Source organism: Zoogloea sp. (assembly GCF_041911615.1).
Classification (GTDB): domain Bacteria; phylum Pseudomonadota; class Gammaproteobacteria; order Burkholderiales; family Rhodocyclaceae; genus Zoogloea.
This window is the reverse complement of sequence record NZ_JAYROR010000056.1, coordinates 1-52,748: the sequence shown is the minus strand read 5'-3', so window position 1 is coordinate 52,748 and position 52,748 is coordinate 1. Positions and strand designations below refer to the sequence as shown.

50 protein-coding genes and 2 pseudogenes are annotated in these 52,748 nt (G+C 68.7%); 34 read left to right on the top strand and 18 right to left on the bottom strand.

What is annotated here, in order from left to right:
* From ACE3P2_RS06695 to ACE3P2_RS06685, 3 genes and pseudogenes are all read right to left on the bottom strand, one after another.
* A pseudogene (locus ACE3P2_RS06695) lies at positions 1-224 on the bottom strand (allophanate hydrolase subunit 2 family protein); the annotation flags it as partial.
* Positions 221-907, bottom strand: coding sequence for a 5-oxoprolinase subunit PxpB (gene pxpB, locus ACE3P2_RS06690; protein WP_374262472.1), 687 nt, complete (start codon positions 905-907; stop codon positions 221-223). The pseudogene ACE3P2_RS06695 and the gene pxpB, both read right to left, overlap by 4 nt.
* Positions 908-915: 8 nt before the next feature.
* The gene (locus ACE3P2_RS06685) at positions 916-1,578 is read right to left on the bottom strand and encodes a DUF4197 domain-containing protein (protein ID WP_374262470.1); all 663 of its coding nucleotides are present in this window, start codon (positions 1,576-1,578) and stop codon (positions 916-918) included.
* A gap of 147 nt (positions 1,579-1,725) precedes the next feature.
* Between ACE3P2_RS06685 and ACE3P2_RS06680 the strand changes: the two genes are divergently transcribed.
* The 4 genes from ACE3P2_RS06680 to ACE3P2_RS06665 are packed head-to-tail and all read left to right on the top strand — an operon-like array spanning position 1,726 to position 5,240.
* The gene (locus ACE3P2_RS06680; RefSeq protein ID WP_374262468.1) at positions 1,726-2,133 is read left to right on the top strand and encodes a TlpA disulfide reductase family protein; all 408 of its coding nucleotides are present in this window, start codon (positions 1,726-1,728) and stop codon (positions 2,131-2,133) included.
* Complete coding sequence (locus ACE3P2_RS06675) at positions 2,130-3,296, top strand: efflux RND transporter periplasmic adaptor subunit (RefSeq protein ID WP_374262466.1); 1,167 nt, start codon at positions 2,130-2,132, stop codon at positions 3,294-3,296. The genes ACE3P2_RS06680 and ACE3P2_RS06675 overlap by 4 nt, the downstream gene beginning before the upstream one ends.
* A 10-nt stretch (positions 3,297-3,306) precedes the next feature.
* Positions 3,307-4,533 carry an ABC transporter permease gene (locus ACE3P2_RS06670; protein WP_374262463.1) on the top strand — a complete coding sequence of 409 codons (1,227 nt, stop codon included), beginning with the start codon at positions 3,307-3,309 and terminating at the stop codon, positions 4,531-4,533.
* Positions 4,530-5,240 carry an ABC transporter ATP-binding protein gene (locus ACE3P2_RS06665; RefSeq protein WP_374262460.1) on the top strand — a complete coding sequence of 237 codons (711 nt, stop codon included), beginning with the start codon at positions 4,530-4,532 and terminating at the stop codon, positions 5,238-5,240. The genes ACE3P2_RS06670 and ACE3P2_RS06665 overlap by 4 nt, the downstream gene beginning before the upstream one ends.
* Positions 5,241-5,367: 127 nt before the next feature.
* Here the strand turns inward: ACE3P2_RS06665 and ACE3P2_RS06660 are convergent, their stop codons facing one another.
* Complete coding sequence (locus ACE3P2_RS06660; protein ID WP_374262458.1) at positions 5,368-6,192, bottom strand: nuclear transport factor 2 family protein; 825 nt, start codon at positions 6,190-6,192, stop codon at positions 5,368-5,370.
* A 175-nt stretch (positions 6,193-6,367) separates the two neighbouring features.
* On the opposite strand from ACE3P2_RS06660, the gene ACE3P2_RS06655 reads away from it, so the two are divergent.
* The 24 genes from ACE3P2_RS06655 (at position 6,368) to ACE3P2_RS06540 (ending at position 31,897) form a co-directional block, all read left to right on the top strand.
* Positions 6,368-6,820, top strand: a complete 453-nt coding sequence (locus ACE3P2_RS06655; protein WP_374262455.1) for an NUDIX domain-containing protein — start codon at positions 6,368-6,370, stop codon at positions 6,818-6,820.
* Positions 6,821-6,945: 125 nt separating this feature from the next.
* Entirely contained in the window at positions 6,946-7,413 is a 468-nt protein-coding gene (locus tag ACE3P2_RS06650) for a hypothetical protein (protein WP_374262453.1), read from the top strand.
* A 449-nt stretch (positions 7,414-7,862) separates the two neighbouring features.
* Positions 7,863-9,458 (top strand): site-specific DNA-methyltransferase, encoded by a 1,596-nt coding sequence (locus tag ACE3P2_RS06645; protein ID WP_374262451.1) that lies wholly within the window; start codon positions 7,863-7,865, stop codon positions 9,456-9,458.
* 61 nt (positions 9,459-9,519) lie between these two features.
* Entirely contained in the window at positions 9,520-9,732 is a 213-nt protein-coding gene (locus ACE3P2_RS06640) for a hypothetical protein (RefSeq protein WP_374262448.1), read from the top strand.
* Positions 9,729-12,434, top strand: coding sequence for a DEAD/DEAH box helicase (locus ACE3P2_RS06635; protein WP_374262445.1), 2,706 nt, complete (start codon positions 9,729-9,731; stop codon positions 12,432-12,434). Before ACE3P2_RS06640 ends, ACE3P2_RS06635 begins: the two co-directional genes overlap by 4 nt.
* Before the next feature lie 86 nt (positions 12,435-12,520).
* The gene (locus ACE3P2_RS06630; protein WP_374262442.1) at positions 12,521-13,573 is read left to right on the top strand and encodes a DctP family TRAP transporter solute-binding subunit; all 1,053 of its coding nucleotides are present in this window, start codon (positions 12,521-12,523) and stop codon (positions 13,571-13,573) included.
* Between the two features lie 73 nt (positions 13,574-13,646).
* Entirely contained in the window at positions 13,647-14,129 is a 483-nt protein-coding gene (locus tag ACE3P2_RS06625; RefSeq protein ID WP_374262439.1) for a TRAP transporter small permease, read from the top strand.
* Positions 14,126-15,409 (top strand): TRAP transporter large permease, encoded by a 1,284-nt coding sequence (locus ACE3P2_RS06620; protein WP_374262436.1) that lies wholly within the window; start codon positions 14,126-14,128, stop codon positions 15,407-15,409. The genes ACE3P2_RS06625 and ACE3P2_RS06620 overlap by 4 nt, the downstream gene beginning before the upstream one ends.
* Positions 15,410-15,478: 69 nt before the next feature.
* Entirely contained in the window at positions 15,479-16,285 is an 807-nt protein-coding gene (locus tag ACE3P2_RS06615; RefSeq protein ID WP_374262434.1) for a DnaJ domain-containing protein, read from the top strand.
* 57 nt (positions 16,286-16,342) lie between these two features.
* On the top strand, positions 16,343-17,770 hold the full coding sequence (gene dbpA / locus ACE3P2_RS06610) for an ATP-dependent RNA helicase DbpA (protein ID WP_374262432.1): 1,428 nt from the start codon (positions 16,343-16,345) through the stop codon (positions 17,768-17,770).
* Positions 17,771-17,871: 101 nt separating this feature from the next.
* On the top strand, positions 17,872-18,759 hold the full coding sequence (locus ACE3P2_RS06605; RefSeq protein WP_374262430.1) for a hypothetical protein: 888 nt from the start codon (positions 17,872-17,874) through the stop codon (positions 18,757-18,759).
* Between the two features lie 166 nt (positions 18,760-18,925).
* Positions 18,926-19,588 (top strand): tyrosine-protein phosphatase, encoded by a 663-nt coding sequence (locus tag ACE3P2_RS06600; protein WP_374262428.1) that lies wholly within the window; start codon positions 18,926-18,928, stop codon positions 19,586-19,588.
* Positions 19,585-21,330, top strand: coding sequence for a lipid A export permease/ATP-binding protein MsbA (msbA, locus tag ACE3P2_RS06595; protein WP_374262425.1), 1,746 nt, complete (start codon positions 19,585-19,587; stop codon positions 21,328-21,330). The genes ACE3P2_RS06600 and msbA overlap by 4 nt, the downstream gene beginning before the upstream one ends.
* Before the next feature lie 3 nt (positions 21,331-21,333).
* The gene (locus tag ACE3P2_RS06590) at positions 21,334-22,380 is read left to right on the top strand and encodes a polysialyltransferase family glycosyltransferase (protein WP_374262423.1); all 1,047 of its coding nucleotides are present in this window, start codon (positions 21,334-21,336) and stop codon (positions 22,378-22,380) included.
* The gene (locus ACE3P2_RS06585; RefSeq protein WP_374262420.1) at positions 22,377-23,351 is read left to right on the top strand and encodes a hypothetical protein; all 975 of its coding nucleotides are present in this window, start codon (positions 22,377-22,379) and stop codon (positions 23,349-23,351) included. The genes ACE3P2_RS06590 and ACE3P2_RS06585 overlap by 4 nt, the downstream gene beginning before the upstream one ends.
* Positions 23,348-24,175, top strand: coding sequence for a hypothetical protein (locus ACE3P2_RS06580; protein ID WP_374262417.1), 828 nt, complete (start codon positions 23,348-23,350; stop codon positions 24,173-24,175). The genes ACE3P2_RS06585 and ACE3P2_RS06580 overlap by 4 nt, the downstream gene beginning before the upstream one ends.
* Before the next feature lie 9 nt (positions 24,176-24,184).
* Positions 24,185-24,922, top strand: coding sequence for a glycosyltransferase family 25 protein (locus ACE3P2_RS06575; protein ID WP_374262415.1), 738 nt, complete (start codon positions 24,185-24,187; stop codon positions 24,920-24,922).
* An 11-nt stretch (positions 24,923-24,933) separates the two neighbouring features.
* Positions 24,934-26,199: an O-antigen ligase family protein gene (locus tag ACE3P2_RS06570; protein ID WP_374262412.1), complete on the top strand. Its 1,266-nt coding sequence runs from the start codon at positions 24,934-24,936 to the stop codon at positions 26,197-26,199.
* A 28-nt stretch (positions 26,200-26,227) separates the two neighbouring features.
* Positions 26,228-26,908 (top strand): hypothetical protein, encoded by a 681-nt coding sequence (locus ACE3P2_RS06565; RefSeq protein WP_374262409.1) that lies wholly within the window; start codon positions 26,228-26,230, stop codon positions 26,906-26,908.
* A gap of 125 nt (positions 26,909-27,033) precedes the next feature.
* Positions 27,034-27,777 (top strand): polysaccharide deacetylase family protein, encoded by a 744-nt coding sequence (locus ACE3P2_RS06560; RefSeq protein WP_374262406.1) that lies wholly within the window; start codon positions 27,034-27,036, stop codon positions 27,775-27,777.
* Between the two features lie 125 nt (positions 27,778-27,902).
* Positions 27,903-28,958 carry a lipopolysaccharide heptosyltransferase II gene (gene waaF / locus ACE3P2_RS06555; protein WP_374262403.1) on the top strand — a complete coding sequence of 352 codons (1,056 nt, stop codon included), beginning with the start codon at positions 27,903-27,905 and terminating at the stop codon, positions 28,956-28,958.
* Positions 28,955-30,043, top strand: coding sequence for a glycosyltransferase family 4 protein (locus ACE3P2_RS06550; RefSeq protein WP_374262400.1), 1,089 nt, complete (start codon positions 28,955-28,957; stop codon positions 30,041-30,043). Before waaF ends, ACE3P2_RS06550 begins: the two co-directional genes overlap by 4 nt.
* Entirely contained in the window at positions 30,040-31,116 is a 1,077-nt protein-coding gene (locus tag ACE3P2_RS06545) for a glycosyltransferase (RefSeq protein WP_374262397.1), read from the top strand. The genes ACE3P2_RS06550 and ACE3P2_RS06545 overlap by 4 nt, the downstream gene beginning before the upstream one ends.
* Positions 31,117-31,132: 16 nt before the next feature.
* A complete protein-coding gene (locus ACE3P2_RS06540) occupies positions 31,133-31,897 on the top strand; it encodes a polysaccharide deacetylase family protein (RefSeq protein WP_374262395.1) in 765 nt (254 codons plus the stop codon).
* Between the two features lie 23 nt (positions 31,898-31,920).
* On the opposite strand, the gene ACE3P2_RS06535 is transcribed toward ACE3P2_RS06540, so the two are convergent.
* From ACE3P2_RS06535 to ACE3P2_RS06525, 3 genes are all read right to left on the bottom strand, one after another.
* Positions 31,921-32,604 (bottom strand): ATP-dependent Clp protease proteolytic subunit, encoded by a 684-nt coding sequence (locus ACE3P2_RS06535; protein WP_374262393.1) that lies wholly within the window; start codon positions 32,602-32,604, stop codon positions 31,921-31,923.
* Positions 32,605-32,677: 73 nt separating this feature from the next.
* Positions 32,678-34,312, bottom strand: a complete 1,635-nt coding sequence (locus tag ACE3P2_RS06530; RefSeq protein ID WP_374262390.1) for an MASE1 domain-containing protein — start codon at positions 34,310-34,312, stop codon at positions 32,678-32,680.
* 188 nt (positions 34,313-34,500) lie between these two features.
* Complete coding sequence (locus tag ACE3P2_RS06525; RefSeq protein ID WP_374262387.1) at positions 34,501-35,820, bottom strand: dicarboxylate/amino acid:cation symporter; 1,320 nt, start codon at positions 35,818-35,820, stop codon at positions 34,501-34,503.
* Positions 35,821-36,020: 200 nt separating this feature from the next.
* Between ACE3P2_RS06525 and ACE3P2_RS06520 the strand changes: the two genes are divergently transcribed.
* The 3 genes from ACE3P2_RS06520 (at position 36,021) to ACE3P2_RS06510 (ending at position 38,262) form a co-directional block, all read left to right on the top strand.
* Positions 36,021-37,100: a helix-turn-helix domain-containing protein gene (locus ACE3P2_RS06520; protein WP_374262384.1), complete on the top strand. Its 1,080-nt coding sequence runs from the start codon at positions 36,021-36,023 to the stop codon at positions 37,098-37,100.
* Complete coding sequence (locus tag ACE3P2_RS06515; RefSeq protein WP_374262381.1) at positions 37,081-37,590, top strand: PIN domain-containing protein; 510 nt, start codon at positions 37,081-37,083, stop codon at positions 37,588-37,590. The genes ACE3P2_RS06520 and ACE3P2_RS06515 overlap by 20 nt, the downstream gene beginning before the upstream one ends.
* 204 nt (positions 37,591-37,794) lie before the next feature.
* Positions 37,795-38,262 carry a hypothetical protein gene (locus tag ACE3P2_RS06510; protein WP_374262379.1) on the top strand — a complete coding sequence of 156 codons (468 nt, stop codon included), beginning with the start codon at positions 37,795-37,797 and terminating at the stop codon, positions 38,260-38,262.
* Between the two features lie 136 nt (positions 38,263-38,398).
* Here the strand turns inward: ACE3P2_RS06510 and ACE3P2_RS06505 are convergent, their stop codons facing one another.
* The 7 genes from ACE3P2_RS06505 to ACE3P2_RS06475 all read right to left on the bottom strand — a co-directional run bounded on the left by ACE3P2_RS06505 (position 38,399) and on the right by ACE3P2_RS06475 (position 46,530).
* A complete protein-coding gene (locus ACE3P2_RS06505) occupies positions 38,399-38,593 on the bottom strand; it encodes a hypothetical protein (protein ID WP_374262376.1) in 195 nt (64 codons plus the stop codon).
* A gap of 55 nt (positions 38,594-38,648) precedes the next feature.
* Positions 38,649-39,806 (bottom strand): restriction endonuclease subunit S, encoded by a 1,158-nt coding sequence (locus ACE3P2_RS06500; protein WP_374262374.1) that lies wholly within the window; start codon positions 39,804-39,806, stop codon positions 38,649-38,651.
* On the bottom strand, positions 39,803-41,446 hold the full coding sequence (locus tag ACE3P2_RS06495; protein ID WP_374262372.1) for a class I SAM-dependent DNA methyltransferase: 1,644 nt from the start codon (positions 41,444-41,446) through the stop codon (positions 39,803-39,805). Before ACE3P2_RS06495 ends, ACE3P2_RS06500 begins: the two co-directional genes overlap by 4 nt.
* A gap of 88 nt (positions 41,447-41,534) precedes the next feature.
* Complete coding sequence (locus ACE3P2_RS06490) at positions 41,535-43,670, bottom strand: DEAD/DEAH box helicase family protein (RefSeq protein ID WP_374262369.1); 2,136 nt, start codon at positions 43,668-43,670, stop codon at positions 41,535-41,537.
* Positions 43,671-43,827: 157 nt separating this feature from the next.
* The gene (gene sfsA, locus ACE3P2_RS06485; protein ID WP_374262367.1) at positions 43,828-44,532 is read right to left on the bottom strand and encodes a DNA/RNA nuclease SfsA; all 705 of its coding nucleotides are present in this window, start codon (positions 44,530-44,532) and stop codon (positions 43,828-43,830) included.
* Positions 44,533-44,588: 56 nt separating this feature from the next.
* Positions 44,589-45,524 (bottom strand): AEC family transporter, encoded by a 936-nt coding sequence (locus tag ACE3P2_RS06480; protein WP_374262364.1) that lies wholly within the window; start codon positions 45,522-45,524, stop codon positions 44,589-44,591.
* A gap of 109 nt (positions 45,525-45,633) precedes the next feature.
* On the bottom strand, positions 45,634-46,530 hold the full coding sequence (locus ACE3P2_RS06475; RefSeq protein WP_374262362.1) for a LysR family transcriptional regulator: 897 nt from the start codon (positions 46,528-46,530) through the stop codon (positions 45,634-45,636).
* A 114-nt stretch (positions 46,531-46,644) separates the two neighbouring features.
* Here ACE3P2_RS06475 and ACE3P2_RS06470 point away from each other — a divergent pair, with 114 nt between their 5' ends.
* The 3 genes from ACE3P2_RS06470 (at position 46,645) to rquA (ending at position 49,672) form a co-directional block, all read left to right on the top strand.
* Positions 46,645-47,616 carry an aldo/keto reductase gene (locus tag ACE3P2_RS06470; protein WP_374262359.1) on the top strand — a complete coding sequence of 324 codons (972 nt, stop codon included), beginning with the start codon at positions 46,645-46,647 and terminating at the stop codon, positions 47,614-47,616.
* Positions 47,613-48,833 (top strand): benzoate/H(+) symporter BenE family transporter, encoded by a 1,221-nt coding sequence (locus ACE3P2_RS06465; RefSeq protein WP_374262356.1) that lies wholly within the window; start codon positions 47,613-47,615, stop codon positions 48,831-48,833. Before ACE3P2_RS06470 ends, ACE3P2_RS06465 begins: the two co-directional genes overlap by 4 nt.
* Before the next feature lie 152 nt (positions 48,834-48,985).
* The gene (gene rquA, locus ACE3P2_RS06460) at positions 48,986-49,672 is read left to right on the top strand and encodes a rhodoquinone biosynthesis methyltransferase RquA (RefSeq protein WP_374262353.1); all 687 of its coding nucleotides are present in this window, start codon (positions 48,986-48,988) and stop codon (positions 49,670-49,672) included.
* Between the two features lie 18 nt (positions 49,673-49,690).
* Here the strand turns inward: rquA and ACE3P2_RS06455 are convergent, their stop codons facing one another.
* The 4 genes and pseudogenes from ACE3P2_RS06455 to ACE3P2_RS06440 all read right to left on the bottom strand — a co-directional run.
* A complete protein-coding gene (locus ACE3P2_RS06455; RefSeq protein WP_374262350.1) occupies positions 49,691-50,491 on the bottom strand; it encodes a cobalamin-binding protein in 801 nt (266 codons plus the stop codon).
* A 21-nt stretch (positions 50,492-50,512) separates the two neighbouring features.
* The gene (locus tag ACE3P2_RS06450; RefSeq protein ID WP_374262348.1) at positions 50,513-51,553 is read right to left on the bottom strand and encodes a hypothetical protein; all 1,041 of its coding nucleotides are present in this window, start codon (positions 51,551-51,553) and stop codon (positions 50,513-50,515) included.
* Positions 51,550-52,431 carry a cobalamin-binding protein gene (locus tag ACE3P2_RS06445; RefSeq protein WP_374262345.1) on the bottom strand — a complete coding sequence of 294 codons (882 nt, stop codon included), beginning with the start codon at positions 52,429-52,431 and terminating at the stop codon, positions 51,550-51,552. Before ACE3P2_RS06445 ends, ACE3P2_RS06450 begins: the two co-directional genes overlap by 4 nt.
* Before the next feature lie 11 nt (positions 52,432-52,442).
* Positions 52,443-52,748, bottom strand: a pseudogene (locus tag ACE3P2_RS06440) (threonine-phosphate decarboxylase); the annotation flags it as partial.

Sequence of the window (52,748 nt, the reverse complement as noted above, 5' to 3'; positions counted from 1 at the left end):
GCCACCCGGATCGGCCCGCCGACGGCTTGCAGCAGCGGCCCGGCGAGGGTGATCTCGAGGGCCGCGGCGTCGGCCGGGTTGCCCGCGAGGCCATTGGCGGCGGCCAGCCGCAGCGGGTCGAGGGCGCCCGAGCGCGGCACGCCGATGCGTCGATGGCCGAGGCGCCCGCGATCCTGGATCGACACGCCGAGACCGGGGGATTCGATGCGCAGGTGGGGGCTCATGGGGCCAGCGCGTCCCGCCCGGCGTCACGCCAGCACACGCGGTCGCCGGGAGCGAGCAAGGCTGGACGGTCGGCGTTGGCGGGGTCGAACAGGCGGGTGCCGGTGCGCCCGACGAGGCGCCAGCCGCCCGGGCTGGCCCACGGGTAGATGGCCGCCATGCGCCCGGCGATGGCGACCGAGCCGGCCGGCACCGCCACCCGCGGGGTGGCGAGGCGCGGCATCTCGAGCGCCGCCGGCAGCCCGCCGAGGTAGGGAAAGCCAGGCAGGAAGCCGAGCATGTAAACCGGGAACTCGGTGGCGCACAGCAGCGCGATCACCGCCTCGCGGGTCAGGCCGCGGGCGGCGGCCACGTCGTCGAGGTCGGGCGCGCAGTCGGGATCGAAGCACACCGGCAGCGTCCACCGGGTGCCGCGGGTGCGGGCGGCGTGGCCGGCGGCGGCCAGCGCCCGCAGATCGGCTTCGAGCCGGGGCGGGTCCACGGTGTCCGGGTCGAAGTGGATCGTGACCGAACGGAAGGTCGGCACCCACTCGACGATGCCCGGATGGCGCTCGGCCAGGGCCGGCAGGGCGTCGGCGAAGCCCAGCACGCGGGCGTGGATCGCCGGGTCGATGGCGTTGCCGAACTCGACGGTCAGCGCCGCGTCGCCCAGCGGCAGCAGGCGGACGGGCGCGGCTCCGTGCATCGCGCGGCTTACTGGCCCAGCGCGCCGAAGGCCTTCTTGGCCAGGCTGCCGGCGGCGCCCACCGGGTCCTTGCGGATCGCCTTTTCTTCCTCGGCGATCATCAGGTAGAGGCCGTCCAGGGCCTTGCGGGTCACGTAGTTCTCGATCTTCAGGTCGTCGCCCTTGCCCAGGCCGAAGGCGCTGGCCTTGCCGGCGAGCTTGTTGTACTGCTCGGCCAGCGCCAGCTTGCCGGTGGTCTCGCGCACCGTGGGCAGGAAGGATTCGGTCAGCTGGGCGGCGGTCTTCTCGCGGAAATACTGGGTGGCCGAATCGTCGCCGCCGGAGAGGATCTTCTTGGCGTCGTCGACGCTCATCTTCTTCACCGCGTCCACCAGCAACACCTTGGCCTTGGGCACGGCCTGCTCGGCGGCCTGGTTCATGGTGGCGACGAGGGCGTCGAGATCCTTGCCGCGGCCCATGGCGCGCAGGCCGCCTTCGAGGGGCGCGAGGGATTCCGGCAGGCCGATCTTCACCTTCGGGTTGTTCATGAAACCGCCACTGGTGCCGAGCTGTCCAACCGCCTTGGAGGCGCCCTGGACCAGCGCTTCCCGGAGGCCGCCGGAGGCGTCCTTGTCGGTCAGATCGGCCAGCCCCAGCGCCCAGGCCTGGGAACAGATGACAAGCAGCAGCAAAGCTTTCAGAATCGCACGCACGGCAGCACCCCTTTCGCAATCAACACGCGGTTAAAAAAGATGTTTCTCAAGGCTATCACGCGTCTCGTGGCCCCTGTGCTCCTCGTTGCATTCCTTGACGGATGCAGCGCCCCGGCGGCGCCCGACGTGCGCTTCACGACCCTCGACGGCCAGACCACTCCGCTTTCCGCCCTGCGCGGCAAGGTGGTGCTGGTGAACTTCTGGGCGACCACCTGTACCACCTGCGTGGCCGAGATGCCGCAGCTGGTCGACACCTACACCAAGTTTGCGCCCAAGGGGTTCGAGACGGTTGCGGTGGCGATGAACTACGACCCGCCCGAGTACGTGCGCAATTACGCCGCGAGGAACGCCCTGCCCTTCAAGGTGGCCCTCGACAGCGACGGCACGGCCGCCAAGGGCTTCGAGGAGGTTCGCCTGACGCCCACCACCTTCCTGCTCGACAAGCAGGGCCGCATCGTCCAGAAATACCTCGGCGCGCCGGATTTTCCCAAGCTCCACGCCCTGCTCGAAAAACTCCTGGCCGAACCGGCGTGAAGGCCCGCGGCACCCTCCTGGCGCTGCTCGCCGTCGGCGCGCTGGCCACCGTCGCCCTGTGGCCCAAGGGGCGCGAGGTGGACGTCGTCGCGGTGCGCAAGGCGCCGCTCACCCAGTCGGTGGTCGCCACCGGCCGGATCGCCACGCCGGCGCGCATCTCGGTGGGCAGTCCGCTCGCCGCCACGGTGCTCGACGTGAGCGTGCGCGAGGGCGACCTGGTGGCGCCCGGTCAGGTGCTGGTGCGCCTGCGCGCCGACGACGCCACCGCCCTCGTCACCCAGGCCCAGGCTGCCCAGGCCGAGGCCGAGGCACGCCTCACCCAGGTCGAGAAGCTCGGCCGGCCCGTGGCGGCCCAGCAGCTCGCCCAGGCCGAGGCCAACCTCAAGGTGGCGCAGGCCGAGGCCGAGCGCGCCCGGCGTCTCGTCGCCCAGGGCTTTTACGCCCAGAGCAAGGTGGACGACGCCCTGCGCAACGCCGCCAACGCCGCCACGGCGGTGGAGGCCGCCCGCGCCCAGCTCGCCAACGCGAAGGCCCGCGCCGCGCTGCTGACCCTCACCGCGCCGTCCGCGGGCACGGTGCTCACCCGCAAGGCCGAGCCCGGCGACGTGGCGGCGGCCGGCAAGGTGCTGCTCGAACTGGCCGACGCCGGCGAGACGCGCATCTACGCCACCGTCGACGAGAAGAACCTGCGCCTGCTCAAGCCCGGCCAATCCGCCCGTGGCGTCGCCGACGCCTTTCCCGCCCAGCCCTTCGACGCGACGCTGTACTACCTCGCGCCGGCGGTGGACCCGCAGCGCGGCACCGTCGAGATCCGTTTCCGCGTGGGCAAGCCGCCGGCCTTCCTGCGCCCCGACATGACCGTTTCGGTCGAGACCGTGACTGGCCACCAGGATGCGACCCTGGTGTTGCCCGCCGAGGCGGTGCGCGACGCCGACGGCAACGCGCCGTGGGTGCTGGTGGCCCGCGATGGGCTGGCGAGCCGCGCCGACGTGAAGCTGGGGCTTGCCGGCATCGGCGAGGTGGAAATCGTCGCCGGCCTCGCCGAGGGCGATCTGGCGATCCTGCCGGCGTCCGGCGCCCTCGAGGGCGACCGGGTGCGCATCCGGGCGCCCCGGAAGCCCAAGGTCGGCGGCCTGCAGGTGCCGCCGGGCATGACGAAGTGAGCGCCCCCGCGTGAGCCTCCGGTTGCGCCTGCCCTTCGCGCCGCTCGTGGCCCTGCGCTTCCTGCGCGAGGGGCGGATGCAGACCGCGCTGATCCTCGCCGGCACCACCGGCGGGGTGGCGGTCATCATTTTCCTGACCCAGCTCATCACCCAGCTGCAGGCCCAGATCGTCGATCGGGTGCTGGGCAGCCAGGCCCACGTGGTGATCCGCCCGCTCGAAGAGGCCAACCGCCGCGCCCTCGACGACGCCGGCTTCGCGACGGTGATCGAGCCCCGCGCCCAGCGCCTGCGCTCGGTGGACCAGTGGGAGAGCGTGGCCAAGCTGGCGGCGGGGATGGCCGGCGTCACCGCGGTCTCGCCGGTGGTCACCGGGCCGGCCTTCGCGGTGCGCGGGCAGGCCAACAAATCGGTGGCGCTGATGGGCGTCGATGCCGAGCGCTACCGGCGCATCGTGCGCATGGAGGAATACATGACCGCCGGCCGCTTCGCCGTCGATGGCCCGCGGGCGGTGATCGGGATTGAACTGGCCAAGGACCTGGGCATCGGCCTCGAGGACAAGCTGCGGGTGATGCTGCCCAACGGCCGCGACGAACTGCTGGTGGTGGGCGGCGTGTTCGACATCGGCAACAAGGATCTCAACCGGCGCTGGGTGTTCGTGACCCTGCCGCTGGCCCAGAGCCTGCTCGACCTGCCCGGCGGCATCTCCAATCTGGACCTCACCGTGGCCGACATCTTCGACGCGCAGGCCGTCGCCGACCGCCTGCGCGCCGCCACCGGCCTCACCGTGGATAGCTGGATGCAGACCAACGCCCAGCTGCTGGCGGCGCTGCGCAACCAGACGGTGTCCAACAACCTGATCCGCAGCTTCGTGATCCTCATCGTGGCGCTGGGCATCGCCAGCGTGCTGGTGGTGAGCGTGGTGCAGAAGCAGAAGGAGATCGGCATCCTGCGTGCGATGGGCGCCAGCCGGGCGATGATCCTGCAGGTGTTCCTGATCCAGGGCGCGGTGGTGGGCGCGGTCGGTTCGGCGGTGGGCAGCGGGCTGGCCTTTGCGCTGCTGGCGGTGTTCTCCCACATCTACCGCAACGCCGACGGCACGCCGCTGTTCTCGGCCGAGCTGGAGCCGCGCTTCATCGTGATGGCGGCCCTCGTGGCCACCGCCGTGGGCCTCGCCTCGGCGCTGATTCCGGCCCGCCGCGCCGCGCGGATGGACCCGGTGCAGGCGATCCGCGCATGAGCGTCGCTGTCACCGCCCCGGTCATCGCCCTGGCCGGGCTCACCAAGGTTTACAACGCCGGCACGCCGGTCGAGACCGAAGTGCTGCACGGCATCGACCTCAGCCTGATGGAGGGCGAGTTCGCCGCCTTGATCGGGCCGTCCGGCTCGGGCAAGAGCACGCTCCTCAACGTCATCGGCCTGCTGGAGCGGCCCACCGGCGGGCGCCTGTCGATCGGCGGGCGCGACACCGCCACCCTGTCGGAGGCCGAGATCACCGCCCTTCGCGGGCGCAGCATCGGCTTCGTGTTCCAGTTCCACCACCTGCTGCCCGCCTTCAGCGCGCTGGAAAACGTGATGATGCCCACCATCATCGCCCGTGGCCGCCCCGACGACGAGGCCGAGGCCACCGCGCTGCAGCTCCTCGACGCGGTCGGCCTCAAGGCCCACGCGCGCAAGAAGCCCGCCGAGCTTTCCGGCGGCCAGCAGCAGCGCGTCGCCATCGCCCGCGCGCTGGCCCTCAAGCCGCGCCTGATCCTCGCCGACGAGCCCACCGGCAACCTCGACACCCACACCGCCGACGACATCTTCGCGCTGCTGCGCGAGTTCAACCGCCAGACCCACTGCGCCTGCCTGATCGTCACCCACGACCCCCGCCTCGCCGCCCGCTGCGACCGGGTGGTGCGGCTGGTGGACGGGCGGATTGCCGAGGACGGGCCGGCGCGCTGAGGCGCGCGGTTCAGCCGGCGGCCGGCGGCAGGTTGATGAAGCGCTGATCGACCATGGTGGCCACCGCCCAGCGAACGTCCGTCGAAGGGGCGTACCGGCGGCGCCTGGCGTTCCGCCTCGGGTGGGGTCAGGCCGGCGAATGCAGGCCGATCATGTTGCCCTCGCTGTCGCGCAGGTGGGCGATGTGGCCGTACTGGCCGATGGAGAACTTCGGCTTGACCACCGTGCCGCCATGGCTGGCCGCGCGTCCGGCCTGCACCGCGCAGTCGGCGCAGGTGAAATACACCAGCACGCTGCTGCCGCCGGGATCGAGGCCGTCGATCCGGGCCAGCGCGCCGGAGATGCCGTGGCCGCCCGGCTGCATCGGAAACGCCCACAGGTCGATGGGACTCTCCAGCCGGGTGAATTCAAAACCGAACACCGCGGCGTAGAAGGCCTTGGCCCGGTCCATGTCGGCCACGTAGAGCTCGAACCAGCCCACCGGGTTGGCGCCGCCCGGATCGCCGCAGCCGGCGGGCGCGAGGCCGGCGTCGACGTCCAGGGTGAGCACGGCCTTTTCGGTGTAGGGGTTGAAGGGCGCCGAACAGTGGTCGTGGACGATCAGCCAGCGGCCGGCGTGCTGGCGGAACAGGGTCGAGCTGCGCAGCCAGTGGCGTCCGGCGGGATGGCCGGGGGGCAGTCCGGTGAAGCGCCACAGGCAGTGGGCGGCGGCCAGCGCGCCGCCGACGTGCACGGCGAGATCGCGGGTTTCGATGGCGAAGCCGTCGGGGAAGTAGGGAAAGCAGCCGGTGAGCTTGGCGCGCAGCCCGCCGGGGCCGTCGGAGAACGGCGGAATGGCGTCGAACAGCACCGCGTCGGGCGCGTACAGGGCGCAGACGGCGTCGGCGTCCTTGCGGCAGAAGGCGGCGTGCCACGCGGCGAGGGCGGCGCGGATCAGGGTTTCATCGTTCATGGTGGTTTCCTTGGCGCAGGGGGCGCGGCGCGCATTCGTATCCATCGGCCGCGGGTCGCGCCGCCATCCGTTTCAGTCTAGTCGCTGGCGGCCCGGCCGCAGGGCTAAAAAAGAACAGCGCCGCCGCCCCGGGCGGGCCCAGAATGGGGGCTGTCTTTCCCCGCTGTGCCTGTCCATGCTCCTGCTGTCCTGCGGCCTCCTGGTCATCAACGAACGCGGCGAACTGCTCGTCGGCCACTCCACCGGCAGCACCCTCTGGGATCTGCCCAAGGGCCTCATCGACCCCGGCGAGACGCCGCTGGCCTGCGCGCTGCGCGAGGCGCGCGAGGAGTTCGGGCTCGACTTCGCCGCCACGCCGGTCGACGACCTGGGGCGCCACCCCTACTACCGGGGCAAGGACCTGCACCTCTTCGCGGTGGCCGCCGACAGCGCCGCCATCCGCCCGCAGGACTGCCGCTGCGCCAGCTTCTTCGACGAGCCGCGCAGCGGCGCCCGCCTGCCCGAGATCGACGCCTACGCCTGGGCCGACGAGGCGCGCCTGGGCCTGCTGCTGGGGGCCAGCATGAAACGGCTGCTCCTCGGCAAGGGCCTGCTGGCCGGCGCGCGGGCGGCCCTGGGGCGCGGCTGAGGGGCGACCGGCGGCGGGCTTGAATGCCTTGGGGATAATGCGAGATGGGTTGAATGGATATACACTGCGGCGCGCGCCGCGTGGCGCGCCATGACAACCGCAATCCACCCGGAGGAGCTCCGCCCATGTCCCAGAACCTCATCGCCCTCGACCTCGGCGCCGACGCCGTCGCCGCCATCGACCAGGCCCTCGCCACCCTCGAAGCCCACCTCGGGCGCCTGCCCATCCTCGACGGCGAGACCGTCCGCCGCCTCGTCAAGATGGGCGACAAGACCGAAGCCTTCTGCCGCCAGGCGGCGGTGGTGCTGGAGGACAACCCGCGCCTGGTGCCGCCCGATTTCAGCGTCGCCGCGCTGCGCCAGGACATCACCGACCTGGACCTGATGCGTCCGCGCTTCCTGCGCCTGCGCGAGCTGCTCGAACGCACCCGCAGCGCCGAGCTGGCCCTGGGCAGCGACATCGCCAGCGCCGCCCTGGAGGGCTACGGCTACCTCAAGATGGGCGGCAAGAGCGCCGGCCTGGACGGGCTGCGGGCGAGCATGAGCGCGCGCTACTCGGGGCGCCGCAACCCGCCGGACACGCCTGCCGCGTAAATCGCCGCGGCGCCCATCGATGGGGCGCTGCAACCCATCGATGGGCGGATTGTGCGCATGGATGCGCAGCCGTCGCCCATCCATGACCCCGCGCCACCCATCCATGACCCGCCGCGACCCACCGCTGCGCTGCGCCCACCCACCGATGGGGCGTGGCCACGCATCGATGAGTGAATTTCACGCATCGATGCGTCTCGGAGATCCATGCATGAGCAAAAATCACCCATCGATGAGGGCCGGAAGCCCATGCATGGGCGACGCCGTCGGGTTGGCCGGGATGTCGCGGCGGACGGCAATCCGTCCATCGCGATCCTGCCGTCCCCGCCCCCCGCCGGGCCTGTGCACCTGATACATTCCCGACCTCGTTCCCGGCCCCGGCTAGGAAGGCCCGCATCGAACCCGGGCGCGGCCCCCTCGGCAGCGCGCCCCGCACTCAATGGATCACCGCAATGCCCACGCTCAACTGGATCGGCAAGGACGCCGTCGTCAAACACCACAAGGAAGTGCCCTTCCGCCTGCTCGAGCCGGTGCCGGCGTTTGCCTGCGGCGATGGGGAAGGGCGTGACAGCGGCAACCTCATCGTGCAGGGCGACAACCTTCATGCCCTCAAGGCCTTGCTGCCGCGCTACGCCGGGCAGGTGAAGTGCATCTACATCGACCCTCCGTACAACACCGGCAACGAAGGCTGGGTGTACAACGACAACGTCAACAGCCCCGAAATCCGCAAATGGCTGGGCGAGGTGGTGGGCAAGGAAGGCGAGACCCTCGACCGCCACGACCGCTGGCTGTGCATGATGTATCCGCGGCTGGTGCTGCTGAAGCAGTTCCTGCGGGAGGATGGGGCGATCTTTGTGTCCATCGACGATGCCGAGCAAGGCTATCTGCGTTTGCTGATGGACGAGATATTTGGAGCTGGCAACTTCGTAGCGAACCTTATCTGGGAGAAGGCGGATTCTCCTCGCAATTCGGCTCGTCAGTTTTCAACTGACCATGACTTCATCATCGTGTATTCCGCGAAACCTGATTGGGTTCCGTTCAAACTAGCTCGTACCGAAGAATCAAACGCGATTTATCAGAATCCAGACAATGACCCGCGTGGGCCTTGGATACCGGGTGATCCTTATGCCAATAAGCCTTATTCCAAGGGTCTGTTTGAAATTCAGGGGCCAACTGGACGAACGTTCGCGCCGCCTGCTGGCCGTTACTGGCGAATTTCGGAGGAAAAACTTCGCGAGCTGGATAGCGAGGGACGTATTTGGTGGGGGCCGTCAGGTAACGCGCGCCCCAGCATTAAGCGCTATCTCTCCGAGGTAGGTGACTTAGTTCCCCGCACGTTTTGGTCCAAGCACGATGTTGGCAGCAACCGCACGTCTAAGAATGAAATGCGCGATATTTTTTCGGAAAGTTCGTCCTTTGATACCCCCAAGCCGACCCGCCTTATCGACCGCATTCTCCAGATCGCCACCGACAAAGACTCCCTCGTCCTCGACTCCTTCGCCGGTTCCGGCACCACCGGCCATGCCGTGCTCAAGCAGAACGCCGAGGATGGCGGCAATCGCCGCTTCATCCTGGTTGAGATGGACGGCAAGATCGCCGAGGACGTGACCAGCCAGCGCATCCGCCGCGTGGCGGGGGGCTACACCAACGCCAAGGGGCAGGCGGTGGCGGGCCTGGGTGGGGGCTTCCAGTTCTGTCGCCTGTCTGCCGAGCCCCTGTTCGACGCCGACGGCCAGATCCGCAGCGATGTGCGCTTTGCCCAGCTGGCCGAATTCGTGTGGTTTGCCGAAACCGGCAGCGGCTACACCGGCAGCGCCGACAGCCCCCTGCTGGGCGTGCATGAAGGGCGGGCCATCTATCTGCTGTACAACGGCATCCTCAAGGACAAGTCGGTGGCCGGCGGCAACGTGCTCACCGGCCCGGTGCTCGACGTGCTGCCGCCCTTCGCCGGCCCCAAGGTGATCTACGCTGCCGCCAACCGCCTGGGCAGCCGCACCGCCCGGGAAGGCATCGTCTTCAAGCAGACCCCCTACGCCCTGGAGCTGTGAGGATGACGCGCTACGACAACGCCGGTAGCACCCCGCTGCTGCTGGACTGGAGCGAAAAGCCATGAACAAGCAACCCATCGAGAAGGCCCGCGACGCCGATCTGCGCCTGTCGTCCCAGGCCCTGCAGCGCGCCGCCCAGCGCGCGCGGGAGCTTGCCCGCCAGACCGGCACCGCCATCGTGGTGAGCCGCCGTGGCGTGATCGAGACGATCCGCCCAGATGCCGGCACGCCGGGCGTGCAGGAACCCGCCGCGCCCTGCGGTAAAGCCCCATGACCGCGTTTGCCGCCAAAACCTACCAGCAGCAGGTGCTGGACAGCGTGGAGGCCTACTTCAAGGCCTGCCATGAGCTGCCGTCGGCGTCGATCGCCTTTACCGCCACCACCGAGCGGTTGTGGGGGCACGGTAATCCGTACAACCCGCTGGCGGTATTTCCGGCCGACATGCCGTATTTCTGCCTGCGGGTGCCCACCGGCGGCGGCAAGACCTGGCTGGCGGCCAAGAGCGTGGCGCTGGTCAATACCCATCTGCTGCGCAGCGAACATTGTGTGGTGTTGTGGCTGGTGCCGAGCAAGCCGATCCGCGAGCAGACGATCAAGGCGCTGAAAGATCGCCATCACCCGTACCACCTCGCCCTGCGCGAGGCCGGCCCGGTCACGGTGATGGATCTGGACGAGGCGAAGAGCGTCACCCGCGCCACGCTGGATACGTCGACCACGGTGATCGTGGCGACACGGCAGGCCTTCCAGGTGGAGGAGGAGGAATGCCGCAAGGTGTATCAGAGCAGCGGGGCGCTGATGCATCACTTCGACACCCTGTCGCCCGATCAGCGCGATGCCTTGCTTTGTGACGGCGAGGGTGGCGAACGCACGGTGCCGTATTCGCTGGCCAACGTGCTGCGCTTGCGCCGGCCCTTTGTGGTGGTGGACGAGGCCCACAACAGCCGCACCGAGCTGGCCTTCGACATGCTGGCGCGCTTTCGCCCCAGCGGGGTGATGGAGCTGACCGCGACCCCGGACATGGAGCGCACGCCCAGCAACGTGCTGCACAGCGTGTCGGCCGCCGAGCTGAAGGCGGAAGAGATGATCAAGCTGCCGGTGGTGCTGGAGACCGAGCCCAACTGGCAACAATGCCTGGCCGACGCCATCGGCCGCCGGGAGGCGTTGCAGCAATTGGCCGACGAGGAGTGCCGCGGGGGCGTCGCCTATCTGCGACCGCTGGTGCTGATCCAGTCTGAGCCGCGCCGTGCCGGCGTCGAGACGCTGGACTATGAGCGGGTGCGCAACGAACTGATCGCCAATCACGGTATTCCGCCCGCCGAGATTGTGGTGGCCACCGGCGAGGAGAAGGGGCTGGAGCAGATCGACGACGGCTTCAAACTCGGCATCGCCGATCCCGCCTGCCCGGTGAAGTTCGTCATCACCCAGAAGGCGCTGGCCGAGGGCTGGGATTGCCCGTTTGCCTACATTCTCGTGAGCATGGCTTCGCTGTCGTCGGCGACGGCGGTCGAGCAATTGCTGGGGCGCGTCTTGCGTCAGCCGGGGGCGAGCCACCGTCAGGCGAAGGCGCTGAATCAATCCTACGCGTTTGTGGTGTCGCGCAACTTTGCCGAGACGGCCGGTGCGCTGCGCGACCGCCTGGTGGCCGGCGCCGGCTTTGAGCGGCGCGAGGTGGCCGACTTTGTGACCGCCGCTCGGGCGGAGCAGTCGCGGCTCGATCTGGAAGGCTATGGCGGACGCGTCGTGGTGTCGCCGGTGGTCGTGCCCATGTCGGAAAAGCCTAATCTGAAGGCCGTGCCTAAGGCCGTGCGGGACAAGGTGAGTTGGGACGGCAAGCTCAATACGCTGACGATCCGCACGCCCTTGACCGAGGACGAGGCGGAGGTGCTGAAGACGTCGGTCAGTTCGGAGTCGGCGGCCCAGGCCATTGTGGAGGCCGCCGAGGTGAGCCGCACCACCGCCATCGAGTTTTTCCAGACGCCGGCGGAGTTGGGGGAGCGCTTCCGGGTGCCGCAACTGGCACTGCGCGTGCAGGGCGAATTGCACCTGTTCGACGACCCGGAGGTGCTGGAATACCCGTGGGAACTTTCTCCCTACGATGCGGCGCCGACGGTGGATGATCTATCCGTTCTGGGCGCGGGGCTGAAGGTGTCGGAAGGTGGCGAGATCGACGTGGATGGCAGTGGACACATCGTGTCGCGGTTCCTGCCGGAGCTGCAGCGCGATCTGGGGCTGGTCTATCAGCCTGAACATTGGGATGCGCTACGCCTCGCTACATGGCTTTGCAAGAATTTGCCCGAGCCAGTGCTGACCCACGCCAGCAAGCAGGCCTTCGTGGCGGCGTGGCTGGCCGATTTGCTCAGTCGCGATGGGTTCTCCCTGGCGCGGGTCAATCTGCAGAAGTTTCTGCTGCGCAATCTGCTGGAGGCGCGCATCCGCGAGCTGCGTAAGAAGGCGGTGGGCAAGGCGTTTCAGCAGACTTTGTTTGGTGCGGATGCGTCCAGCCGGGTGACCGTGACCGATCAGTACGCGTTCGAGTTTCATACCCAGGCCTATGCGCCAATCCGGGATTACGACGGCCGCTTTGGTGTCTTTGATTTCCGCAAGCATTTCTATGGGCGCATCGGGGATTTCGACAGCAAGGAAGAGTTTGAGTGTGCGTGCCAGCTGGACATGCTGGCCCAGCAGGGCCGCATCCAGTTCTGGGTACGCAATCTGGTGCGGCGTGAAGGGTGTTCGTTCTTCCTGCAGAAGGCAGATGGGCGCTTCTACCCGGATTTTCTCTGCCAGTTGCCGGGCATCGGTGGTCACCCGGGACCGGTGCTGGCAGTGGAGTACAAGGGGGGCGACCGCTGGAATGCTGCCGAGGATGATCGTCTGATCGGTGGCCTGTGGGCGAATCTCTCCGATGGGCGCTGCCGTTTTGTGATGGTCAAGGACAAGCGTTGGGATTGGATTGAGGCATGTTTGGGCAGTTGAATAGGGCGGAGGCGGATTCGCCCGCCTTGCCCGAGGCGCCGTCGGCCTCCGATAATCCCGCCTTTCCCTTCACCGAGGAGTCATCGATGCAACGCAATCGCTTTGCCCGTCGCAGTTTTGTGGCCTGTCTTGTCGCCGGGGCGTTCGGCGTGCTGGCGAGCGGGGCCGCGCAGGCCGAGGTGCCGGCGGGGTATCGGGCCGAGTACCGGCTGTCCACCACGCTGGGCACGGCGTTTCCGTGGGGGCAGGCGGGCGAGCGCTGGATCGAGCTGGTGAAGGAGAAGACCCAGGGCCGCATCAACATCAAGCTGTATTCGGGCAACTCGCTGGTGGGCGGCGACCAGACCCGCGAATTCACCGCGATCCGCCAGGGGGTGATCGACCTGTCGATCGGCTCCACCATCAACTGGTCGCCGCAGATCAAGGAGCTCAACCTGTTCTCCCTGCCCTTCCTGATGCCCGATTACAAGGCGATGGACGCGCTCACGCAAGGCGAGGTGGGCAAGGAGCTGTTCGCGGTGCTCGAAAAGCGCGACGTGATCCCGCTGGCGTGGGGCGAGAACGGTTTTCGCGAGCTGTCCAACTCGAAGCGCGCGGTGGCCGCGCCGGCCGACCTGAAGGGCCTCAAGCTGCGCGTGGTGGGCTCGCCGCTCTACAACGAGACCTTCACCGCGCTGGGCGCCAACCCCACCCAGATGAGCTGGGCCGACGCCCAGCCGGCGCTGGCCTCGGGCGCCGTCGACGGGCAGGAGAACCCGCTGTCGGTGTTCGTGGCGGCCAAGCTGCCCACCGTCGGCCAGAAGCACCTGACCCTGTGGCACTACGTGGCCGATCCGCTGATCTTCGTGGTCAACAAGAACGTCTGGAACAGCTGGACCCCGGCCGACCGCGAGGCGGTGCGCCAGGCCGCGCTGCAGGCCGGCCGCGAGAACGTGGACAAGGCCAGGAAGGGCATCGCCGGCAACGACACGGCGGTGCTCAAGCAGATCGAGGCGTCCGGCGTCACCGTCACCCGCCTCACCGCCGAGCAGCGCGCCGCCTTCGTGCAGGCCACCCGGCCGGTGTACGACAAGTGGGCCCGGCAGATCGGCGCCGATCTGGTGAAGAAGGCCGAAGCGGCCATCGCCGCCAAGCGCTGATCCCCGTCCTTCGTCTTCCCTTGCCCGTCGCGGCGCACCGCCGTGCCGCGACGGCGCCTCGAGCCTCGCTGCGATGAACCAACCCGACAAGACCGCCCCGGGCGGCAAGTTTTCCCTCGGCGCCGTCGAGCGCGTCCTGATGGCCGCGTCGATGGGGCTGCTGTGCGTGCTCACCATGGCCAACGTGCTGGTGCGCTACTTCACCGACATCTCCTTCGCCTTCACCGAGGAGATCTCGGTGGCGCTGCTGGTGGTGATGACGCTGGTGGGCGCGTCCCACGCCTTCGCCAGCAAGCACCACATCGCGATCACCTTCTTCATCGACCGCTGGCCCGCCGTGCGCCCGCTGGCGGAGCGCTTCGCGGCCCTGTGCGGGCTGGCGATGTTCGGCCTGCTGGCCTGGTACGGCGCGCGGATGGCGTGGGACGACTACAGCTTCGAGGTGACCTCGCCGTCGCTGGGCGTGCCCCAGTGGTGGTACACCGTGTGGCTGCCGGTGCTGTCCGTGGTGATCGTGCTGCGCCTCGTGGCCGTGTTGCTGAAGCGGGGTGAATGATGGACTGGCTGCTGTTCGCCCTTTTCTTCGGCCTGATGCTCGCCGGCGTGCCGCTGGCGGTGGCGATGGGCCTCGCCGGCGTGGCGGTGGTGGCCGCCGCCGACCTGGGCATGTTGTCGCTGCCCACCAATGTCTACACCGGCATCGCCAAGTATCCGCTGATGGCGATTCCGGTCTTCGTGATCGCCGGCCTCATCTTCGAGCGCGCCGGCGTGGCGGCGACCATCGTGCGCTTCGCCTCGGCGCTGGTCGGCCAGCGGCGCGGCAGCCTCGCCATCGTGGCGATCCTGGTGGCGATGATCCTGGGCGGCATCTCGGGCTCGGGCCCGGCGGATTCGGCGGCGGTGGGCGCGGTGATGCTGCCGTCGATGCTCAAGGCCGGCTATCCGCGCTCCTTCACCGCCGGGGTGATCGCCGCGGCGGGCTCGACCGACATCCTGATCCCGCCGTCCATCGCCTTCGTGATCTACAGCCTGCTGGTGCCCCAGGCGTCGGTGCCGGCGCTGTTCGCGGCGGGCATGATCCCCGGCATCCTGTCGGGCCTCACGCTGATCCTGGTGGCCTGGGCGCTGTCGGTGAAGCACGGCTTCGAGGCCGAGGTGGATGAAGACCGCCCGCCCTTCTGGCAGAGCCTCAAGGACGCCGGCTGGGGCCTCGCGGCGCCGGTCATCATCCTCGGCGGGATGCGCAGCGGCTTCTTCACGCCCACCGAGGCGGCCGTGGTGGCGGTGTTCTACGGCCTCGTGATGGGCATGGTGATCTACCGCTCGCTCACCTGGAAGGACGTGTACGGCGTGCTGGTGGAATCGGCCGAGATTTCGTCGGTGATCCTCACCGTGGTGGCGCTGGCCAGCGTCTTCGCGTGGGCCAGCAACACCCTGGGCACCTTCGACCATCTGGCCGCCGCGCTGCTGGGCACCGGGCTGTCGGAGATTCCGATGCTGCTGTCGATCCAGCTCCTGCTGCTGATCGCCGGGATGTTCCTCGACGCCATCTCGATCTACTTCATCTTCCTGCCGCTCTTGGTGCCCATCGCCACCCACTTCGGCTGGGACCTGGTGTGGTTCGGGGTCATCATCACCATGAACATGGCGCTGGGCCAGTTCCACCCGCCGCTGGGCGTCAATCTGATGGTCACCTGCCGGATGGCCAACGTGACGATGGAATCCACCGTGCCGTGGGTGCTGTGGATGATCGCCGCGATGGCCGGCACGATGTTCCTGGTCACCTTCGTGCCCGACATCGCCCTGTGGCTGCCGCGCCACCTGGGCTACCTGTAGGCGGCAAGGCTTGGGCGGCGCCCGGCGATATAATTTCGGCGCTTTGCACCGCCGACCGATCCGTCCCAGATGAAGAAGACCACACTTTACGATCTGCTCCGGCTGACGCCGGATGCCAGCGCGAGCGACATCCAGGCCGCGCACATCAAGCTGGTGGAGCACTACCGGACGGGCAACCACGGCCTCCCGCCGGGCGACGCCGACAATCGCATCAAGGCGATCAAGGAAGCCTGGTGGGTGCTCTCCGACGCGAACCGGCGCGCCGCCTACGACGCCAGCCTCGCGCCGACCCAGCCCGACCTGCCGCCGGTGGCGATGGCGGCGGGCGCGCCGCTGCCGATCGAGGTGGAGATCAAGGCGCTCAAGCAGCGCTCGCCGCTGCGCATCATGCTCACGGTGATCGGCGGGCTGATGATCGTCGGGATGCTGATCCAGATCTTCTTCTCGGTGTTCGCCTTCCGCCAGGTGAGCCGCGCCGCCAGTGGCGACGCGGTGAACCCGGCGATGGAGCGCGCCGCGGCGGCCGAGCGGCGCCAGATGTACGGCAACCTGAGCGATCAGGAGATCGCCGACCAGGAGGACGCGGCCCGTCGTGAGCGCGAGGCGTTTCGCCAGACCGAGGCCGAGCGCCGCGCCGAATACGCCCGCCGCGAGGAGGAGCGCAAGCACGAGCAGGCCCTGGCCGAACGCAAGCGCTACGCCGATCAGGTCTCCAGCGATCTGCAGCGCAGCGAGGAGGCGGCCCGCCAGAAGGCCGAATGGGATCGCCAGCAGCGGGAGGCCCGCGAACGCCTCGCCCAGGAGGACGAAGAGCGCCGCCTCCAGGACCGCCTCGCCCGCGAGCGCGCCCGCCTGCGCCTCGACAGCGGTCACTGAACGCCGGCCCGCGCCGGGTTTTACGGCGGGGCGCCGCGCTTTCCGGGATAATCCGGCATGACCTCGACGCCCCTCCCGCCGCCGGACGACACCTCCGCCGTCCCCGCCACGCCCTTCGACACGCTGGCCCTGCCGCCGGCCGTGCTCGCCAACCTCGCCCGTCTCGGCTATCACGCCATGACGCCGATCCAGGCCGCCAGCCTGCCGGTCGCCCTGGCCGGCGACGACCTCATCGCCCAGGCCCGCACCGGCAGCGGCAAGACCGTCGCCTTCGCGCTGCCGCTGCTGCAGCGTCTCGACGCCCGCCGCTTCGCCGTGCAGGCCCTGGTGTTGTGCCCGACCCGCGAGCTGGCCGAGCAGGTGAGCCAGGAAATCCGCCGCCTCGCCCGCGCCGAGGACAACATCAAGGTGCTGACCCTGTGCGGCGGCAGCCCGATCCGCCCGCAGATCGACAGCCTCGCCCATGGCGCCCACGTGGTCGTCGGCACGCCGGGGCGGTTGCTCGACCACCTCGCCCGGGGCAGTCTGCAGCTCGACGCGCTGGCCACGCTGGTGCTCGACGAGGCCGACCGGATGCTCGACATGGGCTTCTTCGACGACATTTCCCAGGTCGTCGAAGCCTGTCCGCCGACGCGCCAGACCCTGCTGTTCTCGGCCACCTATCCCGACGGCGTGGTTCGGCTCGCCCGCCGCTTCATGCGTCAGCCGCGGGAGATCGCCGTGGCCGGACTGCACGCCGACGACAAGATCCGCCAGCGTTTCTACCGCGTCGACGCCGGGCAGCGCCTCGCCGCGGTCGGCCTGCTGCTGCGCCACTACCGGCCGGAAAGCGCGCTGGCCTTCTGCAACACCCGCCAGCAGTGCCGCGACCTGGTGGACGCGCTGGCCGCCGAAGGCATCGAGGCGCTGGCCCTGCACGGCGAACTCGATCAGCGCGAGCGCGATCAGGTGATGGTGCAGTTCGCCAACCGCAGCTGCACCGTGCTGGTGGCCACCGACGTGGCCGCCCGCGGTCTCGACGTGGCCGGGCTGGAGGCGGTGATCAACGTGGACCCGACGCCCGACCCGGAGGTGCACGTCCACCGCATCGGCCGCACCGGTCGCGCCGACCGGGACGGTTGGGCGCTGACCCTGGTCGGCCCCAACGACGAGCGGCGCGTCGACGCCATCGCCGCCGCGATGGGCTTCGTTCCCCAGTGGGCATCCGTCGCCGAGCTGCAGGCCGAAGCCCAGATGCCGCTGTGCGCGCCGATGGTCACGCTGCAGATCCTCGGCGGACGCAAGGACAAGATCCGCCCCGGCGACGTGCTCGGCGCACTCACCGGCGAGGCGGGCTTTGCCGCCGGCCAGATCGGCAAGATCAACGTGAATGAGCAATCCACCTACGTGGCGGTCGAGCGTGGCATCGCCCGACAGGCCCTCAAGCGCCTCGCCGACGGCCGGATCAAGGGCAAGAAGGTGCGCGTGCGCCTGCTCGGCGACTGAAGCGGCACTGGCGCGGGATGCGATAATCGGCGCACCTTCGCGGCAGGCCGCCCTGGCCGCGAAAGCTCGCCGCTCCCGGCACCCACCCCGACGAGGCCCGTGTGATCAGGCTCTACCAGGTTTTCTACGACGACGCGACGCGCCAGGCGATCGGCCCGGGCTTCATCCCCTACGACAACCGCCACCCGCCGGTGAGCGGCTGGTTCGAATACGGCTGCATCCGCGACATCCTGCTCAACACCGATTTCGCCGACGACGACCGTTTCGGCCTGTTCTCACCGCGCCTCGCCGAAAAGACCGGCCTCGGCGCGCGCGACCTGATCGCTCGCTGCGAGGCCACCGACGCGGCGGTGGTCGCCTTCTCGCCTTTCCTCGACCAGCTCGCGCTGTTCCCCAACGTCTTCGCCCAGGGCGACTTCTGGCACCCGGGGCTCATCGACGTCACCCGCGAGGCGTTCGAGCGCATCGGTCTCGACGTGGACGTCGTCGCGGCCGACCACTACGCGGATCAGACCCGCTCGATCTTCTCGAACTATTTCGTCGCCCGGATGGATGTCTGGCGAATCTGGTTCGGCTACGCGGAGCGGCTCTTCGACCTCTGCGAACACGGCACCGACGCCCTGGCCCGACGCCTCAACGGCACCACCGACCACCGCGCCGTCGCCGGCCACTACCCGCTCAAGATCTTCGTCATGGAGCGGCTGATCTGCGCCGTGCTCGAAAAGCTCGGGCTCGACGCCGAGATCGGGCTCGATTACCCCCGCTACGCCGCCTGCAACCCGGAGCACGCCAACGCAATCGACGAGCTGCTGGTCCTCGACGCCCTGAAGGCGCAGTACCGCCGCACCGGCCACCCGGCCTTTCGCGACCTCCACCGCCGTCGCAGCGCGGCCCTCGACGCCTGGCTGCGCGACCGCAAGCGCAAACCCAACGACATCTACGGCGACCCCGCCCGGCGCCTCAGCCTGAAGGGGCTGCTCGGGCGCTGACGCCCGCCCGCGCCGTGGCGGCTTACCCGCGCCTGCCCTAGATGCGATAATCCGCGTTTCCTCACGACGGCCGACCCTTCGCCGCCCACCGCCCCATGCCGCACCTGTCCCGCCTTTCCTGTCGCGTCGCACTCGCCGCTGCCGTCTTGCCGGCGGAGGGCGGACGATGACGATGGACATCTCGCGCACCGGCGGCCGCGTGCGCGCCTGGCTCGACATGCACCTGGTCGACCACGGGGCGATCCGCGCGATCTACAACAACTTCTACGACCTGGGCGGCGGCATGTACCGCTCCAGCCAGCCCAGCCCGGCGCAGATCCGCGGCTACGCCCGGACGCTCGGCCTGAAGAGCATCATCAACCTGCGCGGCGCCCACGGCTACGGCTCCTACGCCCTCGAGAAGGAAGCCTGCGCGCAGCTCGGCATCGCCCTCCACGACGTCAAGCTGTATTCCCGCACGCCGCCGGAAGTCGAGGAAGTCCACGCGATGGACGACCTGTTCAAGCAGATCGAATACCCGGCGCTGCTGCACTGCAAGTCCGGTGCCGACCGGGCCGGCCTCGGGGCCGCCCTGTACCGCATCCTGCACCTCGGGCATCGGGTCGAGGACGCGATGAGCGAGCTGTCGTGGAAGTACGGCCACTTCAAGCGCGCCAAGACCGGCGTGCTCGACTTCTTCTTCGCCACCTACGTGGCCCGCAACGCTCAGTCGCCGATCGGCTTCCTCGAGTGGGTGGACACCGAATACAACCGCCTCGAACTGCATTCCCGCTTCCGCGAGGAAGGCTGGGCGAGCCTCATCGTCGACAAGGTCCTGCACCGGGAATGAAAGACTCCTTCCTGCTTTACCGCCGCCTGCTCGGTTCGGTGCGGCCTTACTCCCGCGTGGTGCTCATCTCGATCCTCGCGATGATCGCCGCCGCGGCCCTCGAACCGATCCTGCCCGGCCTGCTCAAGCCGCTGGTGGACGAGAGCCTCATCAAGAAGAACCAGGTCGCCCAGTGGCAGGTGCCGCTGTTCCTGATGCTGGCCTTCCTCGCCAAGGGCGTGGCCGAGTACATCGCCAACGTGTCGAGCCAGTGGATCGCCAACAAGGCGATCACCGACCTGCGCCAGCAGGTGTTCCGCCACCAGATGCACCTGCCGATCCCGGTGCACCAGGCCGAGACCGGCGGCCGCATGCTGTCGCGCATCCTCTACGACATCCCGCAGGTGGGCGCGGCGCTCTCCAGCGCCTGGATCATCGTGGTGCGCGACACGCTGATCATCATCGGTCTCACCGGCTACCTGATCTACACCGCGTGGGAGCTGACCCTCGTCATCGTCGCCATCGCCCCAGTGGTGGCCTGGCTGATCCGCGTCGCCAGCCGCAAGCTGCGTGGCTCCAACCGCGACATGCAGGAAACCGCCGGCCAGCTCACCGGCACCGTCGAGGAAACCCTCGGCGGCGTGCGCGAGATCAAGCTGTTCGGCACCCACGACCACGAGGACGCCCGCTTCGCCGCGATCTCCGAACGCCTGCGCAAGCAGACCATGCACACCGTGCGCGTCTCGGCGGTCAATGTGCCGCTGGTGCAGGTGCTGGCGGCGGCGGCCGTGGCCACGGTGATCTGGACCGCCACCTCGCTGTCGGCCCAGGACAAATTGAGTCCCGGCGAATTCGTCTCCTTCGTCACCGCCATGTCGATGCTGTTCGAGCCGATCCGTCGCCTCACCAACATCAACGCCACCATCCAGCGCGGCCTCGCCGGCGCCCAGAGCATCTTCGAACTGCTCGACACCCCCGCCGAAAAGGACGACGCCACCGGCAGCTTTCCCCGCGCCACCGGCGAACTGCGCTTCGAGGACATCAGCTTCCGCTACCCCGGCCAGGGCGATTTCGCGCTGCGCCACTTCAGCCTCGACGTCCATCCGGGCCAGACGGTGGCGCTGGTCGGCGCCTCGGGCAGCGGCAAGAGCACGCTGGTCAATCTGGTGGCGCGTTTTTACGACGTGGACGAGGGCCGCATCCTGCTCGACGGCACGCCGCTCGCGGCGCTGCCGCTGGCCCACCTGCGCCAGCAGCTCGGCTGGGTCGGCCAGCAGGTGGTGCTGTTCGACGACACCGTGGCCGCCAACATCGCCTACGGCCGGCCCGACGTGCCCGAGGCCGACATCGTCGCCGCCGCCCACGCCGCCCACGCGATGGAGTTCATCGACGCGCTGCCCGACGGCCTCGCCACCCGCGTCGGCGCCAATGGCAGCCAGCTCTCCGGCGGCCAGCGCCAGCGCATCGCGATCGCCCGCGCCTTCCTGCGCGACGCCCCGATCCTGCTGCTGGACGAAGCCACCTCGGCCCTCGACAACGAATCCGAGCGCGCCGTGAAAGATGCGCTCATCGAGCTGCGCAAGAACCGCACCGTGATCGTCATCGCCCACCGCCTGTCCACCATCCGCGACGCCGACAAGATCGTCGTCATGGAGCGCGGCCGCATCGTCGAGACCGGCACCCACGACAGCCTGGTCGCCGCCGGTGGCGCCTATGCCCGCCTGCTCGCCAGCGGCGAGGCCCACGACACGCCGGACGCCTGAGCCATGTCGCAACGGGTCGCCCTGTATTTCGTCGCCTCGCCGCTGCAATACCTCGCTGCGCGGCGCATCGCCGAGGCTTTCGAGCCCGGCGCCCGGCAGGTGCTGGTGTGGTACAAGCGCGGCGTCACCCCCATCGTCCGCGCGGCCGACTGGGACGCCGCCGGCTACATGCCGTGGCCGCGCTGGGAGCCGCTGCCCGGCCTGTTCGGACGCCTCGCCCGCCAGCGCGACAACATCCGGCGGGTCGCCGATCTGGTTGGCCGTTGCGACGAACTGGTGATCCACAGCGCGGTGTTCGACACCGAGGCGATCAACTACTTCCTGCGCGCCCTGCCGCGCCGCGCCGGCGCCCGCACGATGCACGCCCGCATCCTGCCCGACGGCATCATCAGCATCCGTCGCTACCCGCTGTCCGCCGCCAAGCGCGTCGCCCAGTACGCCCGCAAGCTGCGCCGGCTGGTGGCGCCGGAGCTCGACTACTGGTGCTTCGGCGGTGACCGCATCGGCTCCGACGCGCCCTTCTGCGACCGCATTTACGTGCTGCCCGGTCTGCCCCACGAATACCCGCCGGCCAAAACGGTGGTGCTGCCGCCGCTGGTCGAGCCCGACCCCGCCCGCCAGGCCCCGGGCGGTGAGCCCACCGCCCTCGTCATCGGCCAGCCGCTGGTGGGCGCCGGGCTGATGCAGGCGGCCGACCGCGACCACGTGAGCGACGAGATCGCCGCCTGGCTGAAGGCCCGCGGCATCAACCGGGTCTTCTACAAAGGTCATCCGAAGGATCCGGCGCTCGAACTCAACCGCCCCGAATACGAAGTCGTCACCCTTGACGAACCCCTCGAAGTGCACCTCGCCCGCACGCCCTATGCGGCGGTGCTCGGCGTGCGCTCCAGCGCCCTGCTGTTCGCCCGCCAGACCGCGCCGGCGGACACCGCGGTGGTGGCCTTCGGCTGGGACCGCGTGCGCTTCAAGTCCGACGACGAGCGGCGGCAGATGGAGGCGGCGTTCCGGGTCAACGGCATCGCGCTGATCGGTCGTGGGGGCGCGGCTTGAACGGCGCGGCGCAGCGGGGGCTGGTCTTTTTCCATTACTTCGAGCACGACCGGCTCTACCGCGAGAACCTCGTCTTCTTCCTGGCCACCGCTTACCGCGAGGACCTGGATTTCGTGATCGTCATCGCCGGCCACTGCGCGGTGGCGCTGCCGTCGCTGCCCAACGTCCGCTACCTCCACACCGAGAACAAGAACAACGACTTCGGCGGCTACGTCGCCGCCCTCGCCGAACTTCGCGACGGCCTGGACGACTACGGTTTCTTCGTGTTCGTGAACTCCTCGGTCCGCGGACCGTTCGTGCCGGCGGGGCACGACGGGTCGTGGGCCACGCTGTTCACCGATCACTTCAGCGCCGAGGTGGCGCTGGTCGGCAGCAGCATCGCGATCCTCTCGCCCGAATCCTCGGTGTCCAGACGCCTGCACGCCCGCCACGGCTTTCCCACGCCGCATTCCCACGTCCAGACCACCGCCTACGCGATGACACCGGCGGCCCTGAAGCACCTGCAAGGCATCGGCTTCTACGACGTCCACGAACGCCTCGCGAAAGACGACGTGATCTGCGAGTACGAGCTGCGGCTGTCCCAGGCGCTGCTGCAGGCCGGCTGGAACATCAAGGCCTGCCTCGCCCGCTACAACGCGGTCGACTACCGCACGCCGCACGCCGACATCAACCCGACTTCCGGCGGCGGCGACCCTCTTTATGGCGGCGCCTACTTCGGCCGCACCGCGCGGCCCGACGAACTCGTCTTCGTCAAGACCAACCGCCGTATCATGGGCGCGGTGCAACTGCCGTGGGTCACGCTGCGCGCGCTGCGCGGCGTCACCCACCCGGCGATTCTCGGCTGGCCCGAATATCGCCGGCTGCGTCGCGCCTACCTGCTGCGGCTGATCTTCGTGCCGCTGACCGAACTGAAGAAATCGCTCGACCGCATCGTCCGACAAACCCGCAAAGCACTCGGGCTGAACCGATGAGCACCGCCAACGGCCGTCCGGCCCGCCCCTACCTCGTCTTCATGCGCGTCGGCGCCGCGCCGCTGCTGGACCAGTGGCTGGCGCGCGAACCCGAGCGCAACTGGGACGTCTTCGTCAGCGGCTACACGCCCTGCGCGCCGTGTCCCGATGCCATCGCCACCGAAACCGGCGGCTACAACAAGCTCGCCCACTTTCGCGAATGCGTGCAGTCGGGGCGGCTCGATCTCGCCCGCTATCGCCACGTGCTGCTCGCCGACGACGACCTGACCGTCTCCCACGGCAGCATCTCGGCGTATTTCGAGACCGTCGCGCGGCTCGGCCTGCGCGTCTCGCACCCGGCGCAGGACTGGTCGGGCTACTGGTCGCACCGCATCATGCTGCGCAACCCGCTGGCCGAGTGGCGCGAGACCAACTTCGTCGAAGTGATGTGCCCGGGCTTCGACACCGCCTTCATCGCCCGCCACCTGGATACCCTGCCGATCACCTTCAGCACCTGGGGCACCGACCACGCCTACTGCCACCTGGCGCGGGCCGACGGCGGCCGAGTCGGGATCGTCGACAGCGCGGTGATCCGCCACACCCGGCCGATCAGGACCGACGGCGCGTTCTACCGCAAGCTCGCCGCCGACGGCATCGATCCCGAGGAAGAGTTCCGCCGCGTGCTCGCCGGCCTCCCGGACGACTGTCGCAAGCACCGCGTCCTCGCCATCCACCCGCCGCCGGGCCCGCTGGCGCCCCTGCGCGGCCTGGCCGCGCGCTTCGTCGAGAAGCACAAGTCCCGCATCCTGCAGATCCTGGGCCACCACGGCCGGCTGGAATACTGAGCACCCGTCATGAAGATTTTCGTCGTCAATCTCGAACGCGCCGCCGAGCGCCGCGTCGCCATCCTGCGCCATCTGGCCGAACTGGGCCTCGAGGCCGAGATCCTGCCCGCCGTCGAAGGTGCCCGGGTGGACCGTGCCAGCCTCGGCCCGGACGCCGAGCCCGGCCTCTCCAACGGCGAGGTGGGCTGCTATCTCAGTCACGTGCGCTTCTGGCAGACGGTCGTCGAACGCAGGCTGCCCCACGCGATCATTCTCGAGGACGACGTGATCTGCAGCCCCACGCTGATGCGCGTCGCCGACGAGATCGCCGCCCTCGACCTGCCGTGGGACGCCGTGCGCCTGTCGGCCCTGCAGCCGATCCGCGGCATTCCGCTGCTCACCCTGTCGGGCGGCGAGCGGCTGATCCTCCCCAACAAGCACCCCAGCGGCACCCAGGCTTACATGGTCAGCCTCGCCGGCGCGCGTCGCCTGCTCGACGCCATCGCGGTGCCGAAAGGCCCGATCGACGACACCCTCGACCGCTACTGGCGTTTCGGCCTGTGCGTGCCGGTGCTCTCGCCCAGCGTGGTCGTAGAGGACGCCAGCCTCGCCAGCAGCATCGCCGGGCGCTTCGGCAGCGATGGCGGCAACAGCATTCCCCGCCGGGTGGCTCGCCACTTTGCGCGCGTCGCCGAAGCCGAGCGTCGCAAGATCGCCGTGTTCCTGATGGCGCGACGCCTCAGGGCACACCTGCACAAGGCCGATTGACGCACCCCGCCATGTCCTCCCGCACCGCCCTGGCGGCGTTTCGCGCCCGCATTCCCGAGCTCAACGGCTGGTTGTTCGCCAGCCTGTTCGCCTTCCTGCCCGGCCACGTGGCGCCGGTATATGCCCTCAGCGGGCTGCTCCTGCTGCTCGGCCTCGCCGAGGGGCGCTTCGCCGAAAAATGGGTACAGCTCAAGGCCGACCCGCTGTTCTGGATCTTCCAGGCCTTCTTCTGGATCACCCCGCTGTCGCTGCTGTGGACCGAGGACATGACCAGCGGCTGGCGGATGGTCGGGCGCTACGGCTTCTTCCTGATCTCGCCGCTCTACCTCAGCGTCGCCCGCCGCGAGCTCGCCCCGCGCTGCATCGCCTTCTTCCTCGCCGGCTGCCTGTTCACCGAACTGCTCGCCTACTACAACTGGCTGCAGCTGACCGCCTTCCCCGAGTGGCCGCGGGGCATCCGGGTGCAAAAGGAAGCCACCGAGACCGGGCCCTTCGTCGATCACATCCTCTACGCGCCGATCCTCGCCTGGGCCGGCTACCTGGCGCTGCACGAGAGCCTCGTCGGCTCCGTCGCGCGTCGCGTCGGTTTCGCCCTGCTGGCGGCGCTCACCGTGGGCAACCTGATCTTCTCGACCGGGCGCACCGGCCAGCTCACCTTCCTGGTGCTGGTCGGGCTCCTGGTGGTCCAGCGTTTTTCCCGCCATCCGCTGCGCGCCGCCGTGGCCGCAGTGGGTCTCGTTGCCGGCCTGGCGGTGTTCGGCTACCACACCAGCGCCCCGATCGCCGCGCAGGTGGACGAGACCCTCACCGAACTCCAGCAGCGCGACCGCGTTCCCGACACCGCCACCGCCCTGCGCCTCGCCTATCTCACCAACACCCTGCGCCTGGCCGCCGAGCACCCTCTCGCCGGCGTCGGTGCCGGCGATTTCGACGCCGAGTACGCCCGCCTCAACGCCCGCTACACCCCCACCTGGCTCACCACCAACAACCCCCACAACCAGTACCTGTTCACCGTCACCACCACCGGCATCGCCGGTGGGCTGATCCTGCTCCTCACCTACCTGCCGCCGATCCTGTGGCGCCGCCGGGGCGATGCGCTGGCCCGCCCGCGCGTCGCGCTCGCGGTGTTCATCGCCGTCATCAGCCTGTTCGAGGATTACCTCTGGCGCTCCAACACCTCGCTGCTGTTCGTGCTGTTCGGAACGCTGCTGCTCGGCCAGCGCAGCCTCGGCCCGCTAGATGGGCGCCGACAAGGCGGGCCGAATCGGGCAGAATAAGCCGCCTCCACGCAAGGAATCAGCAACGATGAAAATGGGCGCCGACGGCGAACTCCTCAAGGACGCGGCGGGCGTGCCTTTCCTCACCTGCGGCTTCTTCACCGACGGCTACGCCGCCGAAGCGGCCAAGCTGCGCGACTCCCTCGACCGCACCCAGACGCCGTATTTCCTCAAGCGCTTTGCCAGCCGCGGCTACTGGGAAGCCAACACGCGGATCAAGCCCGAGTTCCTGCTCGACTGCCTGCGTCGTTTCCCGGACCGCGCCATCGTCTATCTCGATGCCGATTCGGTGGTTCGCTCGCCCCTCAAGCTGTTCTTCGATTTCGACGCCGACGTGGGCGTGTTCATCGCCCCCGAAAGCAGCGGCATGTCCCACCGCTACCTCACCGGCACGCTCTACCTGCGCAACACGCCGGCGGTGCGTGCCTTCGTCGAGGACTGGATCGGCGCCCAGGGCGGCATGGTGCTGGGGGTGGACCAGGACAGCTTCACCGCGGCCATCGAGAAGCACCCCGAACTGCGCATCGGCGCGCTGCCCGAGTCCTACGTGAAGATCTTCGACCGCGGCGTCGAAACCCCGGTGGTCGAGCACTTTCAGTCCAGCCGGCGCCGCGTCAAGCTGCAGCGCGCCATGAAGAAAACCCGCAACGCCGCGATGGGGCTGGTCGTGCTTGCCGGCATCGCGTGGCTGGCCTACCGCTACTTCTAGGGCCGGCGGCACCGCTTGCGCGATGCGGCGAAAGCACACCGGAGCGCAACATTTTCCTGTGCGGCAAGGTCAATGCAAGGGAAAATCGGCATGATGCGCTTTCCGGCGCGACATTTTCCAAGCCCATGAGTCGTATCCACATCCTGATGTACCACCGCATCGGCGACTTTCCGAAACGGATGCCGAGTCACCGAGCCCAGTATTGCGACCTGCCGCGCTTTGCCGCCCAGATGGCGATGCTCAAGCGTTTCGGCTACACGGTGATCGGCATGGACGCCGCCGTCGCCGGGTTGCGCGGCGCCCAGCCGCTGCCGTCCAGGGCGGTGGTGCTCACCTTCGACGACGCCTACGTGGATTTTCTCGAATGCGCCGCGCCGGTGCTCAAGGCGCACGGCTATCCGGCCACCGTGTATGCCGTCGCCGGCATGCTGGGCAGGACCAACGACTGGGCGGTGCCCGAAGGCCTCGCCCCGGCCCCGCTGATGAACGCGGCCCAGCTGCGCGAGGTGCGCGACCTAGGCTTTACCGTGGGCTCGCACACCGTCAGCCACCCGCGCCTCGCCCAGCAGGAAACCCCGCGCATCGCCGAGGAGATGAGCGTCAGCAAGCGCATGCTCGAAGACGTTCTCGGCGAACGGGTCGACCACTTCTGCTACCCCTACGGCAGCCACGACCTGCGCGCCGTCCATGCCGCCGCCGACGCCGGCTACGTCACTGCCACCACCTGCGTGCGCGCCGTCGCCACCCCGGCGGACGACCTGCTGACCCTGCCGCGCAAGCCCGTCTCCCAGGGCAACACCGCGCTGGGTGTGCTCTGGAAGCTGCTCACCAAGAACACCCCGCGGCATCCGCCGATCCGCCGCAGCTGACCCGAATCCGGGCGAACTCCCGCCGACTTGCGGCACAATAGCGGTCTTTGCGCCGCCTGGTTTTCGCCCATGATCTTCCGCCCCCGCGTCCCGTCCTGCCGCCCCACGGCCCGGGGAGCCGCCGCGTGAAGCGCATCCTGATCGTCCGCAGCTCGGCCATCGGCGACGTGGTGTTCGCCTCGGCGCTGCCTGCCGCCATCAAGCGCAGCCACCCCGACGCCCACGTGGCCTGGCTGGTCGAGCCGGGCATCCACGAACTGCTGCTCACCGACCCGGCCATCGACGAGGTCATCACGTGGAGCAAAGCCGAGTGGGTCAAGCTCTGGAAGAACGGCCAGAAGCTCGAACTCGCCCGCCGCGTGCTCGCTCTGCGGCGGGCGCTCCACGCCCGCAAATTCGACGTCGCCCTCGATCTGCAGGGCCTGCTAAAAAGCGGTTTCATCACCTGGCTTTCCGGCGCGAAACGCCGCATCGGCCTCGGCTCGAAGGAAGGCAGCCAGCTGCTGATGACCGAGGTCATCCCCCGTGGCGGCGAGATCAAGCGCATCGGCTCCGAATACCAGTTCCTCGCCCGGCACCTGGGCGTGGATGCCGGCGACTTCCTGCCCACGCTTCACGTCGCCCCGGCGGCCGACGCCAGCGCCGTGGCCAAGCTCGCCGCCCACGGGCTGCACGGTCAGGCAAGCGGCCGTTACGCCGTCTTCGCGCCCTTCACCACCCGCCCGCAGAAGCACTGGTTCGAGGACGCCTGGCAGGCGCTCGCCCCCCAGCTCATCGACGCCACCGGCCTCACGCCGGTGATTCTCGGCGGCCCGGCCGACGTCGAAGCTGCCGCCCGCATCGCCGCGGCCGACCCGCGCATCGTCAATCTCGCCGGTCAGACCCGCCTGCCCGAAGCCGTCGCCGTGATCGCCCGCTCGGCGCTGGTGATCGGCGTCGATACCGGCCTCACCCACATGGGCACCGCGCTGGCCAAGCCCACCGTCGCCATCTTCGGCTCCACCTGCCCCTACACCAACACCGGCCGGCCCACCGGCAGCGTGATCTGGCTGGGGCTGGAATGCTCGCCCTGCAAGCGCCGCCCCACCTGCGGCGGCAAGTTCACCTGCCTGCGCGACATCACCCCGGAAATGGTCATCGAACGCGCCCAGGCCATGCTGGCCGTCGGAGGCGCGCAATGAAAATCCTCCACGTGGAAGCCGGCAAGTTTTTGTACGGCGGCGCGCGTCAGGTGCAGTACATCGTCGAGGGCCTCGCCGCCCGCGGCATCGACAACCTGCTGGCCTGCCCCACCGGCAGCGACACTGCCCGCCAGCAGCCCGCCGGCGTGCGCGTGGTGCCGATGAAGATGGGCGGCGACGGCGATCCGGGCATGGTGCTGCGCCTGGCCAGCCTGATCCGCGCCGAGCGGCCCGACCTCGTGCATCTGCACAGCCGCCGCGGCGCTGACACTTGGGGCGGCCTCGCCGCAAAGCTCGCCGGCGTGCCCTGCGTGCTCTCAAGGCGGGTGGACAACCCCGAATCCCGCCTCGCGGTGGCGATCAAGTACCGCCTCTACGACCACGTGATCACCATCTCCGAGGGCATCCGCCAGGTGCTGCTGTCCGAAGGCCTCGCGCCGGGCAAGGTCACCTGCGTGAGGAGCGCCGTGGACGCCACGCCCTACCTCGCGCCAGTCGATGGCGCCGCCTTCCGCGCCGAGTTCGGCCTGCCCGCCGATGCGCTGGTCGCCGGCGTGGTGGCGCAGATGATCCCCCGCAAGGGCCACCGCTACCTGCTCTCCGTGCTGCCGGGCCTGCTCGAAAAGCACCCCAAGCTGGTCGTGCTGATCTTCGGCCAGGGCCCGCTGGAGGCCGAGCTGCGCGCCGAGGTGCACAGCCGCGGGCTGGATGCCGCGGTGCGCTTCGCCGGCTTCCGCCACGATCTGCCGCGCTGGCTGGGCGGGCTCGACCTGCTGGTGCACCCGGCCGACATGGAAGGGCTGGGCGTGTCGCTGCTGCAGGCCTCGGCCGCCGCCGTGCCCATCGTCACCACCCGCGCCGGCGGGCTGCCCGAGGCGGTGCTGGACGGCGTCACCGGCCTCCTGATCGAACCCGGCAACGAAGCCCAGCTCGCCGCCGCCATCGACCGCTTGTGCGCCGACGCGGCCCTGCGCGCGCGCTTCGGCGCCGCCGGCCGGGCGCGCATCCTGGCTGAGTTTTCCATCGACGCGATGGTCGAGGGCAACCTCGCCGTCTATCGCCGGGTGCTGGGAGGCCCGCAATGAGCATTCCGTCGCTCCACATCATCGGCACCCGCGAAATGGGCGGCGCCGAACGCTGGTTCGTGCGCTTCCTGCGCGCCATGCAACGCGCCGGCGAGCCCGTGCAGGCGCTGGTGCGCGCCGGCGGCGACCTCGCCACCCACCACCTCGCCGGCATCCCCACCGGCGGCCTGCCGATGCGCACGGTGTGGGACCCATACTCCCGCTGGCAGGTGAGCCGCTACGCCCGCGCCAGCCACGCCCCCGTCGTGCAGACCTACATGGGCCGCGCGACGCGCCTCACCCACCTCAAGCGCGGCCTCGGCCAGGTGCACATCGCCCGGCTGGGCGGCTACTACAAGCTCGACCCCTTCCGCCACGCCCACGCCTGGATCGGCAACACCCGCGGCCTGTGCGACTGGATGGTGAAGGGCGGGCTGCCGGCCGACCGCGTCTTCCACGTCACCAACTTTGCCGACGCCGCCACGCCGCCCGACCCGGCGGCGATGGACGCGATCCGCCGCCAGATCGACGCCCGCGACGACGACTGGCTGATGATCCACCCCGGCCGCTTCGTGAAGGTGAAGGGCCACGCCAACCTGCTCGACGCCTTCGCGCGCCTGCCGGCCGAGCTCGCCGGCCGCCGCCTGCGCCTGATCCTGCTGGGCGACGGCTCGCTGCGCCCGGCGCTGGAAGCGCAGGCCCGCCAGCTGGGCATCTTCGAGCGCATCGTGTGGGCCGGCTGGCAGCAGGACCCGGCCCAGTGGCTGCACGTGGCCGACATGGTGGTGTTCCCGTCCCGCGACGAGGAAACCCTCGGCAACGTGATCCTCGAGGCCTGGGCCTACGGCAAGCCGCTGGTGGCCACCGCCTTCCGCGGCGCCCGCGAGATCGCCCGCCCCGGCGAGGACGCCATCGTGGTGCCCTGCGACGACCCGACCGCGCTGGCGAGCGGCCTGCGCGAGATGATCGAAGCCCCGGCGCTGCAGCAGGCCCTCGCGGCCGCCGGCGCCCGGCGCGTCACCGAGGATTTCGGCGAGGCCACGGTCATCGGCCAGTATCAGGCCCTCTACGCCCGCCTCGCCGGCGGCGGTTGATTCCGGAGCACCTTCGATGAGCCACGGCATCAACATCCTGATGTACCACCAGGTCGGCCCCTTCGCGACCCTCGAAGGCGAGATGGCGAAGCACCGCTCCACCTACTGCCGGGTCGATCGTTTTGCCGCGCAGATGGCCTTCCTCAAGCGCTTTGGCTACACGGTGCTGTCGATGGATCAGGTGCTGGCCTGCGTGCGCGGCGAGGCGCCGATCCCGCCACGGGCAGTGGCGCTCACCTTCGACGACGGCTACGACAACTTCGCCGACCACGCCTGGCCAATTTTGCAGAAGCACGGTTTTCCGGCGATGGTCTATCTGATCGCCGGGCTGCTGGGCAAACCGTCTGCGTGGTTCGCCCGTGACAACCGCCCGACGCCACCGCTGATGAGCGCCGCGCGCATCCGCGCGCTTCGGGCCGAGGGCTGCGACTTCGGCGGCCACTCGGTCAATCACGTGCGCCTCGCCCAGCAGGACGACGCCACCGTGAAGGCCGAGGTGGCGGGCAGCAAGGCGATCCTCGAAGACGCCCTCGGCGAGCCGATGCGCCATTTCTGCTACCCCTTCGGTAGCCACGACATGCGCAGCGTGGCGGCCTGCGCCGAGGCCGGCTGGATCACCGCCACCACCTGCGAGCGCGCCCCGGCCACCCCCGCCGACGACCCGCTCACGCTGCCCCGCAAGGCCATCGCCTGGGGCGACACGCTGCCCGGCGTGTGGTGGAAGATCCACGTCAAGAACACCCCCAAGCACGCCATCATCCGCCGCGCCGAATACGACTGACACGCGGCCAGGCGTGCGGCGCCTCAGGCGTCCTTCGGCTTGCCGGCCTTGCGGCGCGGCGGGGCGTCGGTGGCCTTGGCCTGGGCATCGGAGGCCGGCCTGGCGGCAGGTTTGCGCGGCGTCCGGGTGGGCGGCTTGATGCGCCCGAGGCGGCGGCGGATTTCGTCCGAATCCATCCACAGGTCGCTGCCCTGCAGGATGTGGGCGATGTCGGTGGCGCTCAGGAAAGGCGTGCAGATGCGCGTCGTCACCTTCTCGAACCAGCTCCCCAGCGCGTGCACCTCGGCCATCTGCTCGCTGCCCTTGCCGGCGAAGCTGCTCGAATAGGTGTGGAACATCAGCTGGCAGTTGTCGTGGACGATCAGCTCGTCGCCCGACAAGAAGATGAAGGCCGCCATCGAATACGCCCGCGCCTCCAGCACGGTGACCACGTGGGCCTCGGAGGCCAGCATGTTGTTGATGATCTGCAGGCCGGTGTTGAAATCGCCGCCGGGCGAGTTGATGTGCAGGTAGATCAGGTCGGTCTCGGCGGCGGTGCGCAGGGTGTAGAACAGCTCGGTGTAGAACTGCGGCGCCTGCAGCTCGCCGCACAGGTAATAGGACACCTGGTGGATCGGCACGTGGCGCTCGTAGCGCACCAGGCCGTCGAAGGGCAGGACGTCCTCGTCGTCGGGCTCGGGGCACGGCGCGGGGTTGCGTTGAACCATGACGGAATCCTCCGCTGACTGACACCCGGCCAGTATGCAGCCGTGCCGGACGCGCTTCAACGGCGCGCTTTGCTCAGATGTCGCTCTCGGAGAACACCGGCTCGGTCGGCGGCGGCAGGCCGTCGCTGCCGATGATCGGCAGCTCGATCTTGAAGATGCCGTGGTTGGCCACCTCGCCCCACAGGCGACCGCCGTGGGTGGCGACGATGGCGCGGCTGATCGCCAGGCCGAAGCCGCGGCCGCCGTCGCTGATCGCCTCCTGGGGCTCGAACAGGTGATTCACCCGTTCCGGGCTGAGCCCCTGGCCCGAATCCTCGACCCGCAGGCAGGCCAGCTCGGTGCCTTCCTTCCAGGCCGCCACCCACACCCGGCGAGGCTGTCGGGGGCTGTCGGCCACCGACTCGAAGGCGTTGGCGAGCAGGCTGCGCAGCACGACTTCCATCTGCAGGCGGTCCACCAGCAGGGTCACCTCGGGCATCGCCGCCACCCGCAGGCGGATGCCGGCCTGCTCGGCGCGCACCCGGTAGGGCGCCACCGCGGCCTCGACCAGATCGGCCAGACGGACCGATTCGGGCTGGGGCTCGCCGGTGCGGAAGAAATCCTGCAGGCGTCGCACCACTTCACCGGCCTTGACCGCCTCGCGCTTGACGCAGCGCACCGCGGCCTGCAGCTGTTCGCCGGTTTCGCCCCGCTCGACCAGGCGTTCGCAGGCGCCGGCGTAGGCGCTGAGGGCGGTGAGCGGGTGGTGCAGCTCGTGGGCGAGGGCACCGGCCATTTCGCCGGCGGCGGCCAGGCGCAGGCTGTGGCGCAGGTCGTCGTTGGTGCGGCGTTGCTCGTTGACCACCGCGCCGATGAAGAACCCCACCACCGCCATCGCCATGGCCAGGATCTGCAGTTCGGCCACCGTCACCGCGCTGTACTGCAGCACCCGCATCGCGACGATGACGCCGACCTGGAGCCCTGCCGCGCAGACGATGGCGCCGGCCATGCCGTGACGGCCGGCGGCCCAGATGATCGGCAGGAACAGCAGGTAGAACAGCTTGAAGCCGCTGTGTCCGCCCACCCCGAAGGCCAGCCACAGGGACGCGACGCCGAGCAGCAGGTAGCCGAAGGCCTCGCGGTTGAAGATCGAGCGGCGCAGGCGGCGGCGCCCGCGCTTGCTGGTGAGCCACAGCAGCAGCGGCATCATCACCACGATGCCGACGCCGTCGCCCACCCACAGGTGCTTGAGCCCCGGCCACCAGCCGGAGGGCGCCAGCACCCCGAAGGCGCGCAGCGAGAACAGGTACAGCAGGCTGATGATCAGCGACCCGATCGCCACGCGCACCAGCCAGGCCACCAGGGTGCGGCGGTCGTCGAGCAGGGCGTCGCGGGGCAGGCGGTTGGCCAGGTTCTGGCCGAGCAGCGCGTAGCCGCCGGCCAGCAGCAGGCCCGAGACGATCTCCGTCGCGCCGGGCGCGATGCTCCCGTGAACGAAGATTTCGGCCAGCACCACGGCCAGCGCCAGGGCCGGCCAGGCGGCCTGCCCGAAGCGCATCACCAGCACCAGGCCGAGCGCCGGAGCGGGGTTCCACGGGGTGATGTTGAGGCCGAACAGCGGATGGCCGAAGCTGACCTTGTCGAGCGCGACGTACAGGCCGACGAAGCCGGCGAACAAGGGCAAGAGGCGCAGCCAGTCGAGCGCAGCGGCCTTTACGTCACGAATCATGCCGGAGGTCGGGTGAGGGGAAAGTGAAGGGAATTGTTAAATCCTGCGCATTGTCACCGCTCGCGGCGGGGCGACACAACCCGCGAAGGGTGTGCGCGCCCGCCGGCGTCACAAATGCGTCACGCTCAGATGTGAAAAAACCGGCCCGACGTGAGTCGGGCCGGTTTGCCAATGGGATTCGGGAATGCTCAGCGGGTGGCGGCGACGGTCGCCGTCATGGCCGCCGCGGCCGGTTCGCCAACGCCCTGGCCGTTGAGCACGGCGTGCATCTGCGCCATGTCGAGTTCGTTCTCGGAGCGGGACACCACCACGGTGGCCACCGCGTTGCCGACGAAGTTGGTCAGCGCGCGGGCCTCGCTCATGAAGCGGTCGATGCCCAGGATTAGCGCCATGCCGGCCACCGGAATGGTCGGCACCACCGCCAGCGTCGAGGCCAGGGTGATGAAGCCGGCACCGGTGATGCCGCTGGCGCCCTTCGAGGTGAGCATCGCGACGATCAGAATCGACAGCTCCTGGGTCAGGGTCAGGTCGGTGTTGGTGGCCTGGGCGATGAACAGCGCGGCCATCGTCATGTAGATGTTGGTGCCGTCCAGGTTGAAGGAGTAGCCGGTGGGCACGACGAGGCCGACCACCGAGCGGGCGCAGCCGAGCTTCTCGAGCTTGTGCATCAGGCGCGGCAGGGCGGATTCGGAGGACGAGGTGCCCAGCACGATCAGCAGTTCCTCGCGGATGTACTTGATGAACTTGAAGATCGAGAAGCCGGTATAGCGGGCGATGGACCCCAGCACCAGCACCACGAACAGGAAGCAGGTGAGGTAGAACGCACCCATCAGCTTGGCCATCGGCACCAGCGAGGCGACGCCGTACTTGCCGATGGTGAAGGCCATCGCGCCGAAGGCGCCCAGCGGGGCGAGCTTCATCACGGTATTGACGATGCCGAACATCACGTGGGAGATCTGCTCCACGAAGTCGAACACCGGCTTGCCCTTGTCGCCCATCGCGGCCAGCGAGAAGCCGAACAGGATCGCCAGCAGCAGCACTTGCAGGATGTCGCCCTTGGCGAAGGCATCGACGAAGGTGGCGGGAATGATGTTGAGGATGAACTCGGTGGTGCTCTGCGCCTTGGCCTTGGCGGTGTAGTCGCCGATGGCCTTGGTGTCGAGGGTGCTCACGTCGGCGTTGAAGCCGGCGCCCGGCTGGGCGACGTTGGCCACCACCAGGCCGATGGCCAGCGCCAGGGTCGACACCACCTCGAAGTACAGCAGCGCCTTGCCGCCCACCCGGCCGACCTTCTTCATGTCCTGCATACCGGCGATGCCATGCACCACGGTGCAGAAGATCACCGGCGCGATGATCATCTTGACCAACTTGATGAAGCCGTCGCCCAGGGGCTTGAAGTCCACCCCCAGCTTGGGCTCGAAATACCCCAGCAGCACGCCACACACGATGGCGAACAGCACCTGTACGTACAGGATCTTGTAGAACGGTTGCTTTTTCTGTTGTTCCATGACGGCTTCTCCTCCGGCGGTTGATTCCATGTCGCCATCTTGGCGACGCCGGGAGAAGCGGAAAATTGTGATCGTCCACATTGGGGGCGGCCCTATTGTGGAAAACCGAGGGGCGCCGGGCGATGCAGTCGACATCCCCGGAAGGTTTAAAAATTCCCTATAATTATGATTCTTTTAAACCCACATCCAAGGAGGCGCCCATGATTGCCGATCGTATTCGTCAAGCACGACTGGCCGCCGGGCTTACCCTGGGTGCGCTGGGTGAAAAGGTTGGTGTCTCTCACACCGCCATCCAGAAGTACGAAAAAGGTCTCCTCACCCCATCTTCGTCACAGCTCCTCAAGCTGGCACGCGCCTGCGGCATTCGAACAGAATATTTTTTCCGAACGCATTCAGTCGAACTGTTGCAATCCGAGTTCCGCAAACGCTCAACCTTTGGCAAGACAGCGCAGGATGCCCTGCAGATCAAGGTCGTCGAGCTGGTGGAAAAGCGGGTGGAACTGCTCGGCGCCTTTCCCGAGCTACCGTTTCCAGCCTTTGCCCCACCCGCTGACCTGCCCGAACACATCGCCTCGCTGGATGAGATCGATGCATTCTCGGATACGGCGCGTAACGCGTGGCAGCTGGGCATGAACTCGATCGCCGATCTCACCGACACCCTTGAAGGACTGGGCCTGCTGGTGATCGTGGTCGACGAAGAGAATCCGGGGTTTTCCGGCCTGACCGCCCGGGCGCGAACAGAAGACGGCCGCGAGTATCCGGTCGTTGCCGTTTCCCAACGGTGGCCGGGTGATCGGCAGCGATTCACGCTGGCACATGAACTGGGACATCTGCTGCTGGATGGACGACTGGCCGACGACCTGAACGAAGAGAAGGCTTGCGACCGCTTTGCGGGTGCATTCCTCGCACCACGGGTTTCAGTGCTGCAGTCGCTCGGGCAGCACCGCCACGCGCTGGAATGGCAAGAGTTGTACGTGCTCAAACACGAGTTCGGTCTGTCGATGGCCGGATGGCTGCAACGCGCCAAACAGTGTGGCGTGATCACGGACGCGACCCATCTGTCGATGTTCAAGCGGTTTTCTGCCAAAGGCTGGCGCACGAACGAACCTGGCCAGGCGCTGCCGCAAGAACACCCGCGCCTGTTCGATCAATTGGTGTACCGCGCCCTGGCCGAGCAATACATCTCCGAGGGCAAGGCGGCGGAGCTGCTGGGCATCCCAATGATGCGCTTCCACAAAGAACGCCAACTGGAATCGGCAGATGCGCCTGCTCATCAGTGATGCAAACATCCTGATCGACATGGAATCCGGCGCGTTGATGGAAACGCTCTTCCGGCTTCCGATGCAGTTTGGCATTCCTGACCTGCTCTATTACGAAGAAATCGAGCCCGGCAGCCCGGAGCTCGAAGCACTGGGCCTGCAGATCATGGAGGTCCGCGGCGATTTTGTGGCCTATGCTCAGCAACTGCCAGGTCGCTACAACCACCAGCTCCCAGCACGCCATGGCGCCAAACCCAGCCACAACGACTACCTGGCGCTAGCCCTTGCAAAGCAGGAAGACTGCACGCTGCTGACAGGCGACACCAACCTGCGCCTTGTTGCCGATTCTGAGCAAGTCGCTGTCATGGGCACCATCGGACTGCTGTGCGCCATGATCGAGCACCAGTTGCTGACGGTAGATGCCGCCCTCCTCGTGCTCGACCGCATGAAATCGGGCAAGCGGCGCCTGCCGTGGCCCGAAGCCGAGAGAATCCTCAACGCGCTTCGCTGACCCCTCGTAACCATCGACGCGAGGCATTCATCCGACGTGTAATCCACCACGTCAGCACGAACACGCACGCCCGGCTTGCGAGAAGCCTCCCGCCCCCGCGCGCCTATTCCTAATGGCATATATCCCCATCGCATTCTTTCGCCTAGAATCCCGTCCTGCGCCCGGCACGGGTGCAACCCTCCGATCAATGCAGGATTCCACCCCATGAGCCAGAACCTGATCTCCCTCGACCTCACCGCCGACGCCGTGGCCGCCATCGACGCCGCCCTCGACACCCTCGAAAAGCACTTCGCCAACTTCATCGAACTCACCCCCGAGCAGCGCCAGAAGCTGCCCAAGATGGGAGACAAATCCGAAGCCTTCTGCCGCCAGACGCTCATCGTGCTGGATCAGAGCAAGGCCATGCTCCCCTCCACCTTCGACCTTGCCGAAGCCCAGGGCGACATGCTTGCCTTCGATACCCTGCGCCCGCGCATCCAGCGCCTGCGCGCCCTGCTCTCCAAGGGTGAGGACACCCAGATGGCCCTCGGCAGCGATGTCCTCAGCGCCTCCTACGACGGCTATGCCCTGGCCAAGGTGTCCGGCAAGGGCGCCGCCCTCGAAGCCCTCAAGGAAGCGATCTCGGTGCGCACCCGCAAGCCCAGGGCCAAGCCCACCACCCCGGACGCCTGAACCCCACCGGGCCGCAGCCCGGCAGGCCCGCCCCCGTTGACCTGGAACGGGCCCCTCCTGCCCTTTCCCTTTACCGCGTGCCCTGGGCACGCGTTTTTTTTGCCCTCGCCGCATCCCGGACGGGCACCGGAGCACATCACTGCATCGATGCAGTTCCGAACTCCGCGGTTGCTGCTTTAAGCAGCGGCAACGCAGTTATCAACTGGACCGATGCACTTGATAGCAGCACCGATGCAGCTTTCAAGTGCATCGGTGCAGTTCCGAACTGGACCATTGATGCTTTTTGCAGCAATGCCGGAGTTCGGAACTGCATCGATGCAGCAAAAAGCATCAATGGTTCAGTTAAGGGCTGGATCGGGGGTGCGGGCAACGCCCGCGACGCCGCCTCAGGCCGGGAAAGCCTGGGCCAGCAGGGCGTCGAAGCTGGCCTGGGCCTTGGCGGTGGCGGCGGCTTGCTGGGCCTGGAGGGCGCGGATGGCTTCGACGCGCTGGGCAAACTGGCGCTGGAGGTCGATGGGGGGCAAGGGAACCGCGATTGTCTTTACGTCTTGCTGATTGATGCTTGACTGATTGATCGCGTGCTTCGCATTGGCGAGAAAATGCCTTTTGGCATACGCCGTTTGCAGAAGCTCTATCAGAAACTCCGGAAAAACACGCCCTTCATTCAACGTCATCCGCATCATGTTGGATTCGAATACCGTTGGTTCCACAAGAAGCGGAATAATGGCGCTCTTTCCGAGGTATTCAACGCTATTGACCCGATTGATCACGATGTCACGCGAATTCAGGCGGAACTTGTGGCGTTCGTCTTCTGAAACCCGAACTCTCTTCAGGCTTGCCATGTCACGGACACGGCCATCATAGAAGGCGTCAATACGCAGGATGGGCGTTCCCTCGCCGTAATGGGAACTATGTTTGTACAAACCGTTTTGCGGCCCGTCCTCCAGCAGCGCCCCGAGCGGCACAAGCGGCAATCCCTTCGGATTCGCCGCCGGGTCGCCGAACATCTCGATGAACAGCGCCGGAATCAGCTCGGCGGCCTTCTTCTCCGCCTCCCGCCGCAGCCGGACGATGCCTTCCGCGCGGGAGAGGATGTCGACGATGCGGCGTTGTTCGGGGAGCGGGGGGACCGGGACTTTTGTCGATGCCAGCTCTGTCCTTCCGATTGCTGCAAAAGTAGAACCCTGTCCCAAGCTAGCGAGCGTTGGCTCAGCGTGACGTATGCAATACCTAAGATACTGAACATCAAGAAAATCGGTTTTTGCACGTACTGATGCTAGTCCGCGACCAATACAGCAACGGGTGTCGGCAAGGTTGCTTGGCCCAACAGGTGCCCGAACCGAAATAAGAATATCCCCTGGCTCAGCGACCTTCTTTGGCTCACTGCACCATTTACGCGGTATTGGATATGTCTCTCCAAATTCCGACTTACCTTGAAAAAATGGCAAGCCGTTACCCCTCTCGTTGTAAGTTTCACCTGGTGGGGATTGCCCCATCGTGATGTCCGCAATATCGGCTAGACAGGCTATTGGCCAAGCGTTCATACCCCCTCCCCCAGCAACCCCCGCAGCCCCTCCACCTCCTCCGCTATCTCCGCTTCGATCGCCGCCAGTTCCGCGAGCAGTTCGCGGGGGTCGCGGTGTTCGACGGTGCTGCGGCTCATGGGGCGGTAGCGGCCGGCGGAGAGGTTGAAGTCGTTGGCGCGGAGCTGGGCGGTGTCGGCAAACCACCACTTCTCGGTCCATTCGGCGTCGGGATCGCGGGCGGCCCAGGTGGCGGCCAGCGCGGCGCGGCGGCGGTAGGCGTCGGCGAGGGCGGGCAGGTCGTCGTCGGCCACCGGGGCGTCGTGGTTGGCGTCGAGCTTGTAGCCGTCGTGGTCGGCGTGGAGGAAGAGCACCTGCCCGGTGCGCCCGCCCCGGCGGAAGAACAGCACCGAGGTCTTGACGCCCGAATAGGGCTGGAACACGCCGCCGGGCAGGCTGAGCACGGCCTCGACGCGGTTGTTCTCGATGAGCTGGCGGCGCAGCTCGCGGTGGGCGCCGGTGGAACCAAACAGCACGCCTTCGGGCACGATCACCCCGCAGCGCCCGCCGCCTTCGCCATCGGCGGCGCCTTCGCGCAGGCTGTCGAGCATGTACTTGAGGAAGAGCAGCTCGGTGGCGGTGGTGGTGCCGACCTTCACGTCTTCGATGATGCGGGCCTTGTCCACCCGGCCGGAGAAAGGCGGGTTGGCAAGGATGACGTCGTAGCCCCGCTCGGGCAGGCCGAGTTCGGCCTTCTCGGCGGCATCGAGGGCGCGGGTGAGCACGTTGCGCTTGAGGATGCGCACGTCGGGCAGGCCGCGCAGGGTGAGGTTCATGGTGGCGAGGCGGACCATCTTGGGGTCCACGTCGTTGCCGTAGAAGGTGCCGGTCTGCAGGCGGGCGACTTCGGGGCCGGAGAGGCGGTCGCCGTAGCCACGGCGCTGGCGCTTGCCGTCCACTTCGTCTTCATGGATGGCGGCGGGGCTGGAGTGGGCGAGGCGCAGGTGGTTGTAGGCGGCCACCAGAAAGCCGGCGGTGCCGGCGGCGGGGTCGTAGATGGTTTCGCCGAGCTGCGGGTCGATCATCTCGACGATGGCGCGGATGATGTGGCGCGGGGTGCGGAACTGGCCGAGCTCGCCGGCCTGCCGGATCTGGCGCAGGACGTGTTCGAAGAGGTCGCCCTTGGTGTCGGCGTCGGACTGGTCGAGGCGCAGGCCGTCGACGAGGCTGACGACCTGGGTGAACACGGTGGGTTCGTCGATGGTGAGTCGGGCGCCGTCCATGAAGTTGTGGGCGGTGCGCTGGCCGAGTTCGGCAAAGAAGGGGAAGACTTCATCCCGCACAAAGCGCACCAGGGCTTCGCCATTCAGGCCCTTGGCCCACACGGACCAGCGAAAGCGCGAGCGCGGGATGGTGGTGACGCCTTCGGCGGGGGCGTTGAGGGGGTTCTTGAGGGTCCAGTCGCCATCGAACAAGGGGGTGTAGGCGAGCTTGTGGACCTTGGCCTTGCTCTGGTTGGCGGCGTCGATGCCTTCGACGAGGTAGAAGAAGAACAGGAAGGAGAGCTGTTCGGCGTTGCTGACGGGATCGGGGTAGCCACCGCCGAAGAGGTAGTCGCGGATCTGGTCGATGGACCGGCGCATGTCGGGGGTGAGGGGCATGGGATGGGCGCTGGCGGGAACGTCGAAAGGGCCGCCATTGTGGCAAACAGGACGGCGAGGTCAATGCCGGCGGTGGGCCGGCGGGGTTTCAGCGGTTGGCGGCGGGGGCGTCGCCCGGGCGCGGGGGCGAGCCATCGTCGGTGCCGAAGAGGGCGGCGTTGAGGCCGGCAAGCAGGGCATCGAGGGGCGCGGGGCCGCCAAAGATGCGCAGGGCGCCGGGGAGGCCGCCAAGCTGCTCGAAGACATGGAAGCAGGCGAAGTGCTCGGGCTGGAGGGCGTCGAGGCTGTCGGCGTTGGCGCGGATCTGGTTGCCGAGTAGGGCAAGCCAGCGTTCCTGTTCGGCATCGAGCCCGGTCTGGCGGAGCAGCCAGGCTTCGAACTGCGCTCCGAGTTCGGCGGCGCGGGCTTCGACGGCGCCGGGGATGACGAGCTTGCCGTCTTCGTCGAGGGTCATCCAGCCCCGGCTGGCGGGGTCGATCTGGTCGTGGATGTCGAGGCCGAGCAGGCGGCGCGGCTGGTAGCGCTTGCGTGCCGGCTCGGTGACCACGCCGCCTTCGCCCCAGGTGTCGGCGTCGCCGTGGAGATCGGTGACGCCGACGAAATCGAACAGGGTGAAGATGGGCTTGCCAGGGAGCTTGCGGGTGCCGCGGCCGCGCATCTGCTGGTAGAGGATGCTCGACCGGGTGAAGCGGGCGAAAACAAGATTGACGATCTCGGGGCAGTCGAAGCCGGTGTCGAGCATGTTCACCGAGACGAGGATCTGGGGAAACTTGTCTTTCTTGAAGCGGCGGATCTTGGTGTAGGCGTCGGCTTCGTCGTCGGGGCCGAGGTCGGAGACGACGTAATCGGCGTAGCGGGTGGCGGGGTCGGGTTTGAGATCGGCAAAAGCGTGGTCGAACATCTCGGCCAGGGTGGCGGCGTGGCGCTTGGTGACGGCAAACACGATGGTCTTGCCCAGGAGCGGCTTGCGCAGCACGCCGGCGCCATCCATGTAGCCATTGTCGTAGACCTGCCGGAACTCGCGGACGATGGCGCGGTTGCGCTCGGGGATGGTGAAGCGGCGTTCGAGGGCGGAAGGGTCGACGACGATGGTGTCTTCGGTGCCGAAGAGCAGTTCGAGTTCGGCGCGGGTGTCGGCATCCATGCCGTGCCAGTCGAGTTCGTCGCGCTTGACCGGAAAGCCGCCCTCGGCCGCGGTGAGCACCGTCTTGGCCCGGTAGATCTGGTAGGGCGCGAGATGGCCGTCGGCAATGGCCTGCTTGAGGGTGTAGGAGTAGGTGGGCTGATCGACTTCAAAGAACCGCAGGGTGTCGCGCACGAAGAGCTGGTCTTCGTCGTCGCCGGGGTCGGCCGCCGGCGCCACGCAGGGGGTGGCGGTGAGCCCGAGCTGGATGCCGTCGAAGTATTTGAGTACCCCGCTCCATTTGCCATAGATGCTGCGGTGGCATTCGTCGCTGATGATGAGATCGAAATAGCCGGGGGAGTAATCGCGGTAGATGTTGACCATGCTCTGCAGCGTGGTGACGGTGATGTTCTTTTCGTCCTGAAAGCGCTGGCCGCTGCGCTGGACGTAGGCGGGGTAGTCGGGCAGGTGTTCGGTGAGGGCGTCGATGGTCTGGATGGCGAGGGGGTTGCGGTCCACCAGAAAGAGCACCCGGGTGATGCAGTGCGCTTCGAACAGGCGCTTGATGAAGGCGGCGGCGGTGCGCGTCTTGCCGGTGCCGGTGGCCATCTCGACGAGCAGTTTGCGCCGGCCAAGGCCGATCTCACGGCACAGGGCGTCGATGCAGGCGATCTGGTAATAGCGCCCGGCGATGCGGGTGTCGGTGGGCACATCCTGCGGGTTGCGGCGCAGCTGGAGCGTGGCGGCCCGGCGTTCGAGGTCGTCCTGCTTGAAGAAGGTCTTGACTGGCCGGGGATGGGCTTCGGCCTGCCATTCCCAGAACTGGGTTTCGCGGCCGTTGGCCAGAAAGACGTAGGCCACACCGAGCTGCTGGGCGTAGCGTCGGGCCTGGGCCGCGGCGAAACGGGGATCGATGGAAAAACGCTTGGCCTCGATGACCGCCAGCGGACGACCGCGCCGGTCGTAGAGCACGTAGTCGGCAAAGCCACCATCGGCGAGCGCCACTTCGTAGCGCACGGCGTTGGCGTCATGGATGTTCCAGCCCTGATCGGTGAGCTGGGTGTTGATGAGGATGCGGGCACGGGCTTCGTTGTCGTTCATGGACGCAGACCTTCCGAGGATGCCGCCATCTTACCCGCGTCGGTCGCCTGTCTCGCTGGATGCGCCACCCGCTGGCCGAAAATCCAGGGCGGTGCAGCGTGTTTGCAGGTCGGCCCCCAGTCCGACAGCGCGGCAATCCGAACGACGGGTGCGTGCCTTACGGCACCACCACGGCCAGCCGGCGTTCGAGGGCGATGCCGTCGGGGAAGACCGTGGCGCCCAGGGCGATGACTTCGACGCCGGCGGCGAGGGCTTCGCGCAGGGCCTGGCCGTAGGCGGGGTCGATGTGGTCGGCGGGGCGCACTTCGGTCACGTCGCCGCGCTGCACGCAGAACACCAGCACTGCCCGGTGGCCGGCGGCGACCATCGCGGACATCTCGCGCAGGTGTTTGGCGCCGCGGGTGGTGACGGCATCCGGGAAGTAGCCCACGCCACCCTCGACGGCGGCGGTGACGTTCTTGACCTCCACGTAGCAGTCGGGCCGGCCGGGGGCTTGCAGCAGCAGGTCGATGCGGCTGCCTTCGCCGTACTTTTGTTCGGGGCGGATCGTCGGGTAGCCGGCGAGTTCGGGCACCGTGCCGGCCTCGATGGCCTCGCGCACCAGGGCGTTGCTGCGCCCGGTGTGCACGCCGACGATCACGCCGGGGGCGGTCTCGACCAGTTCCCAGGTCCACGCGAGCTTGCGCGCGGGGTTGTCGGCGGGCGACAGCCACACCCGCATCCCAGCGTCCTTGCAGCCTTGCATCGAGCCGGTGTTGGGGCAGTGGGCGGTGACGAGGCCGGCGGGCGTGTCCACGTCGGCGAGGAAGCGCTGGTAGCGCCGCACGAGGCGGCCTTCGAGGAGCGGGGCGGGGAAGCGCATGGGCGGGGCGGCGGGTCGGGGGTGACGGGCGCAGCTTACCAGCCCGGCGCGGCGCCTCAGCCGATGCCGAGCCCCCACAGCAGGGCGCTGATGGTGACGAAGGAGGCGCTGGTGGCGGCGACCAGGGCGGCGGCGCTGACGCCTTCGTGGCCGAACTTCTGCGATAGCAGCGGGTAGATCGACAGCATCGGCATGGCGGCGTTGAGCAGGGCGGCGCTGGCGAGCTGGCGGTCGCTGCCGGGAAACGCCCACAGCAGCGCGAACACGCACAGGGGGTGGAGCAGCAGCTTGCCGCCGACGATGAAGGCGATGTCGCCGAGCATTCCGCGCAGGCTGAGCCCGGCGAGGGTGCCGCCGATGCAGAACAGGGCGACCGGCGCGGAGGCGACCGACAGCATGTCGATGGCCTTGGCGAGGGGCAGCGGCATCGTCAGGCCGGTGGCGGTCCAGGCCACGCCGGCGGACATGGCGAGGATGAAAGGGTTGCGGGTGAGGCGGCGCAGGATCTCCCGCAGCACGGTGGTCCAGCGCTGGGCACCGCTGCCGGCCACTTCGGCGAGGGTGAGCAGCAGCGGCATCATCACCAGCCCCTCGACGAGGGCATAGACGGCGAGCGCGCTGCCCGCCACGGGTCCGAACACCTGGTGAGCGATCGGGTAGCCGATGAAGGCGCTGTTCGACATGGAGGCGCCGAGGGCGTGCACCGCGCCGGCCTGCAGGCCGCGACCCCGGGCGAAGCCGCTGACGGCGAGCACGATGCCGGCGGCGAGCAGCGAGCCGGCGGTGTAGACCGCCAGCAGGTGGCCGCTGACCAGTTCGCCCAGGGCGCGGGCCGACATGGCCTTGAACAGCAGCGCCGGCAGGGCCACGTTGATGACGAAGACGCCCAGCGGGCGCATCTCGGCGCGGGTCAGCAGGCCCAGGCGCACGGCGGCGAAGCCGATCGCGATGAGCAGGAAGATCGGGCCGGTGATGCCCAGGATGGTCAGCAAGGGAGTCTCGACGCAGGGTTGCAGGCTGGGGATTCTAGGGCCTGGGCCCGCGAGGATAAATCGCTTCGATGAACATCACTGTTCGCGCCGCCGGAATAGTGGCGGGGCGTCAGGTCGGGCGGGCGAACACTTCGGCGAGCCAGTCGACGAAGACCCGCACCCGCGGCGAGAGGTGGCGGTTCTGGGGGTAGAGCAGGTTGACCGGCAGCGGCGGGGCGCGGAACTCGGGCAGGACCTCGACCAGGGTGCCGGCGGCGAGCTGACGGGTGACGTGATAGACCGGCACCTGGATCAGCCCGAAGCCGGCCTCGCAGGCCGCCACGTAAGCGTCGCCGTTGTTCACCGCCAGGGTGTGGGGCAGGGTGAGCGATTCGACCTTGCCGGCGACCCTGAACTCGAAGGGCACCGACTTGCCGGTGGAGGCCGACAGGTAATCCACCGCCTGATGGTGGGCGAGATCGGCCAGGCGGGTCGGGGTGCCGGCCCGGGCCAGGTAGGCGGCGCTGGCGCAGCACACCTGCTGCAGGCTGGTGAGGCGGCGCGCGACCAGCGACGAGTCGCGCAGCTCGCCGATGCGCAGCACGCAGTCGACGCCTTCGCGGATCAGGTCGATCTGGCGGTCGGTGACGCTGATGTCCACGGTGATGCGCGGGTAGCGGGCGCAGAACTCGGGCAGGGCGGGGATCAGCACCAGCCGCCCGAAGGAGACCGAGGCGTCCACCTTGAGGCGGCCCTGGGGGTGGCTGGCGGCCTGGGTGAACGAGGCTTCCACGTCGTCGATGTCGGCCAGGATCGCCACGCAGCGCTGGTAGTAGGCGTCGCCATCGAGGGTGGTGCGCACCTGCCGGGTGGTGCGCTGCAGGAGGCGCACGCCCAGGTGGGCCTCGAGCTGCTTGATGATCTGGGTGGCGGAGGCGCGGGGCAGGTCGAGCTTCTCGGCGGCGCGGCTGAAACTGCCCAGCTCGACGATGCGGGTGAATAGCTGCATGGCCTGGAAGCGGTCCATGGCGGGCTCCGATTGTTTCTGCTGGATGAACAGTGTTGCTGTTTATCGTGCATTTATCAATGCCGGGGGGACACCCATAATTCGGCGGACATCCCGTATTGCGAGGCAGGAATCATGGATTACGTACGTTTCGGCGCCAGCGGCCTGAAGGTGTCGCCCCTGTGCCTGGGCTGCATGACCTACGGCACGCCGAGCTGGCGGCCGTGGGTGCTCGACGAGGCGGCCAGCCGGCCCTTCATCCGGCAGGCGCTCGACCTGGGCATCAACTTCTTCGACACCGCCGACATGTATTCCCTCGGCGAGAGCGAGGCCGTGCTCGGGCGGGCGATCCGCGAGATGGTGCCCCGCGACGACGTGGTGATCGCCACCAAGGTGTTCTACCCGATGAGCGCCAGGCCCAACGACCGCGGCCTGTCGCGCAAGCACATCCTGGCCAGCATCGACGCCTCGCTGGGGCGCCTCGGCACCGACTACGTGGACCTCTACATCATCCACCGCTTCGACCCCGACACGCCCATCGAGGAAACCCTGGAGGCGCTCGACACCGTGGTGAAGAGCGGCAAGGCGCGCTACATCGGCGCCTCGTCGATGTACGCCTGGCAGTTCATGAAGCTGCTGGCCTTCCAGCAGGCCAACGGCCTGGCCCGCTTCGTGTCGATGCAGAACCACTACAACCTGGCCTACCGCGAGGAAGAGCGCGAGATGCTGCCGCTGTGCCGCGACCAGGGCATCGCCGTCACCCCGTGGTCGCCGCTGGCCCGCGGGCTGCTGGCGGGTAGCCGTGGCAGCGGCACCAAGCGCGACGAGACCGACACCCTCGCCCACGGCTGGTACAACCAGCAGGCGATGGAGGCGGCCATCGTCGAGGCGGTGCAGCAGGTGGCGGCGGCGCGCGGCGTGCCGGCGGCGCAGGTGGCGATGGCCTGGGTGGCCGGCCGGCCGGGCATCACGGCGACGCTGATCGGCGCCTCCAAGCCCCACCATCTGCCCGACGCGGTGGCCGGTATCGGGCTGCAGCTCACCCCGGAAGAGATCGCCCTCCTCGAGGCGCCCTACCGTCCGCGCCCGGTCGCAGGCCACGAATGAGCACCCGCGCGCTCCCCAACCCCGCAGAGAACACCACAACAATGATTACCAAGGACTGGTCGGTTTCGTCGGTCACGGCGGGTTTCCTCGCGGTGCTGATTTCCTATTCCGGGCCGCTGATCATCTTTTTCCAGGCCGCCCAGTCGGCCGGCGTGTCGCCCGAGATGATCTCCTCGTGGGTGTGGGCGATCTCCATCGGCGCGGCGCTGTCGGGCATCTTCCTGTCGTGGGTGCTCAAGGTGCCGGTGGTCACGGCTTGGTCGGCGCCGGGCACGGCGCTGCTGGTCACGCTGTTCCCCGGCCTGTCGCTGAACGAGGCGGTGGGGGCCTACCTCACCACCGCCGCGGTGCTGTTCGTGATCGGCGTCGCCGGCTACTTCGACAAGCTGCTCCGGCACGTGCCCAAGGGCGTGGCCGCCGGCATGATGGGCGGCATCCTGTTCCAGTTCGGCGCCAACGCCTTCAAGGCGGCGGGCTCGATGCCGCTGCTCACCTTCGGCATGGTGGCCGCGTACCTGCTGCTCAAGCGCTACGTGCCGCGCTACTGCATGGTACTGGTGATGCTGGTGGGGGTCGGGCTGGCGGTCGGCATCGGCGGCGCCGATCTGTCGGGCGTGCACCTGTCGCTGGCCACCCCGATCTTCATCGCGCCGGAATGGACCTGGAGTTCGACCCTGAGCTTCACCGTGCCGCTGATCCTCGTCAGCCTCACCGGCCAGTTCCTGCCGGGCATGGCGATCCTGCACGGCTCGGGCTATCCGACACCGGCCAAGCCGATCCTGATGGCGACCAGCGTCGCGTCGGCAGTGGTGGCCTTCTTCGGTGGCATCACGATCGTCATCGCGGCAATCACGGCGGCGCTGTGCACCGGCAAGGATGCCCACGAAGACCCGTCCAAGCGCTACGTGGCGGGCATCGCCAACGGTGTGTTCTATCTCATCGGCGGCTTCTGCGGCGCCACCATCGTGTCGCTGTTCACCCTGCTGCCGAAGGAGTTCGTGGCGGTGCTGGCGGGCCTCGCGCTGATCGGCGCGATCACCGCCAACCTGATGGGCACCATCAACCAGGAAGACCACCGGGAGGCGTCGGTCATCACCTTTCTCGCCACTGCGTCGGGGATGAGCTTCCTGGGCCTGGGCTCGGCGTTCTGGGGCGTGGTGATCGGCCTGGCCGCCTACGTGGTGCTGCACCGGGTGAAGCCCGCGCCCGCCCGCTGAGGCGCGTCCGGCCGTGCATCCCGCGCCCCGCCCGCCGCACCGGCCCGCGGGGCGCTACTCATTAGTGGGTAGGTCGGCAATGCTGTATCGTTGCGGATGTCGGCGCGTTTCGCGCCGTCGCCAGATCGCCCACCGCAGCCATCCACTCCGCCATGTCCGATCGTTCCCCCGCCGCCACGCCGCCCGTCCCCGACTACCTGCGCGACACCTACACCTGGGCCTATCTCGACCACCGCACCGTGCCGTGGCTCGACCGCCCGGTCGTGGTGTCGGCGATCCTGTGGGGTAACGCCGACCGCCTGATGTCCGCCGCCGTGGCCGAGTTCGAGCCGGGCCAGCGGGTGCTTCAGGCGGCGGCGGTGTATGGCGATTTCTCGCCGCGGCTGGCGCGCCGGCTGGGCGACGCGGGCCAGCTCACGGTGCTCGACGTGGCGCCGATCCAGATCGCCAACACCCGCCGCAAGCTGGCGCCGTGGCCCCACGCCCACGCCCAGGTGGCCGATCTCACCCAGCCGGTGGGGACGCGCTTCGACGCGGTGTGCTGCTTCTTCCTGCTCCACGAGGTGCCGGCGCCGGCGCGTCGCCGCATCGTCGCCAATCTGCTCGACGCGGTCGGACCGGGGGGCAAGATCGTCTTCGTCGATTACCACCAGCCGCGCTGGTGGCACCCGATGGGGCCGGCGATGGCCTTCGTGTTCCGCTACCTCGAGCCCTTCGCCAATTCCTTGCTGGCCGAATCCATCGAGACCCTGGTGCCCGAGACGGCCGATTTCGAGTGGCGCAAGGAAACCCTGTTCGGCGGGCTGTACCAGAAAGTCGTGGGCGTGCGCCGCGCCTGATCCGCGCGGCGTCTCGCGTCAGCCCAGGCTGTCGAGGCAGCGGGCGAGGGCCGGCAGGCCTTCGCGGATCGCGGCCACGCCGGGCGCCAGCAGGATCGCCGATTTCACCTCGAACACCCGCCCGTCGCGTACCGCCGGGATCGCGTCCCAGCCCGGGCGGCGGGTTACGTGGTCGGGCTGGAAATGCTTGCCGCACCACGAGCCGACGATCACGTCCGGCGCGCGGGGAATCACCACCGCCGCGTCGGCCAGGATGCGCTCCCGGGCGTTGGGATGCACCGACAGCTCGCCGAAGCAGTCCTCGCCGCCGGCGATGCCGATCAGCTCCGAGACCCAGCGGATGCCGGTGATGAGCGGCTCGTTCCACTCCTCGAAATACACCTTCGGCCGCCGCCCCAGGCGTGCCGCGCGAGCCTCGCCGTCGGCGCGGGCGCCGGCGATGGCCTGCTCCAGCTCGGCAACGAGCTGCAGCGCGCGGGCTTCGGCGCCCACCAGCCGGCCAACCGTCTCGACCATCGCCAGGATGCCCTCGACGCTGCGGTGGTTGAACACATGCACCGCCACCCCGGCCTTGACCAGATCGCGGGCGATGTCGCCCTGCAGGTCGGAGAAGGCCAGCACCAGGTCGGGCTGCACCGCCAGGATGCGCTCGATCTTGGCGCTGGAAAATCCGCTGACCTTGGGCTTTTCCTTGCGCGCTCGCGGCGGGTGGGTGGTGAAGCCGGAGATGCCGGCGATGCGCGCCTCCTCGCCGAGCAGGTAGAGCACCTCGACGGTTTCGGTGGACAGACAGACGATGCGTTCGGGCAGGCGGGGCATGGGCGGGACCGGATCGGAAATTCAGCGGGGAAAGGGCGCCGGGCAGGCGGCGGTGTCGACGGCCGGGTTGCACAGGCGCACCTGAGCCAGGAAGGCTTCGGCCGCGGCCTGGGGGCCGGCGCCGTCGGCGCGCACCTGGGCCAGCGTCCCGGCCGGCTGACGCCAGGCGCGCTGGATCACGTAGAGGTAGTCGGGCCCCTCGATGGCCTTGACCACGGCCAGCTCGGCGAAGTTGGTGTCGGGCACCTGGGGGCAGATCAGCACGGTCTGCAGGGTTTCGCCGCCCTGCCGGCCATCGCCCCAGCCGAGGGCCTCGACGGTGCCGGCCGGCACCCCGCAGCGACGGGCGCGGGCGGCCTGCATGCCTTCGAGCAGGGCCAGTGCCTGACCGGCGCCGCGGCTGCGCGGCAGGCCCTGCACGGCGACGAGCTGGGTCCAGTCGCGGCCGTTTTCGCCCAGCGGCACGAAGTCGGCACTCCACGCGCCGCCGGCGCTGGCCCCGGTGGTTGCGGCCGGCACGCTGTCGGGCGGCACGGGCAGGTTGAGCCAGCGTACCATGCCGCCGCGCTCCTCGTTGCGGCGCGCCTCGGCCAGCTCGCGCAGGCGGCGGTAGGCGGGGTCGAGGGTGGCCTGGAAGTCGCCCGCGCCGTGTTCGGCCACCACCAGCTGCGAGCTGTTGCGCTCGAAGCGATACCACACGTCGTACTCGCGCGTCTTGCCGCAGGCCTGCACCGTCCAGCGGTCGAGGGCGTGGTGGATGCGGACCGGCCGCGTCTCGATCAGATCCGGTGCCGCCTGGACGGTGGCCAGCACCTTCACGTCGGTGCAAGGGGGCGTGGCGCGGGCCTCGAGGGCGGCGAGACGGGCGAGCACCTTGTCCTGGGCGTCGGCGTTGCGCCAGGCGCCGGCGTAGCCGGGCACCTTGCGCGCGTCGGCGGGGACTGCCGCGATCTGGCCGATGCGGGTGACGATCTCGCCGGGCAGCGGCCCGCCGTCGGCGGCCAGCGCCGGTCCGGCGAGCAGCGCGGCGAGGAATGTCGGGGCCAGGCGCCGCGGGGTCATCGCCGGCTCCGCGCTTCGTCGAGTTGGCCGCACAGGCGCTCGGCGCCGTCGAGAATGCGCGGGGTGTGGCGCTGGATCAGGTCGGGCGGGATGAAGAACAGGTTGCCGCGGGCCACCGCCGGGAGCTTGGTCCACTGGCGCCAGTCGTCGAGCCATTCCGGCCGGCCCTCGCCCATGCCGCTGGCGACGATGACTTCCGGCGTCGCAGCGAGCACCGCCTCGGCGTCGATGGTCGGCGCCAGCATCGGCAGCTTGGCGAAGACGTTGTCGCCGCCGCACAGGCGCATCACGTCGGAGATCAGGTGTTCGCCGTTCACCGTCATCAGCGGGCGGTTCCAGGCTTCGTAGAAGACGCGCACTGGCGGCCGCGTCGAGTACTTCGCGGCGAGCGCGGCGTGGCGCTTGCGAAAGCCCTGGGCGGCGGCGTCGGCCACCGCGCCGGTGCCGGCGAGCTTGCCCAGCTGGGCGACGCTCCTGGCCACGTCGTCGATCTTGCGCGGTTCGTTCACGAACACCGGGATGCCCAGCGCGCGCAGCTTGCCGAGTTGGGCGTCGCGGTTGCCGCTCTTCCAGGCGACGACCAGGTCGGGCTTGAGGGCGACGACCTTTTCCATGTCCACCGTGGTGTAGCCGCCGACGCGGGGAATCTTCTTTGCCGCTTCGGGGTAATCGCTGTACTGCACGGCGCCGACCACCCGCTCGCCGGCCCCGGCCGCGAACAGCATCTCGGTGATATGCGGCGCGAGGCTGACGATGCGCGTGGCGGGCTTGTCGAGGTGTACCGGCTGGCCCTGGTCGTCGGTCAGGTCGATGGCGGCGCGGGCGCAGGGCGCGCCGAGGGCGAGGGCGAGGAGTGGGGCGAGGAACAGGGGGCGCATGGGCGGGCGGTTCAGTCGAGGTGGAGGCGGGCGAGGGCGGCGTCGAGACGGGCCCAGGCGGCGGCGTCGCCGGGCAGGCCGAAGCGCAGGCCGGCGGGAGTGTCGAACAGGCGGGTCAGGATGCCCTGGCTGGCCAGCGCGGCGTGGATGGCCGCGGCGTCGGCGCGGGGGCGCCACTGGAACAGCGCGGTGCCGTTGCCGCCGCGCAGGCCGTGGCGATCGAGCAGCCCGGCGAGGCGCCGGCTGGCGGCGGCGAGCTGTTGGCGGGCGGCGGCCTGCCAGGCCACGTCGTCCAGCGCGGCGGTGCATACCGCCCG

Excerpts from the sequence above, each read along its gene's own strand:
- pxpB (WP_374262472.1), bottom strand. The coding sequence starts at position 907 with ATGCACGGAGCCGCGCCCGTCCGCCTGCTGCCGCTGGGCGACGCGGCG.
- ACE3P2_RS06665 (WP_374262460.1), top strand. The coding sequence starts at position 4,530 with ATGAGCGTCGCTGTCACCGCCCCGGTCATCGCCCTGGCCGGGCTCACC.
- ACE3P2_RS06660 (WP_374262458.1), bottom strand. The coding sequence starts at position 6,192 with ATGAACGATGAAACCCTGATCCGCGCCGCCCTCGCCGCGTGGCACGCC.
- ACE3P2_RS06655 (WP_374262455.1), top strand. The coding sequence starts at position 6,368 with ATGCTCCTGCTGTCCTGCGGCCTCCTGGTCATCAACGAACGCGGCGAA.
- ACE3P2_RS06650 (WP_374262453.1), top strand. The coding sequence starts at position 6,946 with ATGTCCCAGAACCTCATCGCCCTCGACCTCGGCGCCGACGCCGTCGCC.
- ACE3P2_RS06645 (WP_374262451.1), top strand. The coding sequence starts at position 7,863 with ATGCCCACGCTCAACTGGATCGGCAAGGACGCCGTCGTCAAACACCAC.
- ACE3P2_RS06640 (WP_374262448.1), top strand. The coding sequence starts at position 9,520 with ATGAACAAGCAACCCATCGAGAAGGCCCGCGACGCCGATCTGCGCCTG.
- ACE3P2_RS06635 (WP_374262445.1), top strand. The coding sequence starts at position 9,729 with ATGACCGCGTTTGCCGCCAAAACCTACCAGCAGCAGGTGCTGGACAGC.
- ACE3P2_RS06630 (WP_374262442.1), top strand. The coding sequence starts at position 12,521 with ATGCAACGCAATCGCTTTGCCCGTCGCAGTTTTGTGGCCTGTCTTGTC.
- ACE3P2_RS06625 (WP_374262439.1), top strand. The coding sequence starts at position 13,647 with ATGAACCAACCCGACAAGACCGCCCCGGGCGGCAAGTTTTCCCTCGGC.
- ACE3P2_RS06620 (WP_374262436.1), top strand. The coding sequence starts at position 14,126 with ATGATGGACTGGCTGCTGTTCGCCCTTTTCTTCGGCCTGATGCTCGCC.
- ACE3P2_RS06615 (WP_374262434.1), top strand. The coding sequence starts at position 15,479 with ATGAAGAAGACCACACTTTACGATCTGCTCCGGCTGACGCCGGATGCC.
- dbpA (WP_374262432.1), top strand. The coding sequence starts at position 16,343 with ATGACCTCGACGCCCCTCCCGCCGCCGGACGACACCTCCGCCGTCCCC.
- ACE3P2_RS06600 (WP_374262428.1), top strand. The coding sequence starts at position 18,926 with ATGACGATGGACATCTCGCGCACCGGCGGCCGCGTGCGCGCCTGGCTC.
- msbA (WP_374262425.1), top strand. The coding sequence starts at position 19,585 with ATGAAAGACTCCTTCCTGCTTTACCGCCGCCTGCTCGGTTCGGTGCGG.
- ACE3P2_RS06590 (WP_374262423.1), top strand. The coding sequence starts at position 21,334 with ATGTCGCAACGGGTCGCCCTGTATTTCGTCGCCTCGCCGCTGCAATAC.
- ACE3P2_RS06580 (WP_374262417.1), top strand. The coding sequence starts at position 23,348 with ATGAGCACCGCCAACGGCCGTCCGGCCCGCCCCTACCTCGTCTTCATG.
- ACE3P2_RS06575 (WP_374262415.1), top strand. The coding sequence starts at position 24,185 with ATGAAGATTTTCGTCGTCAATCTCGAACGCGCCGCCGAGCGCCGCGTC.
- ACE3P2_RS06570 (WP_374262412.1), top strand. The coding sequence starts at position 24,934 with ATGTCCTCCCGCACCGCCCTGGCGGCGTTTCGCGCCCGCATTCCCGAG.
- ACE3P2_RS06565 (WP_374262409.1), top strand. The coding sequence starts at position 26,228 with ATGAAAATGGGCGCCGACGGCGAACTCCTCAAGGACGCGGCGGGCGTG.
- ACE3P2_RS06560 (WP_374262406.1), top strand. The coding sequence starts at position 27,034 with ATGAGTCGTATCCACATCCTGATGTACCACCGCATCGGCGACTTTCCG.
- ACE3P2_RS06550 (WP_374262400.1), top strand. The coding sequence starts at position 28,955 with ATGAAAATCCTCCACGTGGAAGCCGGCAAGTTTTTGTACGGCGGCGCG.
- ACE3P2_RS06545 (WP_374262397.1), top strand. The coding sequence starts at position 30,040 with ATGAGCATTCCGTCGCTCCACATCATCGGCACCCGCGAAATGGGCGGC.
- ACE3P2_RS06540 (WP_374262395.1), top strand. The coding sequence starts at position 31,133 with ATGAGCCACGGCATCAACATCCTGATGTACCACCAGGTCGGCCCCTTC.
- ACE3P2_RS06535 (WP_374262393.1), bottom strand. The coding sequence starts at position 32,604 with ATGGTTCAACGCAACCCCGCGCCGTGCCCCGAGCCCGACGACGAGGAC.
- ACE3P2_RS06530 (WP_374262390.1), bottom strand. The coding sequence starts at position 34,312 with ATGATTCGTGACGTAAAGGCCGCTGCGCTCGACTGGCTGCGCCTCTTG.
- ACE3P2_RS06525 (WP_374262387.1), bottom strand. The coding sequence starts at position 35,820 with ATGGAACAACAGAAAAAGCAACCGTTCTACAAGATCCTGTACGTACAG.
- ACE3P2_RS06520 (WP_374262384.1), top strand. The coding sequence starts at position 36,021 with ATGATTGCCGATCGTATTCGTCAAGCACGACTGGCCGCCGGGCTTACC.
- ACE3P2_RS06515 (WP_374262381.1), top strand. The coding sequence starts at position 37,081 with ATGCGCCTGCTCATCAGTGATGCAAACATCCTGATCGACATGGAATCC.
- ACE3P2_RS06510 (WP_374262379.1), top strand. The coding sequence starts at position 37,795 with ATGAGCCAGAACCTGATCTCCCTCGACCTCACCGCCGACGCCGTGGCC.
- ACE3P2_RS06505 (WP_374262376.1), bottom strand. The coding sequence starts at position 38,593 with ATGCTTTTTGCTGCATCGATGCAGTTCCGAACTCCGGCATTGCTGCAA.
- ACE3P2_RS06500 (WP_374262374.1), bottom strand. The coding sequence starts at position 39,806 with ATGAACGCTTGGCCAATAGCCTGTCTAGCCGATATTGCGGACATCACG.
- ACE3P2_RS06495 (WP_374262372.1), bottom strand. The coding sequence starts at position 41,446 with ATGCCCCTCACCCCCGACATGCGCCGGTCCATCGACCAGATCCGCGAC.
- ACE3P2_RS06490 (WP_374262369.1), bottom strand. The coding sequence starts at position 43,670 with ATGAACGACAACGAAGCCCGTGCCCGCATCCTCATCAACACCCAGCTC.
- sfsA (WP_374262367.1), bottom strand. The coding sequence starts at position 44,532 with ATGCGCTTCCCCGCCCCGCTCCTCGAAGGCCGCCTCGTGCGGCGCTAC.
- ACE3P2_RS06475 (WP_374262362.1), bottom strand. The coding sequence starts at position 46,530 with ATGGACCGCTTCCAGGCCATGCAGCTATTCACCCGCATCGTCGAGCTG.
- ACE3P2_RS06470 (WP_374262359.1), top strand. The coding sequence starts at position 46,645 with ATGGATTACGTACGTTTCGGCGCCAGCGGCCTGAAGGTGTCGCCCCTG.
- ACE3P2_RS06465 (WP_374262356.1), top strand. The coding sequence starts at position 47,613 with ATGAGCACCCGCGCGCTCCCCAACCCCGCAGAGAACACCACAACAATG.
- rquA (WP_374262353.1), top strand. The coding sequence starts at position 48,986 with ATGTCCGATCGTTCCCCCGCCGCCACGCCGCCCGTCCCCGACTACCTG.
- ACE3P2_RS06455 (WP_374262350.1), bottom strand. The coding sequence starts at position 50,491 with ATGCCCCGCCTGCCCGAACGCATCGTCTGTCTGTCCACCGAAACCGTC.
- ACE3P2_RS06450 (WP_374262348.1), bottom strand. The coding sequence starts at position 51,553 with ATGACCCCGCGGCGCCTGGCCCCGACATTCCTCGCCGCGCTGCTCGCC.
- ACE3P2_RS06445 (WP_374262345.1), bottom strand. The coding sequence starts at position 52,431 with ATGCGCCCCCTGTTCCTCGCCCCACTCCTCGCCCTCGCCCTCGGCGCG.